Source organism: Natronomonas salsuginis, assembly GCF_005239135.1.
Taxonomy (GTDB): domain Archaea; phylum Halobacteriota; class Halobacteria; order Halobacteriales; family Haloarculaceae; genus Natronomonas; species Natronomonas salsuginis.
The window spans coordinates 1-54,539 of the sequence record NZ_QKNX01000001.1 but is presented as its reverse complement, the minus strand read 5'-3'; the positions used below and the strand labels follow the sequence as shown (position 1 = coordinate 54,539).

Genomic DNA, 54,539 nt, shown 5'->3' with positions numbered 1-54,539 from the left:
CTTTCCATACCCCGACCTCGGGCGGATCCGAATAAAAGGTCGTGGGTCGCGAACGCCCGGACGAGCTACCACTCGCTCCCGTCGGCGAGATCGATCTCGCTATCGAGCTTCGACGACGGACAGATGTCTTCGAGGACGCAGTCCGAGCAGTCCGGATTTCGGGCGGTACAGGTTTCGCGGCCGTGGCTGATCAGCAAGTGGGTGAACTCCTTCCAATCGTCTTCGGGGACGATCCCCATGAGATCGGATTCGATTCGCTCCGGCGATCGCTCCTCGGTCAGTCCGAGCCGACGCGAGATCCGCTGGACGTGCGTGTCGACGACGATTCCCTCGACGACCTCGTGGCCGTGCTGCAGCACGACGTTGGCCGTCTTTCGCCCGACGCCAGCGAGATCGGTGAGTTCGGACATCGTATCCGGGACCTCACCGCCGTGCAGATCGACGATGTCTCCGCAGGCGGATTTGATGTACCCCGCCTTGCTGTTGTAGTACGTGATCGAGCTGATCGCCTCGGCGAGGTCGGACTCGTCGGCCTCGGCGAACGCCTCGGCGCTGTCGTAGGTTTCGAAGAGCGAGGCCGTCACGCCGTTGACGCGTTCGTCGGTGCACTGCGCGGAGAGGATCACGGCGATGAGCAGTTCGAGTCGGTTCGAGAAGTCGAGCGAGATTTCGGGATCGGGATAGCGGTCGTAGAGTCGGTCGAGCGTCTCGGCAACCTGTTCGTCGCGTGTATCGAGCAGCGTACCCATGTCCGGATTCGGGACGGGAGCTCCTTGGCTATGTCGGGTACGCAGTCGCCCGCCGAGGCCGCCAAGCGTCCGTGTTCGAGATCCTACAGCGCCGACGGAGCGGCTATCTGCACCGATCAGTCACACCAGACGACGCCGTTCTCCGGGGACTCACCGGTTGCCGTGGCGGAGAACTCCGCCGATACCGTCCACAGTTCCTCGGCGGAAGGATCGCACTGGAGACAGACGAGAGAGACGCATTCGAGACCGTCGATGGCGCACTCGACGCCTGTCCACCCCTCGGCAAACGTCGAGACGGTTTCGCGGGTCGGATCAGCGGTGACGACCCCACCAGGGAGCGCCCATCCGTCGCCATCGGGGACTGCCAGTACGCCGTCGTCGCTATCGATTCTGACACGCCCCGCGACCCCCTCGAGACGATCCTCGATGACGGCAAATTCGTCCGAATCGACGCCGAGCGTCGTTTGCTGGACGTCGAAGTCCTCGTACTCCCGTAGAGCGCATCGAGGTATTCGGATGCATTCCCCGAGAGCGAACAGTCCGTGGGGGCCGAATAACCAGCACGATGATAAACCTGCGGTATTGTCCGAGGTCGGAGGGTGCAACGCGGGAGTCAACGCCTATATATAAAGATAAAAATATAAAATATATCGATAGAATATAACGTCCGATTACGGGCTGTGTCCCAAGCGTGATCGCGACGAGCGTGCGGCTGCGGACCGACGATGACGACGATATCCGAGCGACTCGTGAACGTCGGCTCGTCGCCGATGGCGCGAAATAGAGAATAAAAGCCATGCAGAAACGCTCCGAACGCTACGCGCGGCGATCCGAGACGAGGATCCCCACCGACGACCGAATCGGGCGGACTGAGACGGCGTTGGAGCCGATCTCAGCGACCGCAATATATAACAAATAGTATATTTTAACGGTACGGAAAATATAATGTTCGGACGAGCCCGTCGAGCGATGATCGCCGCGGTCGAACGGACGCCGCGCGGTGGTGCTCATAACACATTTAGTCATGTTACGAAATCGGACGGCCGGATCACTCCGAGCAGTTACAGTGGCCGCGTTCGAGCAGTTCGACGGCGCTGAACTGCGTGTTACAGTCCTCACAGACGACGCGGACGTCGACCAGCGTCCGAAACGTCCCGAGTTCGAGGTGGCCGCTGGCGCGCAACTGCTCGAGTTTTCCCTCGGTGACGGAGTCTACACGACCGCGGAGCTGTTGAATGTTCGTGATCTCGCGTTCGACCGGGTCGGTTTCGTCCGGGGTATACTCCGCGCCGCGGTGTTTCTTCAGGTAGGTCCTGATCGCTTGATACGTGACGAAGTCAGTCTCGATCGCGTCGACGTCGAGTCCGTCGCGCTCGAGGCGACGACGGATGCGCGTTCGATCCGCGCCGCTGGAGTCGTCGGTGAGGAGCCGGTAAATGTTCTCTACTTCCCCGTCGAGCGGCCGAACGTCGGCGTCTTCGAGGGCGCGTTCGAGGATCCGTTGGTTGAAATACGCCGCCAGTTCCCTGAGGCTCTGGCGGTCTTCGTCGGCGGTCCAACGTCGCTCGAGTTCGGCCCCGAGGTCCTCGATATCGTACTCCTGAAGCAGACGAGCGACCTTGCTTCGCCGCCCCCGTCCCGATCCAGGGCGGTCGTCAGCGTCGTTCATGGGCCAGAAACGGCGGGTGTGTGTTAGTATTTTGTGTTCGAATGGTAGCGAGACCCGTCTTTGGCTCTACACGGGGAGTACCATTGAAGGCAGGATCGCCGTGTTTCATCATATTTATTTCCCGAGACGTTCAATGGCGCAATCATGAACACGGAGCAGACAGTAGCGCAGGCCCAACTATCCGTCCGAAACATCGGCGGGATCGACGAGACGTCGGTGGAATTCGAGCCGGGGGTGACAATTCTCGCGGGGGAAAACGCGACGAATCGAACGTCCCTCTTGCAGGCTATCATGGCCGCACTCGGAAGCGACAACGTCTCTATGAAAGGCGACGCGGACAGCGCGACTGTCGAACTGACGATCGACGGCGAAACGCACGAACGAGAACTCACCAGACAGGGGACGAGCATCACGTCCGAGGGGGAGCCGTACCTGGAAGACCCCACGCTCGCGGAACTGTTCGCGTTTCTCCTCGAGTCGAACGAGGCGCGCCGCGCCGTTGCGACCAACGCCGATCTCCGCGACCTCATCATGCGTCCGGTCGATACCGACGAGATACAGGCGAAGATCGACCGACGGCTTCGGAAGCGAGACAAGATCGAATCGGAGTTGGAGGAGTTGGACCAGCTGAAAAACCGACTCCCCGCCCTCGAGGAGGACCGAACCCGCCTCAAAGGGGAGATCGAGGAGGCAAAAGAGGACCTCGCCGAGAAGGAGGCGGAGCTGGAGGATCGCGACGCGAACGTCGAGCAGAGCCGCGAAGAGAAGGCCGACCTCGAGGAACGGCTCGCCGAACTCCGGTCGAAGCGCTCCGAGTTGGAGGACATCCGCTACGAGCTCGAAACCGAACGCGAGAGCCTCGATTCGACGCGAACGCAGAAGCGAGAACTCGACGAGGAGTTCGACGAACTGCCGGACGCTCCGGTCGGGGAGATAGAGGAGTTGGAGGCGAAGATCGACCGGCTCAGAGAGCAAAAGCGGGCGCTGGAGTCGGAGATCAACGAGGTCCAAAGCGTCATCAGATTCAATCAGGACATGCTCGACGGTGACGACGCGGACCTCCTCGAAGCGCTCGAAACACCCGCCGAAGATGGGGAGAGCGAACTCACTGACGAGCTCCTCGGGGGCGATCAGGTCACCTGTTGGACCTGTGGCAGCGAGGTCCCCCACGAGCAGATCGAGACAACCGTCTCCCGACTACGAGAACTCAGTCAGAGCAAACTCGGCGAAATAAGCGACATCGAGACGCAGTTGGACACGCTCACCGACGACGTTCGGGAGCTCGGACAAAAACAGCGACGGCGAGAGCAGTTACAGCGTCGCCGATCCAGCCTCGACGACGAGGTCGATCGGATCGAATCGTCGATCGAACGCCTCACGGACCGACGGGGGGATCTGCAGGCGGAAATAGAGGGACTCGAATCGGAGATCGAGGAACTCGAAGACGACAGCTACGAAGAGGTGTTGGGCATCCACAAGGAGGCCAATCAACTCGAGTACGAACTCGGCCGCCTGGAGAGCAAGTTCGACGACGTCGAGTCGGAAATCACACGGATCGAACAGCGCCTCGATGCCGAGTCGGAACTCAACGAGCGGCGCGAGGAGATCCGCGCCGACGTCGAGGATCTGCGGACCAAGATCGACCGGATCGAAGAGCAGGCGATCGAGGGGTTCAACGAACACATGGACTCCGTGCTCGATATCCTCGGCTACAGTAATCTTGAACGGATCTGGCTCGAACGGGTCGAACGCGAGGTCAGAGAGGGTCGCCGCAAGGTCACAAAGAGCGTCTTCGAACTTCACATCATCCGCCAGACCGACGGCGGCGTGACGTACGAGGACACGATCGACCACCTCAGCGAGAGCGAGCGCGAGGTCACCGGCCTCGTCTTCGCATTGGCCGGCTATCTGGCCCACGGGGTGTACGAGTCGGTCCCGTTCATGCTGTTGGACTCACTCGAAGCGATCGACTCCGACCGGATCGCCGCGCTGATCGAGTACGTCGAGGGGTTCAGCGAGTATCTGGTCGTCGCGCTCTTGCCCGAGGACGCGTCGGCACTGTCCGACGAATATCGCCGGATCTCCAACATCTAACGGAGACCGTCGCGCGGGCGAGGTGAGTGATTCACTCGGAATCACATGCCGAGTAACGGTTCGAGTGTGTCACCCCGAGGCTCTGAACGTCTTGAGTCGAAACCGATAGATTATTGGCTCGAGGACGTCGCGTTCTCCGGTCCACGTGATCCTGATCTCGGTCAATCGATACGACGGGCCGACAGGGACTTTTCGAGCCGAGAGCCTCGCGTGCCACCGGTCGCCGTCGATCTCGTGCGTTCCGGTGCGGTTCCCGCCGAGGTTTTCGAGATATCCGATGGCCTGCTCGAGCGTCATTCCGCGAAATTCGCGTGTCTCGCGCAATCGTCCGTCGTCGACTGATCGCTCGATGGGCGACAGCGCGTCCAATCCGAGCTTCAGCCGTTCCCAGTGGAGTTCGGGTGCCGAAGTCATCGCGTCTCGCTCAAATGACGGCGTGTCGGCCGATAATCGTGTATCGGATTCCCCGGCTTCGAGAATAGTAATGACAGTATATATTAATATTATTAGTAAGAAAAATTATAAAAAGCGACGGCTGTAGTGAGCTAATATCCAAATATATCGTGCGATAGTCGATTTATAAAGCGTATTCCGAAGACGTATCGGAAGAAAAAACCTATTGATACCAGTTTATCGTTTTCTCCATAGTATATAAACAAAACCCTACCATATATTTGTAAAATATTGTTCATTTATATCGGCGAGTCGAACACGGTCTCATCGTGTTACTTCCCGCCACTCGGTCACCTCGACGACGGTCCCGCGAATCGCGTCTGCATCGGCTTCGGTCGCCGCCCACCAGAACATCGGGGCGATATCTTCGGGCGTACGTCCGCCCGCGTGATCCGTCAGTTCGGTCGCTACCTGCCCGATATCGAGAACGGCGGCCGTCAGCGGAGTGTCGGCGGTGAACTGCCGGACGACCGCTTCGGCAGCCGCCTTGGAGACGGCGTACGCGCCGTAGCCGGCGATCGCTTGGCGAGCGATCGATCCCGACGGGACGAGCACCCGCGCGTCGGCGCGCAGGTGCGGTATCGACTCTCGAATCGTACCGAACACGCCTCTGACGTTCGTTCGGATCATGTCGTCGAACGCCGAGTAGGAGACGCCATCGATCGGGGTCTCTCCGGGCGTGCCGTGGTAGACGCCCGCGTTCGCGACGACGCAGCCGATACCGCCGCTGTCACCCACGCGGGCGGCGGTTTCCATCAACCGTTCGAGATCGAACTCATCGCGAACGTCGGCCCGTATCGCCGTTATCGATCCGCCGTCGCGTTCGATGCGCACCGCGACATCGTCGATGGCCTCCCCGTCCCGAGCGCACGCGACCACGTGGACCCCCTGCTGAGCGAATTCGGTTGCGACGGCGCGACCGATGCCGCGCGAAGCTCCCGTGATGACTGCCGTGTCCATGCGGACGTTTCGATCGGCGGGGCCAAGGTCGTTTCCCCGTGGCAGCGTCAACCACACCCGATTTAATGTGGCATCCCGCCATACGTATGAATATGTCTGACCCCCGTTCCGTCGCGGTCGTCGGCTCCGGCTTCGGCGGGCTCTCCTCGGCGTGTTATCTCGCCGACGCCGGCTTCGATGTGACGGTCCTCGAAAAGAACAGACAGTTGGGTGGACGCGCGTCGGTGCTGGAAACAGAAGGATTCCGATTCGACATGGGCCCCTCTTGGTATCTGATGCCCGACGTGTTCGAACGATTCTTTGGGCACTTCGACCGCGAACCGAGCGACTTCTACGAACTCGAACGACTCGATCCACACTATCGTATCTTCTTCAAGGACGGCGACGTGGCCGAGGTCACTACCGATCGCGAGGAGATGCGCGAGCTGTTCGAGTCCTACGAGCCGGGGGCGGGCGAGGCGCTCGACGACTACCTCGAGACCTCCGAGTCGCACTACGAGGTCGCAATGGAGCAGTTCATCTACACCGATCGCCCCCGAATGCGCGATTGGGTCGACCTCGACGTGATGCGCGCCGCGCCGATCGGGCTCCAGCTGCTCGGGACGATGGACGACTACGTCTCCGGCTACTTCGACCACCCGAAACTGCGCCAGATCATGCAGTACACGCTCGTCTTCCTCGGCGGTGCGCCGCACAACACGCCCGCGATCTACAACATGATGGGGCACGTCGACTTCAACCTCGGCGTCCACTACCCCGAGAACGGACTCCGGTCCGTCGTCGACGCCTGCATTGAGTTGGGTGAGGAACTGGGCGTGGAGTACGTCACCGACGCCGAGGTCACGGAGATCGTCAACCGGCGCGAGGGCTTCCGCGTCGAGTCCGAAGCCGGCGACGTCGACGCCGACTACGTCGTCAGCAACGCCGACTACGCCCACACCGAACGCGAGTTGCTCCCCGAGCACGAACGGCAGTACGACGACGACTACTGGGAGTCGCGGACGTACTCGCCCTCGGCGTTCCTCCTGTATCTCGGCGTCGAGGGCGACGTCGAGCCGCTCGAACACCACACGCTCGTCCTGCCGACCGACTGGGACGAGCACTTCGAACAGATCTTCGACGATCCGACGTGGCCCGAAGACCCCGCCTACTACCTCTGTGTCCCCTCGAAGACGGACGACAGCGTGGCACCGGCGGGCCACTCGAACCTCTTCGCGCTCGTCCCGATCGCGCCCGGCCTCGACGACACCGACGAGGTCCGGACCTGGTACCGCGACCTCGTCCTCGACGACATCGCCGACCACACCGGAGTCGACCTGCGCGATCGGATCGTCTTCGAGGAGCAGTTCACCGTCTCGGAGTTCGCTGATCGGTACAACAGCATGCAGGGGACGGCGCTCGGCCTCGCGCACACGCTCCGACAGACCGCGCTGTTTCGCCCGGCCCGCCGCTCGGATGCCTGTCCGGGGCTGTACTACACGGGATCGTACACGACGCCGGGAATCGGCGTCCCGATGTGTCTGATCAGCGGCGAACACACCGCGAACGCGCTCATCGACGATACGGTGTAGCATGACCGAGTCAGCCATCGATCGCGCACTGCCGGCGAGAGAAACCACGGTCGGCTATCTGCTCCGCCTCTCTCGACCGCGCTTTTGGCTGTATCTGGCCGGCCCAGTCGTCGTCGGCGTCGCCTACGCGGCCGACGTGCCGTCGGAACTGTTCGCGCCCGCAGCGCTCGCGCTGTTCGCGTACTTTCTCGTCCCCGCGAACGTGTTCCTCTACGGTGTCAACGACGTCTTCGACGCCGACATCGACGCTGAGAACCCGAAAAAAGAGGGTCCCGAGGTCCGCTACCGACGTGACCGACTCGTCCCCGGACTCGTCGCGCTGTCGGGACTCGCTGGGCTCGCGTTCCTCCCGGCTTTGCCGACAGCAGGGGCGGCGGCGATGGTCGCATTCTTGCTCCTGTCGATCGAGTACAGCGCCCCACCACTGCGATTCAAGACGACGCCGTTTCTCGATTCGATCTCGAATGGGCTGTACGTCCTCCCGGGCGTCGTCGCCTACGTCGCGGTCGCTGGCATCGCGCCACCGACGGCAGCGGTTGCCGCCGGGTGGCTCTGGACGATGGGCATGCACACCTTCTCCGCGATCCCCGACATCGAATCCGACCAAGCGGCGGGGATCGACACGACGGCGACGGTGCTTGGTGAGTTCCGGACGTACGTCTACTGCGGACTGTGTTGGCTCGCAGCTGCGGTCGCATTCGGGACGGTCCACCCGTTTTTCGCCGCTGTTTTGGGGATCTACCCGGTGTTCGTCGGGGGCGTCGCGCTCTCGAACGTCGACGTCGACCGCGCCTACTGGTGGTTCCCGGCGCTCAACACCGCCGCCGGCGCGACGCTCACGCTCGGCGCGCTGTGGGTGATGCTGTATGGCTAGCGTCGAGTTACCGGCGAGGGGCCGCCTCGAACGACACCTCGACGGGATCGTCACGGAGAACCGGTTCACCATCGCCGTCGTCTTTCCAGCGATCGGCGCGGTGGCGCTTCTCGCCTCCGCGGAGGCGCTTTTCCCCGAGCCGCTACGATTCAACCCGTACCTGCTGCTCTTCGGGATCGCCGTGATGCGACTGCCGCTCGTCGCCGGCGTCGCACCGCTTCTCACCAGAAAGGCCGCGGCAGGGGTCGTCATCCTCTGTGCGTACACCTACGCGATCGAGTTCGTCGGGGTGTTCACCGGATACCCGTACGGCTCGTTCGAGTACGGTATCGATCTCGGGCCGATGATCGGCGGGCACGTTCCGGCGGCGTTACCGCTGTTTTTCCTGCCGCTCGTCGTGAACGCGTATCTACTGTGTCTGTTGCTGTTGGGTGGACGCGCCCGCCGGGCGCTCGTTCGCGTCCCGATCGTCGTCCTCGCGGTGGTCGGCATGGACCTTGCGCTCGACCCCGCGGCCGTCTCCCTCGGCTTTTGGGCGTACGACGGCGGCGGGAGCTACTACGGCGTTCCCTGGATGAACTACGCCGGTTGGATCCTGTCGGCGACGGTCGCGGTGACGGTGTTGGACGCCAGCTTCGATCGCAAGGCAGTCTTCGCGCGACTCGATCGCTGTCGGTTCATGCTCGACGATCTCGTCAGTTTCGTCATCCTGTGGGGCGTCGTCAACGCCTACTTCGGGAACTGGGTTCCAGTGGCGTTGGCCGCCGCCTTCGGATACGGGCTGTGGATGACCGACCGGTTCGACATCCCGGCTCGGTGACGGTCAATAGCGCACTCGATGATCGCCTCAGCCCATGGGAAGCGGATCATCGGGATGAGATCTCGGCGTTGGCCCGTCCTCGACCATCGGGATCTCGCTCACCTTCGCGAACACCGCTTCGGGGTCTTTGTTCCACGCCCAGTACCACCGCGTCTTCGCGACCAGCACGAGCTTTCGGACGGTGCCGATCGAGGGCGTTTCGGTGATCGTGTCGTAGTCGAGCTGACGGATGAGCCGGTGATGATCCGCATAGAGGATCGCGGCGGTGAGAACGGGGAGCTGACAATCGACCGGGAGATATTTGATCCCCGAAACGCCCTCCCGATACAGCCCCTCCGCACGCTTCATCTCTCGTTCGACCGCGGCCCCGATCTCGGCGGTGAAGCGGCGACGTTCGATGTCTGCCGGGGCGGCCCCGCACGCTTCGAGGGTCGCCTCTGGGAGGTAGATCCGGTCGCGGTCGGCGATGTCCTCACCGACATCGCGGAGGAAGTTGGTCAACTGGAACGCCTCGCCGAGACGCCGAGCCTTCGGGATCGCCGAATCGGCGTCGTCGGCGTCCATGATGATCGTCATCATGACGCCGACCGCGGCCGCTGAGCCGCGCATGTACGCCTCCAGTTCGTCGTACGTCTCGTACCGCGACTTCTCTATGTCCGTCCGCATCGCGTCGATGAACTGAACGATCTCCTCGTCGGGGATTCCGTACCGATCTCTGACCTCCGAGAACGCCGCCAACACGGGATCGTCGGTCGGTTCGCGGCCGAGCGCGGCATCCCTAATCTCGATCAGTTGCTCGTGTTGCTCGACGGGACTCGACCCGTCCGGATCGTCGACGACCTCGTCCGCGACTCGGAAGAACGCGTACAGGACGTACGTCGGATGTCGAACGCGTTCGGGGAGGAGCCGCGTCGCGTAATAGAAGGTCTTCCCGGTCTCTCGGTGTATGGATTTGCTTTCCGCAAGCTGAGTCGAGTCGACCATTTACCATCGGCTCATACGACGTGAAATACCTTAGGTGTTTGTGCGGCGGCACGACTACGGTGGCTGAGACGGGGCGTCGTACGCGGCGGGGATCGACCGTGGATTTATATACTGACGATACCGAACTGATCGTATGGCCGCCTACCGCCGGCCGGCGCTGCGGAACCTGTTCGACGAGTCGCCCACCCCGCACATCGCGCATCCTCCGCACACGCATTGTCGGGACCTTTATATCGCCACGGACGGCTCGTATCGTCACGACGGCGACGGCGGGCTGGGTGTCGTCATCGAGACGCGCGACGGCGAGAGCGTCGCTCGGCTTTCGGTCCCAGATTCGGTGCCGAACAACAACGTCGCCGAGTATCGGGCGCTCCACCTCGGGTTGGACGTCCTCGCGGTCCGCGCGCCGCAGCGCGCCCGCGTCGGAATCCTCGTCGACCACGACGACCTCGCGGCGAACGTCAACCGGGCAATCCTCGCGGCGCGCGGCCCGGACGCTCGACCGCCGCACCCCGTTTCGATCCCCGAGGGGACGGCCCGTCACTGGCGGGGGATCCGTGCGCGGATCGCCGGATTCGACGAACTTCGAGCGGCCCGGATCGACAGCGGCGAGAACCCGGCGCACCCGCTCGCGAACACGCCGGACCAGTACGCGCACGTCAACCGCGAGCAGGATCGTTGTGTGCGTCCATCCATCGACGACGCGTCCGAGCCGTCACTCGGTGAACAGTATCCGCCGCCCTCTCGCGCGAATCGGAACCGTTCCGGTGCTCGCGGCGGCGAACCGGCGTCGGACTAACTCGCGTCCTCGATTCCCTCGAGGCCGGTGGCCGTGATCCGGAAGCGCGCCGTCTCCCCGGCGGCTTTCGAACGGTGCTTTTCGAGCGTCGCCCGCCGGTTTCCGCCTCGGAACCGTTCGAGTCGAAGAACGACGCCGGACCAGTGTGTCAGCGTGTGTCCGCCGAGCGGTCGGGGGCGTTCCGAATCAGCTTCGGGGTCGGCGTACACCTGGTTCGTGATGAGAACCGCGATGTCGTGTCTGCGAGCCAACGCGAGCAGGTGCGTGATCTGCTTGGCGACCGTCCGGAGCGTTCGGCCGTCGTCGTCGTTGTCGCGTTCGAGCCGATAGAAGCCCGTGGCGCTGTCGAGGACGATGAGGTCGAGCCGTTCGGCGAGGTCGCCGGCGTCGCGGACCGCCTCGCGCTGTTCGTCGAAATCGACCGCGTCGGAGACGATGACGCGACTCGTGATCGCGTCGATCTCGTCGCCGTCGGCCGCCGCCGTCGCGAGCGCCTCGAATCGATCGAGCGAGATCCCCTCCGTATCGATGTACAGCGCCATTCCGCCGGCGGCGGCCGTCCGGATCGCCGACGACAGCGCGATGTTCGTCTTTCCCGACGCCGGCGGCCCGTAAATCTGGGTGACGACACCGCGTTCGGTGCCACCGCCGAGCAGCGCGTCGATCGACCCACATCCCGTCGGAATCGGCTCACTCACACCGATCCGTTCGGCGCGTTCGGTTAAAAACCCACGCAAGGTATCGGACGAAGACGGCAGCGTCAGTTCAAACGTCGCCGTTAAATCTCCGAGCCGCGTACCCGAGCGCAGTGATCGTCGTCGCAACGTCCGACTTCAAGGTGTATCACGGTGTCGTAGGTGAGTTACGCGACCGAGACGTTCGCTTCACCACCATCGAACCGGACGAGGATCTGCCGGAGGCCGCGCGAATCGTTGTCGTCGGTCCCGAGGACCCTCGGCGCGACGTGCCGACGGTTCGCGCGAGCCCGGATCACCCCCGACGGGCGGTTGAGGAGGCGTTGGCCATCTTTCGTGGGGCGGACGGGGGGACGATCGTCGGGATCGATCCCGGGGATCGGCCGGGGATCGCCGTCCTCTCCGGGGGAGCGATTGTGTCGACGTTTCAGGTGCCGATCGAACGGACGGCCGCGGTCGTCGAGCGCGAACTCGACGGGGCGAGCGATCCGGTCGTTCGGATCGGCGACGGTGCGCGGCTCCGCGGCGCGCGGATCATCGACGCGCTCGACGCGCGCCGGATCGAGCTCGTCGACGAGACGGGGACGACGCCGTATCAGGGCGAAGGCGTCCGCGGGATGGGGGACGTGCTCGCGGCGGTCAACATCGCTCGAACCGAGGGCGAGGAGATCGAATCCCGCGAGATAGAGCCGACAGTCGGCGAGCTCAGAACGATACAGCGCCGCTCGCGGGAGCGAAGCGACGGCGGACGGACGATCGACGAGTCGCTCGCCAGACAGGTCGCGCTCGGCGAGTTGTCCATCCCGGAGGCGCTCCGTCGACACCGCGGCGAGAGGTAGGTGTCACCGGCTCGATCCGACGGTTCGGACGGCTCCAACCCGAGCCATTGAAGTACGCGCCCGGACATTTGCCTCTATGAACCACGCTCGGTCCACGAAGAAGCGAACGGGTGGTCGACGGCGGGCGGTCCGCAAGAAGCGCAAGCACGAACTCGGCTCCGCACCGACGGAGACGCAGGTCGGCGATCAGAAGCTGAAAACCGTCGAGACGCAGGGCGGGAACACGAAGGTACGCGCCGTCACGACGGACGTCGCGAGCGTCTCCACCAACGGCGGCGTCGAGAGCGCGACCATCGAGGACGTCGTCGAGAACGCCTCGAACCCGAACTACGTCCGGCGGAACATCATCACGAAGGGCGCGATCATCGAGACCGACCTCGGCCGTGCGCGCGTCACGTCGCGACCCGGACAGGACGGGCAGGTCAACGCCGTTCTCCTCGACGAGTAATCCGAGTGGCCCCGATCTTTGCGTTTCTCGATCATCCGATAGCGTGAACGACGGCCGGACTACTCGGAGAGTTCGACCGCCGCAGTCTCGAATGCGCCCTCGTCTTCCTCGGAATCGTACGCCTCGATCGCCGTTCGGGCGATCTCGAAGACGCCCTCCTTGCTCCATCGGGCAGTGTTGATCTGCAGGTCGTAGAACGTCCGATCATCGAGGTCGATGTCGTAGTATGACTGGTAGCGACCGGTCTCGTTGACCTCCCTGACGCTCATCTCGGCGGCTGTCTCCTCTCGATCGCCGATCCGCGCTTTCCGCACCTCTTCGGGCGCGTCGAGCCAGATTCGCAGATCCGCACGGTTGCCGGCGAGCCAGCCGGCCAGCCGCGATTCGAGAATGAACGGCGCGTTCGTCGTCCCCCACGTCTCTGCGATCGAGAGCAGTCGGCGATCGAGCGCGCGGTCGATCGCGTCGGACTCTTGGGCCTTCGCCGAGAGTTGCGTCAGCGTCATATCGCGATCCTCCGCGAGGTCGCGGAAAATGTCGCCGCCGGAGACGTACGGGCACTCCATCGCCTCCGACAGGCGGATGCAGAGGGCGGTCGCACCGCACCCCGGCGGCCCCGAGACCGTGATGAAGAGGTTCCTATCGATCTCGGATCGCTCGTCGTCGGTGAGTGACATACCGCCCGTTCGGTCGCCGGGCGCATAAGAAGGACGCTCCGAGCGACCGTGTCCCGACTCGCGGTTACAGACAGCCGATCTCTCGGGCGCGGCTCCGGACGAAGCCGGCGAGCGCGCGAGGTTTCGAGGGGCGATAGATCCGAGCCATCTCCCTGTCGGTCAATTCGAAGTCGAAGACGTCGAGATTTGCTTCGAGGTGGTCTCGACTGGTCGCTTTCGGGACCGTAACGACGTTTGCCTGCTGGACGAGCCACCGCAACGCGACTTGGGCCGCGCTCTTGCCGTGGGCGTCGCCGATCGATTCGAGGACCGGATCGTCCAGCACGCCGCCGTGAGCGAGCGGCGAGTAAGCGGTCAGTACGATGCCGTGAATCCGACAGTAATCGAGCAGTTCCGTCTGGGACCAGTAGGGGTTGTACTGGACCTGATCGGTCGCGACCCCGTGTTCGGAGAGTTCGCGAGCGCGCGACAGACGGTCGATCCCGAAGTTCGAGACGCCGAGGTGTCTGACCTTTCCCTCGTCGACGAGCTCGTTCATCGCGGCGAGTGTCTCCCGAAGCGGCGTCGTCACGTTCGGCCAGTGGATCAAGAGGAGATCGACGTACGCCGTGTCGAGCTTGGCGAGGCTCTCGTCGACGGAGCGCACCACGTCGTCGTACGTCCGATTTCGACTCCCGAGTTTCGTCGTCACGAACACGTCCTCGCGGTCGACGTCGCTCGCTCGGAGGGCGTCACCGACCTGGCGTTCGTTGCCGTACTCCTGTGCCGTGTCGAGGTGCCGGTAACCGAGGTCGAGAGCGGTCCGGACCGAGTCGACGCAGGCGTCGCCGGTCAGCCGCCACGTTCCGAGCCCGATGGACGGGATTTCGACGCCGCTGACGGTCGTCGTTTCCATACCTGGCATACGGACGCACGCGGCATAACGCTGTGTTTAGGGGAACTCCCGCAGCGAGTCGAGGAGCGAGTCGATCGGCTCAATCGTCGTCGCGAGCGAGACGCCGTCGGCGCGGGCCAAGGCGGGCGCGTGTTCCCAGAGATCGTCGGGATCGAGCCCGTGGAGGACGACCGCCGACGGCGTGGGCGTGACGACTCGCAGCGCCACGAGTGGGGATTCGCCGCGCGTCACGTCGGTGAAAACGAGCGCCCGGTTGGTGGATTGCCCGTAGAGGCGGTAGAACTCCTCGCTCGAGAGGCGTTTGATCGCCTCGACGCTGTTGATGACGGTGTGGCCGGCAATCGTCTCCGCGCTCCCCTGAACTATGGTGTTCGCCCCGATCGCAGCGTACAACCGCGAGAGCGGAACGGTCGCCGAATACTCGCGGAGATCGTAGACGACGTCCTGATCGAAGCCTGCGGAGAGGACTCGGGCGTGTTGGCGGACGCGGTCGCCCCCGCGTCGTTCGTCGATGTTCAACAGCCCCCGGACGACGCGGCTGACGACGCGTATCCCGGGATTCTCCCGGCGGCCGCTCTCGTAGTCGGAGACGACTGAGGCGGAGACGCCAAGTTCGTTCGAGAGCGTCGTCTGTGCTACGTCGAACTCCTCGCGCCACTTCCGGAGCGTCGCTCCCGGGTCGTCGGACAGCGTCACCTCGCCGGCGATTCGCTCGGCGAGTTCCGCACGCGGATCGCGCATATCCGAACGTCGAGGTCGGTCGGTATAAACGGTCCGTCCGGAGGAGAGGCGGCGATCGTCCGTGTGCGGCCCCCGGATCGCCGCCGAATTTATGCTCACCCTCCCCCGAGTGGACGACAATGCCGCCGACACCCGTCACCGTCGCGGTCGGCGTTCTCCTCGGCGTCGTTCTCCTCGGTGCGGCCTTCGACCGTCGATCGCTCGTGGTCGTCGCCGTGGCGGCGGCGCTCCCCGATCTGGACGCCCTCTTCGTACTCATCGGCGTCAGCGTGACGAACGCCGCATTTCACTCGGTCATCATTCCGATCGTGGCGGCGGTGGCGCTGTATTGCGACACCCGGATTCGAGAGCGGTCGTGGCTCGTGGATCGATACGGTGCCTACGGCGTCAGGGTCGTCTGGGTGGCGATCGCCGCCTACGCCGTCGCGGGAATCGGCCTCGACGCGTTCAGCACCGAAACCGTCGCGCTGCTGTATCCGGTCTCCGATCGGTACTACGCGATCCTCGGGCGGCTCGTTGTCTCGACGCAGGACGGACTCGTCCAGACGTACGTCACACTCGGCAGCGGGGGTTTGGAGGTCGAGTCCCCCGGCACGGTCGGGACGTACGTCGTCGAATCGCCGCTCGCATCGCGGGACGGAACGCGGCGAGTCAGGCTCGTCGAATCCGGCTGGCAGGCGGCCCTCGTCGCGACCGCGGCCGCCGCCGTCCCAGCGAAACGCCTGATCGAGCGCGCCGGTCGGTCGCGGGGGAGGACCGACTGATGCCCTCGTCGGTCGTCCACGCCGCGCTCGCGTTGCTGCTCGCGGTCGGGCTACTCGGGCGATACTATGATCGCCGGGCGCTCGTCGTCGTCCTCGCGATCGTCCTCCTCCCGGAGGTGGACACCGCGATCGGGTGGGTCATGGCCGGCGCGCACCGGACGGTCCTCCACACGATGATGCTCTCCGTCGTCGCGACCCCGCTGCTGTACTGGGAGACGACGCGCGACGGCTCGATTATTCGAGGGCGGTGGGGCGAGCGAGGCGTCCGGATCGCGTGGGTCGGGCTCTTCGTCCACACGTTCGCACACGTCGCGCTCGATTGGTCACACCTCGCGGGGATCAACGTCTTCTGGCCGTTCACCGACCGCTTTTACACGCTCGACGGCGAGTTGTACCTCTCCGCGACGGAGGGGTTCGTCCAGACGTTTGTCGAGATTTCGCGGAATCCGGAGACGGGGTCGAGCGTAATCGATGCGGGCCGGGGCGGGACGCGGGTCGAGACGCACGTGTCCAACCCCGCCCAGCCCTCGCCGGACCCCGAACCCGGACCGGTCGATCGACGGTTTCCGATCGCCGTTGGAGGGTGGCAGCTGTACGTCGTTCTCACGGGCGCGTTCGCGCTCGCGGCAAAGCGGTTGCAGACGCCCCTCAGCCGGGAGGAGTGATCCGAGGCGGTCGTCAGCCGACCGATCGTCACCGATTCGATGAGGTCACCGACGCGATCACGCCGCCGATCGCTCCGAACGCGACCGGATAGACGGGCCCGGCGATGAGGATCGCCGAGACGAGGTCTGGGCCCCGGACGCTCCGCCGACGTCGACGGTGAAGACGATCGCGCCGACGGTCGAGGCAGATCTCAAACGACGAAGCGTTTATCAAATGCACCTTCCTGTTACTGATATGAAATTTGGCATATGGCACAATGGAACAACCGACGTGCCACTGAAGGAGACGGACGAGGGGCTCGTCATCCCCGATGCGTCAGTGCGCGGACTGCACCGAGATCGTCAACGAGTCACGAGAGAACGCATTGAACACGGGGTGCTGGCGGAACGACGCGGCTTTGAACGACTGACGTTCACCGAACACCACTTCGTTCTCACCGGGATAGAGCTCTCGCCGAACCCCCTCCAATCGCAGACTGCGATCGCCGCACGGACGGAAGAGATCAAACTTCGACAGGTCGCCAACATTCTCAGCTGGCACGATCCGGTTCGGTTGGCCGAACAGACCGCGCTGCTCGACGTCATCTCGGACGGTCGGGTCGAAGTCGGCGTCGGTCGCGGCTATCAGGGTCGAGAGAACGAGACGCTCGGACAGTACTGGGGCGGCACGGTACAGGACGACGAAAAGAACCGGGCCTCGTTCGAAGAGAAGCTTGATATCCTCCGCCGAGCGTGGACCGAAGACGTGCTAACGCACCACGATCAGTTTCACGACGTGCCGCCGACGTGGACCCGCTGGCACCACCCTCAAGAACGGGCCTACCTCGACGATTCGGTCAGCGAGTACGACGTTGAGGATTTCATCGACTGGGAGGACGGATCCGTGACAGAGACGGATCTTGATCCCGCGTACCCGAACGTCGTCACCGCCGGGGGATCGACGCTTCGGGCCATCTCGGTGTTCCCGCGCCCCGTTCAGGAGCCGCATCCCCAACTGTGGGAACCCGTCGGATCGCCGCGCTCGATCAACTTCGCCGCGCGGAACGGCATCAATCCGTACCTGGCGGGTGCGCGCGACCCGACGGACATCAAGAAGGTTGTCGACATGTATTACTCGGCCGCCGAGGAGGCAGGATGGCCCGATCGTCGGCCGGAATACGACGGGGAGCCGTTCGAGCGTCCGTGGGACGAAACGCGGCAGCGCGGATTTTCGATCTACGTGCCCGTGTTCAACACCGAAGTCGCCGACGAAGAAACGTACGAGCGGTGGCTGCAAGGCATCAAAGCGTACTGGCAGTATCTGGGATTCTTCGGCTTCGCCGAGGGACTGCCGGGAGCGGAGGGTCGACACCCGATCGAGCAGCTCCGAGAGCTCGATCCGGCGGTGTTGGTGGAACGGGACCTCTACGTCGCCGGCGACGCCGAGGACATTATCGACCGGCTCGCGCACATCTCAGAAGTGCTTGGCGGGGAAGCTATCGCGTTCGACATCGCGTTCGAAAGCGTCGGGCTCACCGGGGAGGAAGCGGACGAACAACTCGATGCGTTCGCCGAACGGGTGATGCCGTATTTCGAGTAGCGTCAGTCGGGAGAATACTGGATTGAACCGACCCGTCAAACGAGCTATCGACGCAACGTCGCCTCCGTGTCGACCCCGTACACCCGCGCCGGCGTCTCGACGTGCGCCCGTCGGAGTGCTTCCTCGTGGCCCGCCTCGGCGAGCCACCGGGTCCGCTTGGGGACGGTCTTCGGACCCAACACCGCGCCGGGACGGTCCGGATCGTCGATGAAGTCGGTCTCCATGAAGAACGGCCACTCGCCCTCGCAGGCGCGTTCGAGCTCGTCTCTGTGCGAGATGACGCTCGGGATCACGCCCTCGACGTACCCGCCGGAGTAGTGTTTGACGACGCGCTCGCGAGGGAGGCCCTCGGCTTCGGCCCACTCGGCGACGGGTTCGAAGTCCTCGCCCTCCTCGGCGTGGAGTTGGACGGCGCAGCCGACCTCGCTGGCGCGGGCGAACGCGTGACGCATGACCGCGTTCGACGCCTCCCAGACCGCGTCGTCGACCTCGTAGTGCGGCCGACCGGATTTGATCGCGAGCGCCGGACCGGTGGCGACGTGCGCCGCGGCGACGTCGATCCCGGCTTGCATCAGTTCGGCGGCCTCGTCCGGGTCGTAGCCCCGATCGAGCAACTGCGAGATGAGCGCCGGATGCACGCCGAGGACGGGCCACGCGCGCCCGGGGAGTCGTTCGTCAGCTTTCTCGGTCACGTCGATCGTCAGCTCGAACGTCTCGCGGAAACCGTCCTCGTCGTCGACGTCGCCGACGAGATGCCAGGAGGGTTTGTTGAGGACGTTGAGGTGCGTTCCGCCGGCGCGCGCGAACTCCTCGGCAGCCTCGACGCCGCGACCGTTGACCGGATCGAGGTGAAGGTGGTTGTCGAGAACCGGACCGTCGTACATGCCCGACAGTTCGACCGCCTGTTTGAAAACCGCACCGCTATATCACGTCGACGGCGCCGATACTTTCGAGCAGCAACCAGCCGACGAACGCGCCGTAGAGGACGAGCATGGTACCGGCCTCGTGATTCGAGATCTCCATGCCGGTCCGGGCGAACGCAAAGAGGATGATCGTCGCGACGACGAGAAACGCCATCATCGGGACCGCGGCGGTGAACGACACCGGCGTCGCACCCGCGAGGATGACGCCGGCCGGAATCGCCACGAGGAGATCGAAGACGTTGCTCCCCAAGACGTTCCCCAGCGAAACTGCGGGTTCGTCGATCCGCGCGGCGGCGACGCTTATCAGCGCATCCGGGAGGCTGGTGGCCGCGGCGACGACGGTGAGTCCCCACAGGAACGACGGCGTTCCGAACGCATCGCCGAGTCCGATCGCGGAGAACACGAGCGCCTCCACGCCGACGATGATGAGCGCGACGCCCCCCAACATGACCCCCCACTCGACCAGGAGTGATCGACGGTCGAGCGTCGTGCTCGGCGCGTTGGCGTCGCTCACGTCGAGATACTGCACGAAGACGTACAGCGCGTACAACAACAGAAGCGACAGCGCCAGCGGTCGAGTGACGTTCCCCCGAAGCCCCGCGCCCTCGATCGGGTAGTAGATCACCGCGAGCGCGAAGATGAGGAACAGGGCGGCGACCGACAGCATGTAAAACTGCGCCTCCTTGTAAACCACGTCTCGGCCGGTGTCGAGCGGTCCGTCAGCTAAAAGCGCCGACAGTGCGGGGATGACGAGGATATTGAACACCGCCGAGCCGACGATGACGCCGACACCGAGTTCGAACTCGCCGTATCGCAGCGTCGCGATGATCGTGCTCGCGATCTCCGGTGCCGAAGAGCCGACGGCCGCGAGGATTGCTCCCTGTACCAACCGGGGGAGACCGTAGTGACGCGCGAGTACACCGGAGCCACGTTCGAGCCCCGAGGAGCCGATCCACACGACGATCGTCCCGACAAGTCCGAGACCGAGCAGAAGGGGAACACTTGCCATGTGTTACTCCAGGGTGATCTCGTGGTGCGCCGCGTTTCTAAGCGCGTCCGATCGACCGTGGGTTCCGGGGGCGACCGCGATCGTTCGAAGCCCGCGCTTGGCGGCGATCTCCAGGACGGGTTTGAAATCCGTGTCGCGGGAGACGACGATCACGGTGTCGATCTGCTCGTCGACGGCGGCTTCGACGGCCTCGATCGCGAGTTTCACGTCCACATCACCGCTCGTCGTGACGACCTCGAACCCGCGGGCCTCGGCGGCCTGGATCAGCCCGGAACCGGCGTTGGCGTCCACGTACACACGCGCGACCGAAACCGTTCCCTCTTCCCGTGCGATGTCCCGAAGTTCGTCGAGATCGACGTCGAATTCGGGGCGAAAGACGTTCGGACCGTCGACAAAGATTCCGACCCGCGTTCCGCGGTCGCGACCGCGGCCGACGAGTCGCTCGACTAGTCCCATACGTCGAATCGGCGTCCCCTCGACAAATAAATACTTACATCGGGGTCACCGATGAGTTCGCATGTCACACCGAACGCCGCCGCTCGGACGGCGGCACGCCGACGCCGGGGCAAAGATGACCGCCTTCGGCGGTTGGGAGATGCCCGTCGAATTCGATTCGATCCGGACCGAACACCGCGCAGTACGTGAGTCGGTCGGGAAGTTCGACGTCTCCCACATGGGCGAACTAGAGGTTTCCGGCCCCGACGCCGCCGAGCTGATGGATCGACTCACGACGAACGACGTCGCCGAGCTCGATCCCGGCGACGCGCAGTACTCGACGATCACCGATTCCGACGGGGTCATCCTCGACGACACCGTGGTATATCGCCTCCCAGCGTGGGACGGAACGGCAGCCGACTACCTGTTCATCCCCAACGCCGGCCACGACGAGGCGATGGCCGATCGGTGGGCGGAGCACGCCGATCGGTGGGGGCTCGACGCGGTCGTCGAGAACGCCACCGAAGACTACGGGATGATCGCGGTCCAGGGGCCGGACGCGATCGAACACCTCGGAGCGCGCTGTGACGATCCGGGGACAGTCTCGCGGTTCACCGTCGAGCCCCGAACGATCGTCGGCGTCGACTGTTTCCTCGCCCGCACGGGCTACACGGGCGAAGATGGCGTGGAGTTGCTTTTCGACGCAAACGAGTCGACGGAGATCTGGGACGCGCTCGAGTGTCAGCCTTGCGGACTCGGCGCACGCGACACGCTCCGACTCGAAGCGGGCTTTCTCCTCTCCGGAGAGGACTTCCACCCGGAGACGAACCCGCGAACCCCCTACGAGGCCGGGATCGGCTTCGTCGTCGATCTCGACACGGGGTTCGTCGGTCGGGACGCGCTGGCGGCCGCGACCGACCCCGAGGAGCGACTCGTCGGCTTCCGACTCGCAGAGCGGGGGATCGCCCGCCACGGATACGACATCGTCGCCGACGGCGAGTCGATCGGAACCGTCACGAGCGGAACGATGAGTCCGACGCTTGGGGAGCCGATCGGGCTCGGCTACGTGCCAGAATCCCACAGCGATCCCGGGACCGAACTCGGGATCGTCATCCGCGGCGAATCGAAACGGGCCGTCGTCGAGGAGCTCCCGTTCTACTGATCGTCGACCACGTCGACACCGCGAATCTCGAACCGTGCGCCGCCGTCGTTCCTCTCGACAGCGGCGATAGTTCACCCGTGGGCGTCGGCGGCCTCCCGGGCGATGCTGAGGCCGAACCCGGTACCGTCGACGTCGGTCGAATAACCGCTCTCGAACACCGATTTGCGTTTGGATTCGGGGATCCTCGCGCCCTCGGGGAAGCCGATAACCATACAATCCCCACAGTGAATACAACAGTCATGCGCTTCGAAATACCTGAAGACTGTCGGTATATGGAAACTCACGAGTGGGCCCGTCGTGACGGCGACAGCGTCCACATCGGCATCACTGATTTCGCACAGGACGAGCTCGGCGATATCGTCTTCATCGAACTTCCGGCCGTGGGAGAGACCGTCGAGGCGGGCACCGAGTTCGGCGTCGTCGAATCGATTAAGGCGGTCTCGGACCTGTACGCACCGGTTTCGGGGGAAGTCGTCGCGGTCAACGACGACCTCGTGGACGCGCCCGAACTCGTCAACGACGACCCGTTCGGCGACGGCTGGATGCTCGAAGTCGAGCCGACCGAGGAGGCCGAGTTCGACGACCTCATCTCGCCCGACGAGTACGAAGCACAGACGCAATAAAGATTCGGTCCGCTTTTTATCAGTCGTCCGAGACGACGTGGCCGGCCGCATCGTGTCCGACTGTCGGCGTCGCCGAGTTCGGAAGTTCGGTTCGAACGTCGGCTTCCTCGTGTTCTTCGATGATATCGGCGTAGGCGTCCGGCATCACCTTTACGAACTTCTCGAGCTCCTCGTCCCAGTTGTCGAGGATGTACTCGCCCCGATCCGAGTCGGTGTGTGCGACGTGGTTTTCGACGAGCCGTCGGAGCATCTCCTGGTCTCTGCGATCGAGTTCGTCACTCGTCGAGACCATGCCGTGGTTCACCTTCTCCTCGAAGTCGCCGTCCCGGTCGAGGACGTAGGCGACGCCGCCGGACATCCCCGCGGCGAAGTTCTTCCCGGTCCGGCCGAGACAGGCGACGACGCCGCCGGTCATGTACTCACAGCCGTGGTCGCCGACCGACTCGACGACGGCCTTGACGCCGGAGTTCCGGACGGCAAAGCGCTCGCCCGCCATCCCGTTGATGTAGGCCTCGCCCTGCGTCGCGCCGTAGAGGGCGACGTTGCCGATGAGGATGTTCTTCTCGGGCTCGTAGGGGGCGTCGTTGGGCGTGTTGATCACGAGTTTGCCGCCGGAGAGTCCCTTGCCGACGTAGTCGTTCGCGGTGCCGGTGAGCTGCATCGTGACGCCGTCTTGGAGGAACGCGCCGAAGCTCTGCCCGGCGGTGCCGCCGAAGTCGACCCGGATCGTGTCCTCGGACAGGCCATCGATGCCGTAGCGCTTCGAGATGCGGTTCGAGAGCGTCGCGCCGACGGCGCGGTTGACCGTCGAGATGTCCCGGTCGATGTGGACCGGTTCGCCGGTTTCGATCGCTTCGGCGGCCTCGTCGATGAGCTCCCAATCGAGCGCGTCGTCGATTTCGTGGGTCTGTGGCTCGGTCTTATGCCGGGCGTCGCCGGCCGGCTCGGCCAGCACCGCGGAGAGGTCGAGCTTTCGCGCCTTCTCCTGTTGGATGTCCTCGCGCTGTTTGAGTACCTCGACGTGGCCGATCATCTCCTCGACGCTCTCGAATCCGAGTTCGGCCATGATCTCGCGCAGCTCCTGGGCGATGAACGTCATGTAGTTGATGACGTGCTGCGGTTCGCCGGGGAAACGCTTTCTGAGGTCCTCACGCTGAGTGGCAACCCCGACCGGACAGGTGTTCTCGTGACACTGTCGGGCCATCACACAGCCAGAGGTGACGAGCGGCGACGTGCCGAAGACGTACTCCTCGGCGCCGAGGAGCGCGCCGACGGCCACGTCGTATCCGGTCTTCATCCCGCCGTCGACGCTGACGCGAATCCGGGATCGGAGGCCGGTCGAGCGGAGCATCTGATTGGCCTCCGCGAGCCCGAGCTCCCAGGGCAGGCCCGCGTTCTTGATCGAGGTCTTCGGCGACGCGCCGGTCCCGCCGGAGTGCCCGGAGATGTGGACCACGTCGGCGTTGGCCTTCGCGACGCCGGCGGCGATCGTGCCGATGCCGGCCTCCGAGACGAGTTTGACGTTGATGTCGGCCTCCGGGTTCGAGGCCTTCAGATCGTGAATGAGCTGCTTGAGATCCTCGATCGAATAGATGTCGTGCAGCGGCGGCGGCGAGATGAGCCCCACGCCCGGCGTCGAGTATCGGACGTGGGCGATCATCTCGTTGACCTTCTTGCCGGGCAGGTGGCCGCCCTCGCCAGGCTTCGACCCCTGCGCCATCTTTATCTGCAGTTCGTCGGCGCTCGTCAGGTACGTCGACGTGACGCCGAATCGGCCGGAGGCGACCTGCTTGACGTTGCACTTCTTCTCGGTGTCGAACCGCTCGGGCGGTTCGCCACCCTCACCGGTGTTCGACTTGCCGCCGAGGCGGTTCATCGCGATGGAGTTGTTTTCGTGCGCCTCCGGCGAGATGCTGCCGAGGCTCATCGCGGCCGTCGAGAAGCGCTCGACGATCTCCTCGATCGGCTCGACGTCCTCGACGTCGACGGGGTCGCGATCCGAGTCGAACTCGAGCAGCCCCCGGAGCGTCTGGAGGTTCTCCGTCTGGTCGTTCATCATCTCGGCGAACTCGAGATACTCCTCGTAGTTGCCCTGCCGGACCGCCTTCTGGAGCGTGCCGACCGTTTGGGGGTTCCACTCGTGGAACATCCCCGAGGAGCGGTGCTCGTACTCGCCTTGGTACTCGAGTTCGGGATTTTCGCCGAAGGCGACCTCGTAGCGCGTTCTGAGGTCGGATTCGACGTCTTCGATGTCGATGCCCTCCGTCCGGGCCGTCGTTCCCTCGAAGTACTCGGCGACGAAGTCCGAACTGAGCCCGACCGCCTCGAAGATCTGCGCGCCCTGGTAGGACTCGACCGTCGAGATACCCATCTTCGCCATCGTCTTCAGGAGGCCGTCCTCGACGGCCTTGACGTACGCTCTGATTGCGCGCTGTTCGTCGGCTCCGTCGGGGCCGGCGACGATGTCGGCGATCGACTGGTAGGCGAGATACGGATTGACCGCGCCGGCCCCGTAGCCGATGCAGGTCGCAACGTGGTGGACCGCCCGCGGATCGCCGGATTCGAGCACCATACCGACGTGGTTTCGGAGCCCGTTTCGGACGAGGTGGTGGTGGACGCCGGCCGTCGCGAGCAGCGCCGGGATCGGGATCGCGTCGGGGCCGGCGTCGCGGTCGGAGAGGACGATGATGTCGTGTTCGCGCGCGGCCTCCGTGGCTTCCGCGCGAACGTCCTCGACGGCCGTTTCGAGATCCGATTCCGGATCGAACGTGATGTCCAGAACGTACGTCGAGAGATCGCCGTCGAGTTCCTTGATCGCGCTCGTCTGTGCGTCCGTGAGGATCGGCGAGTCGAGGACCAGTTGTCGGGCGTGTTCGGGCGTCTCGTCGAGCAGGTTTCGCTGGAAGCCGAGCCGCGATTCGAGCGAGGTCACGAGCTCCTCGCGGATGTAGTCGAGCGGCGGGTTCGTGACCTGTGCGAACAGCTGCTTGAAGTAGGTGAAAAGCGGTCGGTTGAACTGCGAAAGCACGCTGAGCGGCGTATCGTCGCCCATCGAACCGACGGGGTCCTTCCCGTCTCTCGCCATCGGCTCGATGAGGTGTTTCATCTCGTCTTCGGTGTAGCCGTACAGCGCCTGATGCGAGCGGAGCGACGGGGTCGAGCCACGGGGTTCGGCGTCCGCGTCGTCCGCGATGTCGTCGATCCCGACCTGTTCGCTCGCGACCCACTGGCCGTACTTCTCGTCGACGAGGTCGTCGAAGATTTCCTCGTCGGGGATGACGCGTCCCTCCTCGGGGTCGGCAACGAACAGCTGACCGGGCTGGAGGCGGTCGCGGCGTTCGATCTCGCCGAAATCGTACTCGAGCGCGCCGGCCTCGCTGGCCATCACGAGCGTGTTGTCGCTCGTCACGTCGTACCGGCAGGGGCGGAGGCCGTTCCGGTCGAGGACGGCACCGATCCGATCGCCGTCGGTCGCGGCGACCAGGGCGGGACCGTCCCACGGCTCGACGAGCGAGGCGTGGTAGTCGTACCACTCGCGTCGGTCCTCGGAGACGCGGTTGGCGTCGACGCGCCACGCCTCGGGGATCAGCATGCGGAGCGCGTGTGGCATCTCACGGCCGCCGGCCATCAAGAGTTCGAGCGCGTTGTCGACGGAGGCGGTGTCGGACTGGTCGGGATCGTTGATGATCGGCCGGAGGGTGTCGATGTCGTCGCCGAAATCGGCGTGTTCGAGGTCGTTCTCGCGGGCCCGCATCCAGTTGATGTTGCCCTGGATAGTGTTGAACTCGCCGTTGTGGATGATCGTCCGGTAGGGGTGGGCGAGGTGCCACGCGCCGAGCGTGTTCGTCGAGAAGCGGGCGTGAACCATCGCGAACGTCGATCGGACGCGTTCGTCCAGTAGATCCGGGTAGTAGCTCGGGAGCTGTTCGGCCGTCAGGAGCCCCTTGTAGACGACCGTTTTGCGGTCGAGCGAGCAGATGTAGAACCGAGCCGCGCCCTCAGGGTTCCGATCCTCGAGCGTCGTTTCGAGGTCGCGACGACCGACGTAGAGCGCTCGATCGAAGGCGTCGTCGTCCAGATCGGAGCGAACAAAACACTGGACGACGGCGGGTTCGGACTCCGTGGCAGTCTCGCCGAGCGGTTCGGGGTCCGTCGGAACGTCACGCCATGCGAACACGTCCAGTCCGTGATCAGAGAGGACGCGTTCGGTGAGATCCTGCAAGTGGGCGGCGGCGTCAGCGTCCTTCGGCATGAAAATCGAACCGACGGCGTATTCGCCCGCGGCCGGGAGATCGTCTATTTCGTCGGCGAAGAACTCGTGCGGCGTCTGCAGGAGAATGCCAGCACCGTCGCCGGTGTTTTCGTCCGCACCGGTCGTGCCGCGGTGTTCGAGGTTTTCGAGGAGTTCGACACCGTCGGCCACCGTCCCATGGGTCCGGTCGCCGTCGAGGTCCATGACGACGCCGACGCCGCAGTTGGCGCGATAGTCGTCGGGATCCGCGAGCCCGGCGGTGCCCGCGGGGTGGTCAGTTGGCTCAGACATACGCCAGAGTAGTGGATGCTGTACCAAGAGGCTTCCCCTCAAAGTATAATGGCAGGTTTATTCCATGCAAGGACATATTATGTAATTGATGTAAATATAAAGGATCGTTATGGATCCGACGGCGTATCGGAAACCGCGGTAGGTAGCTCGGCTCGCGAGCGGCAGATTCAACTGTCGGGCGACGAACGTGTGGACATGTATTCGGTGGTCGGCTGCCGGGACTGTCACGCCCTCTGGATCGTCGAGGGACGGCCGGAGACGACGGAGTGCCCGCGCTGTCAGCGCCGCCATCAGTTCGGGAAGCTACGAACGTTCGCGGAGACCGACAGCTCCGAGGCGGCGACGCGCGTCAGGAGTTCGATGCTCGCAGAGCGTGCCGACGACGGCGAGTTCGTCGACCCCGAGTCGATCGACGTGGATGCGGTCGGGATAGACGACGACGAGTTTCTCTCCGCGTCCGGGATCGACTCGGAAGCGGTGTCGGCCGCCGGAAACCGCTCCGAACGCGGACAGCCCTCGCGAAGCCGGAAACAAGTAGTTCTCGACGGACTGACCGAGCTCGAAGCGCCGACCGAACAGGACGTTCTCGAGTACGCGAACGCAGCCGGCGTTCCCGAATCGTACGCCGAACGAACCCTCGAAAAGCTCCGCCTGGCGGGTGAGGTGACTCGGTCCGAGGGCGTCTATCGCAGACTGTAATGTCCGAACACGCGTCGACGGCGGTCTACGGGGTGCGTCGGTCGTGAGCGACCGCGACGACGGATACCAGTTCTACCCGGAGGACTTCGAGAACGGGAACGACCCGACCCAGCGGGAGCTCGACCCCGCCCCGCTGATCATCGTGGCCTGCCTCGGCGTCGGCCTCGTGTTGTTTCTCGCCGATCCCCTCGTCGACCCGATCACCGTCTCCGGGACGGCGGTCGAACTCGGCGTCCTCGCGGCCGTCGTGTTCGCGGTCGGACTGTTCGTCGGCAGCGGAATCTACATCCGAAAGGGAAAGCGCCGGCTCGGACTCGTGCACGCCGCCGGATCGTTGGGCTGGCTGCTGCTCGTCGTCGGCACCGCCTTCTCGAACCGGACCGCGCTAGTGGCCGGCGGTGGCGTGTTGCTGCTCGGGGCTCTCTCGTTGGTGGTGATGACGTGGCGGTCGACCTGAGCGGCGACTGACCGCCGTTGACGATCCGGTGTCCATTTGAGGGGCTCGCCCCCAGAAAGCGCATGAAACGCCAACCCACCCACTACAGCCGATTGCTCGTCCTCGCTGGGCTGGTACCGCTGTTGCTCGCGGACCTGTTCGCCGGACTTCCCGACGGGGTCTTTGTCGGCGGCGGTGCGGTCGTCATGGCCGCCGCCGCCGGAGTTCACTTCTACGGCGACGAACCGAGAGCCGGTGCCGGCTGGCTCGTCTTCGGGGCGGCGCTGGGACTCGTCGCACTCGTCGATCCGGCGGCGAACGCGCTGTACCTCGCGGCGTTCGCGCTCTTGCTTCTCAGTGGGCTTGCCCTCCTCGCGAGTCAGCGGACGATCACCGGCGGCTCGGAGAACGAGTAGCGATCGACGACGGTTACATGTAGCCGAGGTCGCGCAGGCGCTCCATCAGGTCCTCTTTGTCCTGAGCGCGCCCGGCGCGCTCGGTCGTGTTGTCGAGGTCCTGCAGCCAGGCGGGTTCCTCGTCGCTCTTTTCGGTCGAGATCTCGCTGCCGAGCGAGCGGAAGCCGGCGAAGTACTTCGGCGAAACCGGGATGTCGTCGTGCGTGAGGCCGTTCGGCAGATCGTCGTAGTCCTGCGGCACGTACCCCTCGTCGGGGAACTCGGGAACGGTTTCGGGAACGACGTAGTACCAGAAAGCGTCCCAGACGTCGCCCTCGTCGAACTGCAGGATCGGCTGAATCCGGTCGTGCGGCGGGTAGATGTCGGGATCGTGTCGCGGCGAGAAGAACGTCTCGTCGGCGCGAGCCTCCTGTTCGTCCCAGCGGATGCCCGAGATGATCCCGTCGATGTCGTGCGCTTCCAGCGTGTTGTTCAGCGCGACCGTCTTCAGGAGGTGGTTCCCGACGTACGTGTCGAGCAGGAAGGGGAACGTCTCCTCTTCGTATTCGAGGATGTTTCGGACGTGGTGTTGGTTGTGCTCGCTCAGCGCGTCGATTTCGATGTCGTCGCCCGGTTCGAGGTCGTGTTCGTCGACGTACGCGCCGACATCGTCGTTGCGCGCGAACACGACCTCGAGATCCCACTCGTCGGCCCACCGATCGACGAACTCGAGGAGCTCGTCGAAGTGCTGGTAGTGATCGATGAACACCGCGGGCGGGAGATCGAGCCCGTACTCCTCGGCAACCTCCTTGACGAAGTACAGCGTCAGCGTCGAGTCCTTGCCGCCGGTCCACATGATCGCGGGGGTCTCGTACTCCTCGAGCCCGGTCGCGACTACCTCGATCGCCTTCTCGATCTTGTCCTCCAGTTCGGGGTAGTCCGCGGCGGATTCACCCTCGCCGTCGGTGTACGATACGTCGACGTACTCCGGGAACTCGCTCATGATGTGTAATTACATATAATTACTGGAGTAAAGTGCGTTTCGGGTTCGCCCAGTGCGGCGTCGAGCGGTGACTCGACACCGCGCGCCGCGTCTGGTACCTACACGTCGCCGACGAATCCCGACAGAATATAAAGGCGCGCCGCCGAACGGGCACCGACGCGCGTCCGTTCGATTACCAGCGAAGACCGAGCGCGACCACGAGACAACACATGACCGAACAAGAACTCGGAATCACCGAAAGCAAAGAGCACAACCCCGGCGAGTGGTACGCCGAGGTCGTACAGAAGTCAGGACTGGCCGACTACGCGCCGATGGGCGGCTTCATCGTTACGCGCCCCCGCGGCTACGCGCTCTGGGAGCGTCTGCAGAACCATCTCGACGGCTGGTTCAAAGAGACCGGCGTCCAGAACAGCTACTTCCCGATGTTCATCCCCGAGTCGTACCTCGAACGCGAGAAGGACATCGTCGAGGGGTTCGACCCCGAGGTCGCGTGGGTGACCCACGGCGGCCACGACGAACTCGAGGAGCGCCTCGCCGTCCGGCCGACCTCCGAGTCGATCATCACGCCCTTCATCGCCCAGTGGGTCCGCAGCCACCGCGACCTCCCGATGCGGCTTAACCAGTGGTGTTCGGTCGTCCGCTGGGAGGCGACGGAGACGAAGCCGTTCTTCCGGACCAAGGAGTTCCTCTGGCAGGAGGGCCACACCGCCCACGCGACCCACGAGGACGCCTGGGAGGAGACGATGACGCGACTCCACCAGTACGAGCGCCTCTACGAGGAGGTGATGGCGATACCGGGCATGCTCGGTCGAAAGCCCGACCACGACAAGTTCCCCGGCGCGCACACGACGACGACTATCGAGGCGTTGATGCCCGACGGCAAGTCCGTCCAAGCGGGGACGAGCCACCACCTCGGCACTTCCTTCGCCGAGGCGTTCGGCATCGAGTACACCGACGAGGACGAGATCGAGCGAACGGCCCACACCACCTCGTGGGGGCTTTCTTGGCGCGCGCTCGGCGCGCTCATCATGACCCACTCGGACGATCAGGGGCTCGTCCTCCCCCCCGCACTCGCGCCGACGCAGGTCGTCGTCGTCCCGATCTGGCAGGCAGACACCGAAGACGCGGTCAAGGAGTACGCGGCGGATCTCGCGGCCGAACTCGACGGGGAGTTCCGCGTCGAGTACGACGATCGCGACGAGCGCAACCCCGGCTTCAAGTTCAACGAACACGAACTCAACGGCGTTCCGCTCCGCATCGAGATCGGCCCCCACGAGGTCGACGACGGCGAGGCGACGTTGGTCCACCGGCCAGACGGCGAAAGCGAGGTCGCCTCGCGCGCCGAGATCGGCGATGCGGTCGACGACGCCCTCGACACCGTCTACGCCAAACTGTACGCGGCCGCCGAGGAGAACTTGGCGGAGAACGTCCGCGAGGCCCACGGTCGCGGCGATATCCTGGGGACGATCGGCCGCTACGGCGGCTACGTCAAGACCGGCTGGTGCGGCGACGAGGACTGTGAAGCCGTCATCAAAGACGAGATCGCCGCCGAGATCGTCATGCTCCCGCTGGACGACGACGAGGGGGCGGTCCACGACACCTGCGGGATCTGCCACGACGAGGCCGAGGAGACCGCCTACTTCGCCAAGTCGTACTGACGCCCGCGTCCCGCTTTGGCACCGATTTTTATTACCCGGAGCGCGAAAGCCAGTCATGGACCGAGTCAGATCGTCCGATGTCGACGCAGCGGAACCGGTCGAAGACGTGTCTCTCGAACTGCTGTCCTCCGGTGAAAGGACGAGCATGCAACACTTCGAGATCGAACCCGGAGCAACGGTCCCCGAACACAGTCATCACCACGAACAGACCGGTTTCGTCTACGAGGGCGAGTTGACGTTCGTTTCCGAGGGCGAAGAGGTCGTTATTGAAGCCGGAGACTCATTTTGCATCCCCAGTGACGAGTCACATTCGGCAAAGAATACGGGTGACGTTCCGGTTCGGGGCATCGACGTGTTCTCACCGCCTCGAACCGATCCCAACTGGGCCGAGTAAGCGCCTTTCGGCCGATCAGGCCAGTTCGTGGATGTTCTCGACGACGGCTTCGGCGTACTCGCTGGTCGCGAGCTTTTCGCCGCCTTCGATCTGTCGTTCGATGTCGTAGGTGACTTTCCCGCTGGAGATCGTCTGCTCGACGGCGTCGCGAACCAGATCCGCGGCGTCGTCCCAGCCCATGAACTCGAGCATGATACGGCCCGAGAGGATCATCGCGCTCGGGTTGACCTTGTCCTGACCGGCGTACTTCGGCGCGGAGCCGTGGACCGGCTCGGCTAGCACGCGGCCGTCGCCAACGTTCGCGCCGGGGGCGATGCCGAGACCGCCAATCTGCGCGCCACAGGCGTCCGAGAGGTAGTCGCCGTTGAGGTTCGGCAGCGCCATCACGTCATACTGGTCAGTTCGGGTGAGAATCTGCTGGAGCATATTGTCGGCAATGCGGTCGTTGACCACGACTGCGCCTTCCGGCGGTTCACCGTCTCGCTCCTCCCAGAGCGTGTCCTCAGTGATGACCTCGTCGCCGTACTCCTCCTCTGCGACCTCGTAACCCCAGTCGCGGAAGGCGCCTTCGGTGAACTTCATGATGTTGCCCTTGTGGACGAGCGTGACCGAGTCGCGGTCGTTCTCGAGGGCGTAGTCGATCGCTCGGCGGACGAGCCGTTTGGTGCCGAACTCGGTGATCGGTTTGATACCGATGCCGACCGGGCCGTCATGGATAGTCGAGTCGAAGCCCATCTCCTCTTCGACGAACGTCTTGACCTTCTCGACCTCGTCCGTCCCAGCTTCCCACTCGATGCCGGCGTAGACGTCCTCGGTGTTCTCCCGGAAGGAGACCATGTCCATCTGCTCGGGGCGTTTGACCGGCGAGGGGACGCCGTCGAGGTGATAGGTCGGACGGATGTTGGTGTACAGATCGAGCTTCTTTCGAAGGGCGACGTTGAGGCTACGGAAGCCCGCGCCGACTGGCGTCGTCAGCGGCCCCTTGATCGCGATCTTGAACTCTTTGATCGCGTCAACGGTCTCGTCGGGAAGGTTCTCATCGTAGCGCTCGCGGGCTGACTCGCCGGCGTAGACGCGCATCCAGTTGATCTCCCGTCCCGTAGCCTCGGCGGCCGCGTCGAGCACAGTCTGTGCGGCGGGGCCCACGTCAGTGCCGATGCCGTCACCGTGGATGATCGGAATGATCGGATCGTCCGGTACAACGAGTTCGTCGTCCTCCGTGACTTCGGTCGTCGACCCCTGATCGGGTACCTCGACTTTGTCGTATCCCATATTGAGCGCGTTCGAGGGGGCCAGCCAAAGGCGTACCGCTATCGCGGCGGATTTTGCATGAAAAATGAGTACAGACCGGCCGGTGGCCGTTCCTCACTGGGGACGGCGCGCTGTCGGCGCACCAGACACCGGGTAGCCAACGTTTTATACGACAGTGCGCCGGACACCGGGTATGACCCTCGACCCGGTCCACTTCGACGGCATCGCGCGACTCGCGGGCCGGATCAACCAGCACGTCGATACGACGGACCACGGCGCGTTCGCCGAGACGGTCTTTTCGAACTTCCTCGATCCGTTGCGGTACGACGGGCGGACGATCCTCGAACCGATCGATGAGGTTCGACGGCGGCAGATCGACATCGAAGATGCCGCCCTACAGGAAGCGCCTTTTTCGACCCAACACGGCCTCGATTCGGGGACGATCAACCCAACGACGTTCACCAACGGCCTCGTCCTCGACGTGGCGCAGGCGGCGATGGCCGCGGTGCCGTCGGATCTCGAACTGCACCGCTCTCGCTCCGTGGTCACAACGGCGCACTCGAACGACCCGACGGTCGATTGCGACGAGGACGAGTGGACGGGGTTCGACAGCGGCTACTCCCGCGGGCGCGTCCTCCAAGCCCCCCGCGTCAACCGTTACGAGGAGGCCGTTGTCCATGCCCTCTCGCTGTATCTCGCGGAGGTATCCCACGCCACGCTACAGGCGGAAGTCGTCGACGATCTGTTGATCCTCGACGGGCCAATCTATCCGAAGGGACTGCTGGCGTGGGCGGACCGTCATCCGGAACTCGCAGACCTCCTCGTCGAGGAGGAGCGTCCGCGGGACGTGATCGCGCGCTACATCGAACTGGTCGAACGGTTCGCGGCGCGCAACGTTCCGCTCTGTGGATTCATCAAAAACGGCGGCTCGAAAGCAATCACGCGCGCCGTCCGCAGCAAAGCGCGCGCGCCATGGGCCGACGATGCGGCCCTGTTTAAGCGCGTCCTCCGACGCACCGACGACGACGGCGAGACGCTGACCGATCAGCTGACGTTCACCAACTGGTTCGTCTCCCGGTGCGGCGTCGACGAACCGCTATCGGCTCACGGCGACGCGCTCGGATTGGAGCGTTCGCGTACGCTCGAGGACTACGAAGTGACGTTCTTCTGCGTGTACGAGCCGCGAAACGAACTCCTGTTCCGCGTCGAATCCCCGGCGGTGTTCACGCGCGATCCCGAGACACGTGAGGCGCTGACGATGCAGATCCTGCGCGACGTCGCCCACGAAATCGGACCGCCGCTCGCGGTGGCGAAGGCCGACGAGCTGGCGCGCATCAACCGCGAGGAGAAGGCCGCCCTGACGCGGGCGATAGAGCAGCGTTTCGACGCGGAGCGCGATCGAACGTACGACGACGAGCGGTGGGGACTCGTCGTCTGAGGAGAGGCGTCGTCGTCCTCACAGAAGCGGATCGTCGACCGCGTCAAGCAGTTCGATCTCGACGTCCGATTCGGGAACGCCGAGGCGGGCAAACTGCGTCCTGATGTGCTCGCGAGCGGCCTCGATCGCCCGGTCGCGATCGGCAAACCCGCGCGGCATGGGCGATTCGAAGGCGACCCGTATCTCCTCGCCGCCGATCCGTTGGATCTGGCCGCCGCTTTCGACCTCGTAGAACGAATCGCAGATCCAGACGTACGGAGCGTCGTCATCGGGCGCGCCGCGGAACGTCGGCGGCTCCTCGCCGGGTGCATACAGCGTACCGGTCAACGCCGTCCCGCCTGCCGACCCGCGAATCCGAAGCATACACGACCTACGCAGAGTGCAGACAAAAGGCGTGCGGCAGGCGATCTCTCTGCCGGTCGCGCGCTCAACGGAGACCCACTTCGCGGACGTCACGCACGTTGAGGCCGATTCGGGCTCCATTGTGGCGATACTCGACGTAGACGAGTCGGTCGTCGTAGGCGTCTAACGGCAACAGGTAGGTCGACTCGTCGGCGACTCCCAACCAAAAGCGGATATCGGACTCACCGGGAACGTCCTCGCTGATTCGAACCTCGAGTACGTCGCCGTTCTCCCCGCGGTCTCTGGTCTCGTAGACCTCGCCTTTCAGCCGTCGCGAGGTCGTGCCGACGGAGACGAAGAGGTTCACCGTCGAACCGACACACGCGTCGCGTAACTCGTTTGGGACCCGTATCATATGATGGAACGATCGTTCGTATCCGATTCTCGGAGACGGACCGGTTTTATAATTCGCTCGAACTCGACGGGTGAGTCGAAGCGGTCAGGGGGGATGGATCACGCAGGAGCGTCGACAAAAGTGGCGACTGTGGGAATTGAGGGCGTGAAGAAGTGGGTTCGGGCAGATTTGAACTGCCGACCTCCTCCATGTCAAGGAGGTGTCATAACCAGCCTAGACCACGAACCCTCGCTGGCACTTGTCTGCACTCTACGGTACCCCGGTGACGTAGTTGAACCTTTCGAAATGCGTTCCGATCTGTGGGTGGAAAACACGCGACCGGAGAGGGGCCGTCCGTACTCGTACGACGGATTCCGATGCAACGACACCGTTATAAAGATGTACTTATTTGTACATTGTAACGCAGTCTTGATCATTGTTGATCACTATGAAAACATACATTCGACGAGTGACCGACGGCGAGGATCTCACGCAAACGGCGGCGCGTGAAGCAGCAGCGGCCGTGTTCGAGAACGCAACCGAAGCGCAGGTCGGCGCGCTCCTCGCCGGCCTCCGGGCGAAGGGCGAAACGGAGGCCGAGATCGCCGGGTTCGCCGGGGGAATGCGTGCCGCCGCGCGAACGATCGATCCGGATCGAGCGCCGCTAGTCGACACCTGCGGGACGGGCGGGGATGGCCACGACACCATCAACGTCTCGACGACGAGCGCGTTCGTCGCCGCCGGAGCCGGCGTGCCGATCGCGAAACACGGGAACTACTCGGTCTCGTCGTCCTCTGGGAGCGCCGACGTGCTCGAAGAGGTCGGTGTCACCATCGACGCCGAGCCGCCGGCCGTTGAGCGTTGCATCGAGACGACAGGGATGGGGTTCATGCTCGCCCCCGTGTTCCATCCGGCGATGAAAGCGGTGATAGGACCGCGGAAAGAGCTCGGCATGCGGACGATCTTCAACGTCCTCGGCCCGCTGACGAATCCGGCGGGGGCTGACGCACAGGTCGTCGGCGTCTACGATCCCGAGCTGGTCCCGGTGTTGGCCGACGCGCTCTCTCGGATGGCCGTCGAACGAGCGATCGTCGTCCACGGCTCCGGGCTCGACGAGTTCGGCATCCACGGCGAATCGACGGTCGCCGAAGTCGACGGCGATTCCGTCGAGCGATACACGGTCGAACCGGACGACATCGGCCTCGAGCGATACGATCTCTCGGAGGTCGCCGGTGGGTCGCCCTCAGAGAACGCCGACGACATGCGCGGGATCCTGGACGGATCGGTCGACGGCGCAAAGCGGGCGATCATCCTCGCGAACGCGGGCGCGGCGATCTACGTCTCCGGATCCGCCGAGAGCATCGAAGCCGGCGTCGACGCGGCGCGGGAGGCGATCGACTCCGGAGCGGCGAGACGGCAGTTGGAATCGCTCCGCGAGTTCGCGCCATGACCCGGGTGAAGATCTGCGGGATCACGACGCGGGAGGACCTCGACGCCGTCGTCGATGCGGGGGCCGACGCCGTCGGGTTCACCGTCGACGTTCCCGTGGAGACGCCGAGGAAGATCGACGCCGATCTGGCTGCCGAACTCGTCGACGCGACGCCGCCGTTCGTCACGACGGTCCTGGTGACGATGCCGACGGCGATCGGGCGAACGATCGAATTGGTCGAGACGGTCCGGCCGGACGTCGTGCAGATTCACGGCGATCTGACGCCGGACGAGCTGGCCGACTTCGCGGCGACGGTTCGAGCGGACGTAATAAAGGCCGTCTCGCCCGACGACGCCGAACGGTACGATACGGCCGCCGACGCGCTGCTCGTCGACTCGCTCGACGCGTCGGGGGCGGGCGGAACCGGCGAGCGTCACGACTGGACGCGGACCCGCGAACTCGTGGCGACTCTCGCTTCGCCGATCGTGCTGGCGGGGGGATTGACGCCCGAGAACGTCGCCGACGCGGTCGAGAATGTCGTCCCCTTCGGCGTCGACGTCGCGAGCGGGGTCGAGGCGTGGCCGGGGCGGAAGGACCCGAGCGCCGTTTCGTCCTTCGTCGCACGGGCGGGTGATCGACCGTGATCGCCGAATCGGAGTTCGTCGAGTTGGCCGCCGACGGGCCAGCCGTGATCCGAACCGTCGCCGAGTTGGGCGTCGAGCCGGAGCCGCTAGATGCGTACGCGGCATTGACCGGCCGAACGACGGACGCGACACCTGCGGACCACACGTTCCTTCTCGAGAGCGCCGGCAAGGTCGCATCGAGCGATCCAGATGGCGCGTTTCGAGCCGGGGACGGGGCCGACCGCCACGCGCGGTACTCGTTCGTCGGCTACGATCCCGCCGCCGTCGTGACCGTCGACGGCGACGCGAGCGCGACGGTCGACGTCCTCGACGATCGGTACGAGGGCGCCTTCGAGCCGAACGGCGGCGACACGGTCGCGACGCTTCGGGAGACGCTTCCGGACGCGTCGCTCCGCAACTTTCCCGAGACGGAGCGCCAGCAGCTACAGGGCGGGCTCGTCGGGTTCTTGGCGTACGACGCGGTCTACGATCTCTGGCTCGAGGAGGTCGGGATCGAACAGCCCGAATCACGGGTGCCGAACGCTCAGTTCGTGTTGACGACCAAGACGCTGGTCTTCGACGACGCCGCGGAGACCGTGTCGCTCGTATTCACGCCGCTAGTTCGTCCCGACGATGACCCACGCGAGATCTACGGGGGACTCGAAGCCGAAGTCGACCGCGTCGAATCGCTGCTCTTGGCGCGGGAGCCGCTCGAGACGGGCGGCTTCACTCCGATCGACGAGCGGGCGGGACCGAAAGCCGAGTACGAGGCGTCAGTCCGGCGCGCGAAAGAGCACGTCCTCGACGGTGACATCTATCAGGGCGTAATCTCACGAACGAGAGAGCTCGACGGCGATATCGATCCCCTCGGCCTCTACGAGGCGCTGCGGTCGATCAACCCGTCGCCGTACATGTACGTCCTCGATTACGACGACCTCGCGGTGGTCGGGGCCTCGCCGGAGACGCTCGTCTCCGTCCGCGGGCGAGAAGTTATGAGCAACCCCATCGCCGGCACGTGCGCCCGAGGAACGAGCCCGGTCGAGGACCGACGGCTCGCGGGCGAGATGCTCGCCGACGACAAGGAACGGGCCGAACACACGATGTTGGTTGATCTCGCCCGCAACGACGTTCGTCGAGTCAGTGAGGCCGGGAGCGTCCGCGTCGAGGAGTTCATGAACGTCCTGAAATACAGCCACGTCCAGCACATCGAGTCAACGGTCACGGGACTGCTTGCCGACGACTGCGACGCCTTCGACGCGACGCGCGCATCGTTCCCCGCCGGGACGCTCTCTGGTGCGCCAAAGATCCGGGCGATGGAGATCATCGACGACCTCGAACGGCGACCGCGGGGCGTCTACGGGGGCGGCGTCGGGTACTACTCCTGGAGCGGCGACGCTGACTTCGCGATCGTGATCCGGACCGCCACGGTCGAGCGCGGCGGGGGCGCGGACGGAACCGATCGGGTGACGGTTCGAGCCGGGGCCGGGATCGTTGCCGATTCCGATCCCGAGCGCGAGTACGAGGAGACCGAGAAGAAGATGGACGGCGTCGTCACGGCCCTGCGGGAGATCCAAACCGGCGCGCCGGAGGTGTCGCGATGACGACGGTGCTGTTCATCGATAACTTCGATTCGTTCACGTACAACATCGTCGAGTACGTCAGCCAACACGATGGGACGACGGTCGAAGTGTTGCGGAACACCGTCGAACTCGAAGCGGTTCGAGCGGTCGATCCCGACGCGATCGTCATCTCGCCGGGACCGGGACACCCCAAGAACGACCGCGACGTGGGCGTGACCATGGACGTGCTCAGGCAGGTGAGCCCGGACGTCCCGACCCTTGGGATCTGTCTGGGGCTCGAGGCGGCCGTCTACGAGTACGGCGGCACGGTCGACCGCGCACCGGAGCCGATACACGGCAAGGCGTTCCCGGTCGATCACGACGAATCGGGGGTTTTCCGCGGCCTCGAACAGGGATTCCAGGGCGGTCGGTATCACTCTCTCGTCGCGCTCGACGTCCCCGATTGTTTCGAGATCACCGCCACGACGGATCACGACGGTACAGCGTTGGTAATGGGGATCCGCCACCGAGAGTACCCGATCGAGTGTGTGCAGTTCCACCCCGAATCGGTGCTGACGGCGGCCGGACACGACATCATCGAGAATTTCTTGCGGAGCGTGTAGCCGACCGTCGGCTGCGGTGACTGCACGGTCGTCTGATTCGAGGGGGGAATATCTGAGATACGTGAATTATGGATCTGTCAATCATCTAGTAGCATGGCAGCCGGATAGCGTCAGCGACGTTTTGCGACCGGACGGCCGAGTGAACGCCACCTCGACAGTCGAGTCGCGACATCCGCCTCGATACGGTGCCGAATCGTGCCGCGGTGAACCCCCGAATATTTCCAATGGAAATACTGCTTCTGTCATTCGGTTAGACGGATCTTAATTTCACTTTCACTCCGGACCGCAAATCCTTATATATACTCCGTTTGTTCGTATCGTTCGTACGCGTGGGGCACACACACAGCAGAGACAAAGCACAGCACCGTGTGCCCTCAGCAAAGCATCGATTCGCCGATACATTCCCCGATGCCAAGGGTTATTTGGTACGCAGCAGTACGCAGATTCCGTCAAGATGATTCGCACAGCACACGTCGTTGGGAGACAGAGAGGGGATAGAATGATCGTATCAAGCCGGAGAGTCGAGTAATGAGCGGGAGTGATCTCTCCGCGGACGAAATTACGCTTCCGATCAAACGAACGACCGGAGATACGCTGGAAGACCGGCTCACGGGGAACGCGTATCACAACATTCTCCCGGCGCGGTATCTCCGGAAGGACGCCGACGGTGAGCTCACCGAAACCCAAGAGGACCTCTTCGTCCGCGTCGCGCGGAACGTCGCGTTGGCCGAAGCGGTCTTCGAGGCTGAAAAGCAGGGCGTCGAGGTCACCGTCACGCCCGAACAGCTCAAGCCGGGGCACCCCCGACGCGGCGAACTCGCCGCCGAGGTCTTCGGCGCGGGCGTCACCGCCGATGCCGACGCCGAGACGGCGCTGTCGGTGTACAACGTCAACAAGTTCGCCTACGAGACGGTCGTTCCGGAGCTTCCCAAGGACGTTCGGGCACACGTCGAGGCGACCGCGGACGCCTTCCGAGAGCAGATGGAACTGCTCTCGTTCATCCCGAACTCCCCGACACTGATGAACGCCGGCGACGAACTCCAGCAGCTCTCGGCCTGCTTCGTCGACTCGCCGGACGACGACATCGACGACATCCACCAGACGGCAAAGGAGGCCGCACAGGTGTTCCAGTCGGGTGGCGGCATGGGCTACGCGTTCTGGCGACTTCGCCCCTACGGCGACGCGGTCGGCTCGACGGGCGGGATCGCCTCCGGGCCGATCACGTTCATGCGGACGTACGATCAGATGTGCGAGACGATCGCCCAGGGCGGCGCGCGGCGCGGCGCACAGATGGGCGTCATGCGGGTGTCTCACCCCGACGTCATCCAGTTCATCCACGCGAAGAACAAGGACGTGTCGCTGGCCGAGACGCTCCGGCTGAACGATCCCGACGACTTCACCCACACCTCCTTCGCCGACGCGCTGGACGAAGCTCGAGAGCTCATCGACGAGGACGGGAAGGTCCCCGAGCACCTCAGAAACGCCGTCGAGGGGCATCTCTCGAACTTCAACATCTCCGTCGGCGTCACCGACGGCTTCATGGAAGCGCTCAAAGCGGGCGAGGAGTTCGTCTTCACCAACCCCCGAACCGAAGAGCCGCACGTCGCCACGCCCGAGACGAAGGAGCTCTACGACATGTTCGGACTCGGAGAGCACGTCGAGGTCGGCGAGGTGCTCGCCGTACCCGCCGAAAAGCTCTGGGAGCACATCCTCGAGGGCGCCCACGAGAACGGCGAACCGGGCGTCGTCTATCTCGAGCGGATCAACAAAGAACACTCCTTCGACGTCGAGAAACACCCTGACCACCGAATCTTGGCGACGAACCCGTGCGGCGAGCAGCCGCTCGAGGAGTACGAGGCGTGTAACCTCGGCCACATCAACCTCTCGACGATCGTCGACCTAGACGCCCCCGACTGGCGGGTCTGGTACGGCGAACACGGCGACGAGTACGACGGGATGGAGGACGCTGTCGACGCCTTCCTCGAGGAAGCGATCGACTTCGAGGAGTTCGACGAACGTATCGAACTTGGGACCCGGTTCCTCGAGAACGTCGTCACGATGTCGGACTTCCCGGTCGAGAAGATCGAACAGAAAGTGCGCGCGATGCGGAAGATCGGCCTCGGCGTGATGGGACTGGCCCAGTTGTACATCCAGCTCGGAATCAGATACGGCAGCGACGAGGGTAACGAGGTCGCCCGACAGGTGATGCGCCACATCAACCACGAGTCGAAGTGGGCCTCCCACGAGCTCGCCGAGGAGCGCGGTGCCTTCGAGGAGTTCGAGAAGAGCAAGTACGCGGATCCGACCGAGTACCGCGAGTGGTTCGAAAAGCAGACCGGGCTCGACGCCGACGAGTGGGCCGACGGCTTCGAGATGCGGAACCACAACACGACGACGATCGCCCCAACGGGCACGACGTCGATGGTCGGCAACACGACCGGCGGCTGTGAGCCGATCTACAACGTCGCCTACTACAAGAACGTCTCCGACGACGTGCAGGGCGACGAGATGCTCGTCGAGTTCGACGATTACTTCCTCCGCGTACTGGAGGAGAACGGCCTCGACGTCGAGGCGGTGAAAGAGGAAGCCCAAGAGCAAATGGCGACCAACCGGTTCGACGGCATCGACGGCCTCTCGACGGTTCCCGACGCGATCGGCGAACTGTTCGTAACGACCGGCGATCTCGTCGCGAAAGATCACGCGGGCGTCCAGGTCGCTTGCCAGGAGGGCGTCGACTCGGCCATCTCGAAGACCGTCAACGCGCCGAACGACTCGACGTTGGAGGACGCCAAGGAGGTCTTCGAGTACATTTACGACCACGGCGGCAAGGGCGTCACCTACTACCGCGACGGCACGCGCTCGAAGCAGGTGCTCACGACGCGCGCGCAGAACGCCGAATTCTCCGACATGGGCGAGGCGGAGGCGGCCGAAGCCATCGTCGAGAACATCCAAGAGATCTTCGGCGGGATCGAAGGATTCCTCGACAGCGATGAGGTCGCGGCAGTCCTCGAGACGGACGTTCGAGAGCTCCTCGACGTCTCGCCGAGACTCGGCAAGAAGCAGGCGCGCCCCGACGTGCTCCACGGCGTCACCCAGCGGATCGACACCGGCTACGGAAAGCTCTACGTCAACATCAACGAGAACCCCGAGAACGGCCGGCCGTTCGAGCTGTTCGCCAACATCGGCAACTCCGGCGGATTCACCGCCTCGTTCACCGAGGCGCTCGCGAAGACGATCTCGACGGCGCTTCGGTCCGGCGTCGATCCCCAAGAGATCGCCGACGAGCTGCAGGGCATCCGCTCGCCGAAGGTCGCGTGGGACAAGGGCGAGCAGATCAACTCGATCCCGGACGCGATCGGGACGGCGATGCGCCGCTACCTCGACGGCGAGGTCGACAAGGCGTATCCACAACAGCAGAATCTCACCGAGATCGCCGACGATGCCGACGTCGAATCCAACGTCGAGACCGAGATGACGCCGCCGGAAACCGACGGCGGCGCGGTGTCGGCGGGCGAGCCGGCACCGTCACCCAACGACGACACCGACACCACCCAGTCGCTCATCGATGCCGGCGAATCGCCGGAGTGTCCCGACTGCGGGAACATGACGCTGTACTACTCGGAGGGCTGCAAGACCTGCGAGAGCTGCGGCTGGTCCGAGTGTTAAATCGGTAGCGATTCGCCGTGACAGAGCTCCGGAGCCCGTCGACGCCCCGGAGGATTTTTGTCCGCCTCAGTCCCCAACGTAGTATGGACGAGGCGTCTCACGGCCGCCCGTGTCCGATGTGCGACACACAGATGTACAAGCGACACTGCAAGTACGTCTGTCCGCAGCACGGGGTCGTAATCGATTGTAGCGATCCGTTCGTGTTCTAGTTAGATCGCCGCATCGTCCGACAGCCGCTCGTAGGCCGGACGCGAGAGCGCCGAGAGGAGCGCGAGCGCGACTGTCGTCCCGATCAGGAGCGGGCTCGCCGACGGTCCGGTGGTCACCAACTGGCCCATAGAAGCGCCGAGCAGGACGGCGGTTCCGACCCACGGCGCTTCGCCGACCGCGGTCCCGAGGACGTACGGGCGGATCGGGACGCCGGCGAGCCCGGCGGCGTACGAAACCGGATCGGTCGGCAGCGGGGCCAACCGGACGGCGACGACCCCGCGGAGATCACCGGTCGTTCGGCGAACAGTCCTCCCGGCGTCGCCGATACGAGCGAGAAGCCCGGCGTCGTGACCGAGGTACCGCGCGAGGAGGTACGGCGGAAACGTCGTCACGACGGCGCCGGCGAGAGCCACCGGGATGGCGGGAGGACCGAACAGGTAGCCGAGAAGGACAGAGAGGGCGCTGATCGGCCACGCGAGCACGGGTCTCGTGATGTAGAGCGCGGCGAGCGCGAACGCGAGCAACGCCGGTCGGTCCGCGAGGAGGTCCATCTTGCCGAGGATCGCCTCCGGCGACGTCGATATCGCCGCGATCGCGGCGATCGCAGCGAGGAGGACGATCCCGAACAGCTGTCGGACGGTCGCGCGATGCACGCTCGGACGATCCGCCTCGGGGGGCAAACCTCTTGTGGTCCCGAGAGGACCCGTAGGCCTATGATGTACCGCCGCATAGCCGACGTGTGTCGACGGACGACCCGGTCGAACTCGGCGTGCAACTGCTCGCTCGACTCGAGCACGCGGAGCTCTCGCTACCGGAGCTGATCGACCGCATCGAAACCGTGAGCACCCACCCGGAGACGACGCGGGCAATCCTCGAAGAGGCGGAACGACGCGGCCACATCAGCCGCGACGGGGAGACGGTGAAACCGGTCTCGGGTCAGTTTCTCAGCTTCGAAAGCGAGGTCGTCACCCGCGGGGGAGAGTTCGAATGTCGCCGGTGTGGGGCGTCGATCTCGACTGGCTACTTTATGAAACTCGAGGCGGGCGAGCACGGGCCGTTCGGATCTTCGTGTATTCGGAAGGTGACTGGGAGGGAATGACAGCGAGTTGGGTTATCGGCCGCGTCGGAGTTCGTCGACGAGCTGTTCGATCAGTTCGCGCTGGGATTCGATGAGTCGGGTCTGTCGGTCGACGCGTTCGGAAAGTTCGTCGACGCGATCGACCAGCGCGTCGAGTTCCGCACTCGGCTCGTTCGCAGTTGGCGCGGACGGCGTCTCCCCCGAGGACGACGCGACCGTCGACCGGAGTGCGCCGTCGCGATCGTCGTCACGGTCGCTGGAGGCAACCGGCCCGGCGTCGGAGGCGGGCGACCATCCCGCGGAGACGAAATCGTCGTCAACCGGGTCCGACCCGGTAGCGACGGCGTCCACGTCGCGATCGGTCTCCATCGAAGGCGACGATTCGCCCGAGGGATCTTCGACGTCCGGATCCGCGAGTTCGGTGCGGAGTTCCTCGATCGATCCGACGTCGTGAAAGCCGAACACCGCGTCTTGGATCACGCGGCGGACGGTCCCCGCGTGTTCGTTGGGGACCTTGACGCGCCGCCGTCGCTCTCGCGTCTCGAGGACGACCTGTGTGGCCACGCTGCCGCGCTCGAAATCGAGGGCGGACAGATCGGCGTACTCGACGGTCTCGAAATCGCCGTCCCAGACCGCGCTACCGACGTGCTCGAAGAGACGCTGATCGGTGACAATGAGGGTCAGCTCGCTGAATCGGAAGATCGCCGCGATGTCCTCGTCGTCGGAGACGACGCCGTTCGTCAGCAGAATGCCCCGCATCATCGACTCGACGACGGAATCCGTGATCTCCGACGGGACGGTGAAACTCGCCTCGCTGTCGATCGTTTCGAGGTGGATCGAGCTCTTTCGGCGTTTCGTCCGGACGGTGATGCGCTCGACAGCGTGATCGAACGTCTCGATGGATTCGTCCTTCAGAAGGCCCTCGGAGCGATAGAGATGGGTCGCGTGGTCGGTCACCGCGATCGTATCGCCCCCGCCGACCTCGATAACGTCAGTGACCGCCGCGTCGTCGACGCTATCCGACAGCAGATCCGGGAAGTCGTGCATACTTGTGCTGTCCTCGCACCGAAGCATAAAATGGGGTGATCGTGCGGGCGGATGACACCCCTAATCGGCAGACGGAGATAGGAAGCTTGAAGGGCGAGAGCGAGCAATCCGAAGATGAGCCCGGGTGGCTTAGCTGGACATAGCGCCGCACTCATAGGGTACGAGGCGGTACCGCGATGTCCTGAGGCGCTGCCTGCGCCTCGTTCCTGGGACATGCGGAGATCGAGGGTTCGGAGCCCTCCCCGGGCATGCTTTTATCGGGACGCATCGGCGCGTAGCCGGTGCGCCGGAGCGATATTGCGCGCCGTGGTGAACGATGACCGGCGGCGGGTACGACATGGACACGAGTTCGTTGAAACCACTTCGAGTTATATTGGTTGGAAGCTTCCAATAGAAGAAACTACATACAGTTACGTCGTCGGCGCGCGTTCCGAAATGTTTTCTGCTGGGGTCGACGCACGATTTAACGACATGTCCAGTGAATCCGATGCGGAGACCGAAACGCAAAACACGGTCCGAGAGCGTCATCGCGAAACCGCCGCCGAAGTATGCCCGTCGAACACCGGCATCTACATCGGCGGCGAGTTCGTACCGGCGGCGGCCGACGAGACCTTCGAGACTATCGATCCGACGACCGGCGAAGTGCTCACAGCGGTCGCTCGCGGGCGAGACGAGGACGTCGACGGGGCGGTCGAGGCCGCGTGGGAGGCGTTCGAGTCGACGTGGGCCGGGTACTCGGCCGGCCGCCGACAGCGAGTGCTGACCGACATCGCGGACGCGATCGAGGCCCGCACCGAGGAACTCGCCCAGTTGGAGACGCTCGACAACGGCAAGCCCGTCTCCGAGGCTACGATCGACGTCCGAGGCGCGGCCGAGCAGTTCCGGTACTTCGCGGGGATCGTCCGGGAGAATCCGGGCGAGACGATGAACGGCGGCTCGCGGTACGGTCAGGTGGTCAAGGAGCCCTACGGCGTCGTCGGGCAGATCATCCCGTGGAACTTCCCGCTCATGATGGCCGCTTGGAAGCTCGCGCCCGCGCTGGCGGCGGGGAACTGTTCGGTCCTCAAACCGGCCGAACAGACGCCCCTGTCGGCGCTTCGGCTTGCCGAACTGATCGACGACATCGTTCCCGACGGCGTCGTCAACGTCGTCCCCGGTTATGGCGAGGAGGCGGGGGCGGCGGTGAGTGGACACCCGGACGTCCGGAAGCTCGCCTTTACCGGCTCCACGGCGGTCGGCAAGCAGGTGATGAAGCGCGCCGCAGACACCGTGACGGACGTGACGTTGGAGCTCGGCGGCAAGAGCCCGGTCGTCGTGTTCCCGGACGTGGACGTCGACAGGGCGGTGTCGCTCGTCTCGACGGCGATCTTCTATAACACGGGCGAGTGCTGCGAGGCCGGCTCCCGGCTCTTCGTACACGAAAGGATCGCCGACGGCGTGCTCGATGGACTCGTCGAATCGGTCGACGACATGACGATCGGAGACCCGTTGCGCGAGGAGACCGACCTCGGTCCGAAGGTGTCACGCGAACAGGTCGGCCGGACGCTCGACTATCTGACGCGAGCCCGAGAGGAGGGCGGCGAGTTCCTCACGGGCGGCGGGCAGCCAGACGACGGGGCGCTTTCGGAGGGGTGCTACGTCGAACCCACGCTCATCGACGCGCTCGATCACGGCTCGACGGCCGCCCAAGAGGAGATCTTCGGCCCCGTCCTCACGGTGTTCCGGTGGGAGGAGTACGACGAGATGATCCGGCTGGCGAACGACGTCGAGTACGGACTGGCCGGCGGCGTCATCACGGACGACATCACCAAGGCGAATCGGACGGCTCGCGATATCGAGGCCGGATACATCTGGATCAACAGCTACCACGATCTCATCCCGGGGCTCCCGTTCGGCGGATACAAACAGTCCGGGATCGGTCGCGAACTCGGCGCGGAGACGCTCGACCATTATCAGCAGACGAAGACTATCAATCTCTCGCTTCGATAGAGAATTCCTCTGGATTGCCGAAGGGATCCATGCACTCCCTCCACGAGGAACCGAGCGCCGCCGCCGAAGAACGGGCCGCATACGTGCCGGCAGACGACGATAGCCCATCTCGATTCGCGGGCGCTGCGGTCGCGCTCTCCTCGGATCAATCAATGATGATTAAATGACATATTTATAAATTCTATCGGAGATAGTGGCAAGGATTTATTACGAATCGGATTTCTAGGCGACACGAAAATTATTGAATTATTGATAAGTTATAAGTGCGTGGCGCTCCTATGACCGACTGCAATGAGCACCCAAAAAGAGACCCAACAGAAAGCGGGCACCGTCGAAGAGAACGCGCTGCGACTCGACACCGAGAAGGCCGAACAGATCGTCGACGCGCTGAACACAGACCTCGCCGACGCTTACGTCTTGTACCACCAGCTACACAAACACCACTGGAACGTCGAGGGCGCGGAGTTCCTCGAGATCCACCGGTTCCTCCAGGAGGTGTACGAGGACGTCGAGGACGCGGCCGACGAACTCGCGGAACGGCTCCAAGCGCTGGGCGGGGTTCCGCACGCCAGCATGACGACGCTCGCCGAAAACGCGACGGTCGAAGCCGAGGACGAGGACGTCTACGACGTCCGCACCTCCCTCGAGAACGACCTCGAGATGATGGGCGATATGATCGAGAGCTACCGTCAACACATCGAACTCGCCGACGGACTCGGCGATTACTCGACGGGCGAGATGCTCCGCGAACAGCTCGAAACGATCGAAGAACACGCCCACCACATCGAACACTACCTCGAGGACGACACGCTCGTCCTCGAATCCGCGACAAGCTGAGGTGACGTTCGAATCTACCTGACGTCGGGTGCCGTCTCGTCGGTCCGTCCCGGCAGTTCGAGTTCTATTTCAAGTTCCGGTTCGTCGACGCCCTCGAAGTCTATCTCGAGTTCGATCGGCTCGCCGAACGCGAAGGGCAGTTCCCACTCGTCGGTGACGAGTCGGAGTTCGTCGCCGTCGCGGAGCTGTTCGCCCAGTCGGATGAGGAACTCACCGGCTTCGCGCGCGTCCAGTCGGTACTCCGTTTCGAAGTTTCGACCCTCGCGAATCACCGTGCGATCGGTATCGACTTCGGGTGACTCTGGCTCCTCCGTCGTGTCGGGCGTATCGGACATGGGGTTATCGGCGTACGTCGACGGTGAGGTCGCTTGCGATCCATCCGTCGGTGTTTCCGGACTCGATGAACACCGACTTCTCGGGACAGCTCTCACAGCGGGTGATGTCGGGACAGCGATCGGACGTCGAGCCGGTCGTCCGCTCCGATCGGCGTCGAGTGCTGGCGGCCATTACTGCCATTTAGGCGTGCCTAAAACAAAAAGGATGCGGTTCGGCACAACTGCGTCAGCATCACACATTGCGGTCGATGTTCGGATCGGCGTGGATGGAGAACGGAGCCGCTTTCAGAACGGCATCAGTTCCCGCGGACGGATCGAGCAGCGATACGGCGAGCCTGTCGGCGATCTCCGGGCTGACGTGCCCCGTAACCGCCAACGTCTCGCGGTGGGGAGCTTCGAGCTCCAGCACGTCTCGAAAGAGCCGCACGAACGTCGCGTACGTGTTAGCCAGCTTCGCGGCCGTCTCACGTCCCTCCTCGGTGAGCGCCGCCCCGCGTACGGCTCGTAGGTGAGCAGTCCGCGGGATTCGAGGCGCTGTACCATCTCCGTGGTCGCCGATGGTGGCTTCCCGACCGCATCCGCGATCCGACTCCCTCGTCGGCGAGGGTCTCGATTCATCGCCGGAGTGGTTCGAGCGTCGTGCCCCTCATTCTCGATCGGTCGTCGCAGTTTCGGCGCTCAGCGCCTGACCCACCGGCCGATCGGCTGTTCGGCGGTGATATCGAAGATCTCGAACCGACTGGCATGGGCTACGATCCAGACGACGCGGCCCCGTGGTCGTGGAATCTGAAAGCTGACCTGTTCGTTGATGACCTGGAGTGATCGGAGCTGCTGGACCCGTTGCGGTCACACGGTCCCGAATCCTAACCTCACGATTCGTTATCGCAGACCAGGCTCAGCGTCCGAATCAAATCGTGAGTTACTCCGGCTAAATATATATGTATGGGATAATCTTTGAGCAGCGCAGTTAGAACTAGCCAGTATGTAATAACACTACCTGGCCTCTGGCTGCGGGTGAAAAAATGAATCTTAAAAAGCTATTCGATACAAACGACGATCGAGCAGTTTCTCCTGTCATAGGAGTCATACTCATGGTCGCTATCACCGTGATTCTTGCAGCCGTGATCGGGACCTTCGTGCTCAATCTCGGCGATAGCGTTGATTCCGAAGTCCAAGCAGGAGCATCTATTGAAGGCGATGAAACGTCAAATGTGACCGTGACGTACACAAGTGAGGGAACGTCCGAGAAACTAAATATTACTAATGGAACACATGTGGGGACTATCGAAAATGTCGGTGGCTCAGTGAGTCTTAATAGCAGTGCTGATGGAGCTGGTGATTATTCAGTTGTCGCGGTTGCCGAAGACGGAAAAGAAACTGTCGTACGAACATTTACATTAGCTGAATCATAGGAACAGCCGTCTAAACGGTAATGCGAGTTCATTTTTTATGAAGCAAATTGGCCAACAACTTGCTCGGGTATATAACGCAAAGGAACCCTTCGGAGAGTAGCCGCCCTCCTTCTTGCCCATTTTGCGCCGTCGATGGATCCATACCGTTAGCGATTGACTCTGGTTGACCGCAAGAGGGCGGCGGGCCGTAGTCGATCAGGGGTTCAGATCCGTTCTGAGATCCCGGTAGTACCCTTATAAGGGGAATTGCACACGGCTCCGCAGTATGGTGGTTTTCGAGGTCGAAGACCGAGAAGTGGGGACGGAGGGATTTGAACCCCCGGTCTACTGATATCTCCGGTATGCGCCTCGGATCTCCAGAGGGTCGTCAACGCGGAGCGATGATCAGTCGTCCGCTCGGTATATCAGTCTGGAGTCTCGTCACCGGGCGCGTGGCCTCTGGAGTCAGTCGCCATCCCTGGCTTGGCCACGTCCCCTCGATGCATCGTACCTCCGGTTTGGGTAAAGGGGTTTCGATTCGCGGTACCGAAGGCCGTCGCGACCGCTCGCCGAGAACGGCGTGGTGAGAAAGCCCCGCGGCAGATATATGTTATTAATCAACGAAGTTCGAGGCGGCATGTACACGATCGTAGCCGGGGGCGATCAGCACCGAGATCGGGCGTCAAGCAGGTGCGCTCGGTGCTGGAAGATGCCGGATTTGACGTGATTTTTGAGGAGTTCAGCCACGAGGATCCGGTCGAGGGCGTCCTCCGACTCACGGACGAGTACGGTGCCGATCTGCTCGTCGTGGCCGGTCGAAAACGGTCACCGACGCGGGAATCCCTGTTCGGAAGCGTCAGCCAGCAGGTCATGCCGGACACGGATCTGCCGGTGTTAGTCCGTGACCCGGGGTGAAGTCGTCGCCCACGGACTCCGTGCTGCCCTCGCGGCGCGGTTCGGATGTTCTTTTCAGTCGGACTACCGATCGGTGTCGCGCCACTCGCAGTCCTGGCACTTGTATCCCGTGACGAACTCCGTGACGCTCGGCATGTAGCCCACCGAGAGCACGTTGCCGCCGCACTCGGGGCACTCTCGGTCGGCGTCCTCGATCGCCTCGGCGTCCATCACTCGCTCGCCCTCGATCAGTTCGGCGAGCTTTTCCGGAGTCACCATACGTCCCTCGACGACGCGATTGTCGGCCATGGCCGTACACCCGCGCCGGAGGGTCCTAAGCCTGACCGTTGCGGCCGGGACGTGCGGACGGTCCACCTCAGCTGTCGGGGCTGTAGTTCGGCGCTTCGTCGGTGATCACGACGTCGTGGGCGTGGCTTTCGGTCTGTCCCGCCGAGGAGACGCGGACGAACTCGCTTCGCGCTTTGAACTCCGGGATCGTCGCCGCGCCGACGTAGCCCATCCCCGACTGCATGCCGCCGACGAGTTGGTGGAGTTCGGAGGCGAGCGGCCCCTTGTACGGGGTCGCGGCCTCGACGCCCTCGGGGACGAACTCCTCGTCTTCGCTCTCCTCTTTTAGGTAGCGATCGCCGCCGCCGTCGTTCATCGCGCCGACGGATCCCATCCCGCGGTACTGCTTGTATCGCTTGCCGTTCATCGTGATGACGCGGCCGGGAGCCTCGTCGGTGCCGGCGAAGTACGAGCCGAGCATGACCGCGTCCGCGCCCGCGGCGATCGCCTTGATCGCGTCGCCGGAGTACCGAATACCACCGTCAGCGATGACCGGCACGTCGTGTCGAGCGGCGACATCCGCGACCTCCGAGACGGCCGTGATCTGGGGCATGCCGGAGCCGGAGACGATCCGCGTCGTACAGATCGAGCCGGGGCCGATGCCGACCTTGATCCCGTCGGCGAAGTCGACGATCGCCTCGGCGGCTTCGCGCGTGCCGACGTTGCCGACGACCACGTCGGCGTCGATCTCGGCTTTGATGTCGCGGGCGGAGTCGATAACGTTGAGATTGTGCGCGTGCGCACAGTCGATGAACACCACGTCTGCGCCGGCGTCGTCCGCCGCTCTGGCGCGGTCGCGTTCGAACGGCCCCACGGCGACGCCGGCCACCAACGCTCCGTCCTCGTCGCGGGCGGCGTTGTCGTGCTCTCTGCGCGCGAGGACGCCGGCCATCGTGACGAGCCCCGTCAATCGGTTCCCCTCGTCGACGATCGGAACGCGCTCGATCTTATGTTCGTACATCAGCTCGAGCGCCTCGCGCGGCGTCACATCCTCGCTCGCGGTGACGACCTCGTCGGTCATCGCCTCGCGGACGGCATCGTACTCGCCGACCTCGAGGTACGGCCGGATGTCCGTGCCGGAGATGATCCCGAGGACGACGTCGTCCTCGTCGACGACGGGCGCCCCGGAGACGCCCTCGCGCTCCATCATCGCGTCGACCTCACGAACCGTCTGCTCGGGGGATGCCGTGACGACATCGCGGATGATGAGCTCGTCGGCGCGCTTGATTCGCTCGACGTGTGCCGCGGTCTCCTCGACGGTCATGTTCCGGTGGAGGACGCCGAGGCCGCCCTCGCGGGCCATCTCGATCGCGAGAACGGCCTCGGTGACGGTGTCCATCGCCGCCGATAGGACCGGGAGGTTCAGCGAGACGTTCGTCGACACGCGGGTTGCCATGTCGGCGTCGTCCGGTTCGACGCGGCTCTCTTTCGGTCTGAGCAATACATCGTCGAACGTCAGCGCCTCGGATACGCGGAGTTTTTCGGAGAAGGGTTCGTCGCTCGCCATGTAAACCGTCGGAATCCCCGGCCCAAAAGCGTTGCGAGAGCACGACTCCGTGATGGTCGCCGGCACGGCTCGCGGGCTCAGCGCGGCCGTCCCCGTCTCGCCGGTCGGATCTCGACGGCAACGTCCAGAGACATACATTACTCGACGCTTCTGCGCATTCGTAGCTAGCCGCGAGATTTTACGCCCCGATCGTCAACATCCTTGCGAAATGAGCCACCGATCGTCAGCCGTATGCGGACGATGACCACACAACATTTATTATAGTCTCGGACAGACCAATAGATATGGACTCCGCAAGTCCCATCGCACAGCGCATCGCCGGCGAGCACGCCCTCGACACCGGCATTACATTTACAGTTGCGATGCGGACGAAAAACGCGGAGAATACCCTCAAATCGTTCGAATCCGGATGCCGCCCGGGGGGGTATCGCCATCGTCACCACCGCTCCTACGGTGAGGGACCGCTGGCCTGACGGATGAGCACGTCCAGACACCCGGTCGCACTCCGCTTAGAGCGACGCGTCGGCGAGGGCACTCGGCTCCTCGCCACCGTCATGGCGCTGCCGCTCTTGGACGGCATCTTCGCGGCGCTCGTCCTCGCGGGTGCGATCTCGTCGATTCTCGGCATGATCGAGATCGGGCTGTTGATCTTCGGCGGGAGCGCCACGCTCGCCGTCGTCCTCGCCGAGATGGAGGGCAGCCGCCGCGACCGCGCCCGCAACGTCCTGTTGGTCGGGGCGATCGTCGTCCCGCTCGCGGCGGTGCAGGCCGCCATCGCGCCGACTATCGAGTCGATGCTGGCGATGGAGATCTTCGAGCGCTTCGCTGCCCTGGTCATCCTCGCGATCGCCGCCAAGACCGCGAGCGCAACTGTCGGCGAGTACCTGCCGAGCCCCGGCGTGGTCATCGGCCTCGGACTGATCGCTAGCTTCCGGCCGAACGGCTTCGAGATCGCGCTCATCTCCGAGCCGGTGTACGTCCTCTACGGGACGGGCGCCGCGATGATCGGCGTCGGCTTCGCGCTCTCGGTCGCCCTCTTGGGCCCGTGGCTGCGCGGCAACGTCGACATCGACCGCTTCCGCTTCGGCAGCGCCGTCGCGCTCGGCGTCCTGCCGCTGACCATCCTCGAGGTCGGCCCGATCACGGGCGAGGAGCCGCTGGCGCTCATCGTCCTCGCGTTGACCGCCCTGTTGGCGTTCAACCCCGAGGGCGCGATCGACGTCAGCGGCCCGGTGTCCGATCCCGACGCCTCGGCGGCAGCGACCGACGGCGGTCCCGACGCCGACGACGAGGAACTCCTCGACGAGGAGGTCGGACCCAACGAGGAGTCCGAGCGCGGCTCCCCCGGCGTCTCCGACGGAGACCGCGCTCCGTGGCTCTGAGGCGAACTATCGTCACGGCGTGCGGAGCTGCCCGTCCACATCGCCGACTGGAACTGCCGGTCCAACAGTCGACATGATCGGCGTCACTCGGAACGAGCGACGACGCGAAGCCTGTAGTTTAAGCCGTCGCCCACCTACTGCGTCGTATGTTCCAGCCGGCCGCCCCGTTGCTCGCGGCCGCCGAATGGCTGTTCGGAACGTTCGGCCCGTTTCTCATTCCGGCGACGCTGTTCGCGTTGGGACTCGTCGGGTATTTGCTCCTCTACGCGCTCGAGCGATCTCGGACGGATGATTGGTTCGTCGAGGACGATTGACATCCTCCCCGCCCTGAAGGGCGAAGATTCCACGAAGTGGATATTCAGGTTGCGCGTTTCCTCGGGGTTCAAGTACGCTTTCGCGTGACCCGTCGAAGGTTGCCACCGAGTTGTGACCAACGATGTGCGTTTCAGTGCGTGTAGCCCTGTCAATGGGGCCTTCCTCCCCGCATACAGCGGGCGTCAGCGACGGATGGCTATTCAACCAGCGAGGTAGCACGGTTCGCCTCACCCAAAGTGTTAGGCCGTGCATGGTTCACCCTCCCGTTGTGCGATATTCTCCGACGCGTTCAGGTCGGCGTGGCGTCCACGGTTACACTCCGAAC

At 64.1% G+C, this 54,539-nt stretch carries 61 protein-coding genes, 3 tRNA genes and 1 pseudogene (1 of these 65 running past the window's edge); 36 read left to right on the top strand and 29 right to left on the bottom strand.

The features are described 5' to 3' along the window. Positions 1-8, bottom strand: the beginning of a protein-coding gene (mch, locus tag DM868_RS00295; RefSeq protein WP_137274837.1) for a methenyltetrahydromethanopterin cyclohydrolase. The gene continues 928 nt to the left of window position 1, outside the view; only the first 8 of its 936 coding nucleotides appear in the window; its start codon is at positions 6-8; the stop codon falls past the left edge of the window. 57 nt (positions 9-65) lie between these two features. After that, on the bottom strand, positions 66-749 hold the full coding sequence (gene nth, locus DM868_RS00290) for an endonuclease III (RefSeq protein ID WP_137274836.1): 684 nt from the start codon (positions 747-749) through the stop codon (positions 66-68). Between the two features lie 71 nt (positions 750-820). On the opposite strand from nth, the gene DM868_RS00285 reads away from it, so the two are divergent. Further along, positions 821-1,246, top strand: coding sequence for a hypothetical protein (locus DM868_RS00285; protein ID WP_137274835.1), 426 nt, complete (start codon positions 821-823; stop codon positions 1,244-1,246). 551 nt (positions 1,247-1,797) lie between these two features. On the opposite strand, the gene rdfA is transcribed toward DM868_RS00285, so the two are convergent. After that, entirely contained in the window at positions 1,798-2,418 is a 621-nt protein-coding gene (gene rdfA, locus DM868_RS00280; protein ID WP_137274834.1) for a rod-determining factor RdfA, read from the bottom strand. 144 nt (positions 2,419-2,562) lie between these two features. Here rdfA and DM868_RS00275 point away from each other — a divergent pair, with 144 nt between their 5' ends. Then, positions 2,563-4,512, top strand: a complete 1,950-nt coding sequence (locus DM868_RS00275) for an archaea-specific SMC-related protein (protein ID WP_137274833.1) — start codon at positions 2,563-2,565, stop codon at positions 4,510-4,512. A 69-nt stretch (positions 4,513-4,581) separates the two neighbouring features. Here the strand turns inward: DM868_RS00275 and DM868_RS00270 are convergent, their stop codons facing one another. Beyond that, positions 4,582-4,926, bottom strand: a complete 345-nt coding sequence (locus tag DM868_RS00270) for a hypothetical protein (protein ID WP_246048988.1) — start codon at positions 4,924-4,926, stop codon at positions 4,582-4,584. A gap of 303 nt (positions 4,927-5,229) precedes the next feature. Next, on the bottom strand, positions 5,230-5,925 hold the full coding sequence (locus DM868_RS00265; RefSeq protein WP_137274832.1) for an SDR family NAD(P)-dependent oxidoreductase: 696 nt from the start codon (positions 5,923-5,925) through the stop codon (positions 5,230-5,232). 92 nt (positions 5,926-6,017) lie between these two features. Here DM868_RS00265 and DM868_RS00260 point away from each other — a divergent pair, with 92 nt between their 5' ends. The 3 genes from DM868_RS00260 to cruF are packed head-to-tail and all read left to right on the top strand — an operon-like array spanning position 6,018 to position 9,190. Further along, complete coding sequence (locus DM868_RS00260) at positions 6,018-7,496, top strand: phytoene desaturase family protein (protein ID WP_170964393.1); 1,479 nt, start codon at positions 6,018-6,020, stop codon at positions 7,494-7,496. Position 7,497: 1 nt separating this feature from the next. Beyond that, entirely contained in the window at positions 7,498-8,370 is an 873-nt protein-coding gene (locus DM868_RS00255; protein ID WP_137274830.1) for a prenyltransferase, read from the top strand. Further along, the gene (gene cruF, locus DM868_RS00250) at positions 8,363-9,190 is read left to right on the top strand and encodes a bisanhydrobacterioruberin hydratase (RefSeq protein WP_137274829.1); all 828 of its coding nucleotides are present in this window, start codon (positions 8,363-8,365) and stop codon (positions 9,188-9,190) included. Before DM868_RS00255 ends, cruF begins: the two co-directional genes overlap by 8 nt. A 27-nt stretch (positions 9,191-9,217) precedes the next feature. Here the strand turns inward: cruF and DM868_RS00245 are convergent, their stop codons facing one another. After that, positions 9,218-10,174, bottom strand: a complete 957-nt coding sequence (locus tag DM868_RS00245) for a phytoene/squalene synthase family protein (RefSeq protein WP_137274828.1) — start codon at positions 10,172-10,174, stop codon at positions 9,218-9,220. Between the two features lie 133 nt (positions 10,175-10,307). Here DM868_RS00245 and DM868_RS00240 point away from each other — a divergent pair, with 133 nt between their 5' ends. Further along, a complete protein-coding gene (locus tag DM868_RS00240; RefSeq protein ID WP_137274827.1) occupies positions 10,308-10,973 on the top strand; it encodes a ribonuclease HI in 666 nt (221 codons plus the stop codon). Here DM868_RS00240 and radB read toward each other — a convergent pair. Continuing rightward, entirely contained in the window at positions 10,970-11,671 is a 702-nt protein-coding gene (radB, locus tag DM868_RS00235) for a DNA repair and recombination protein RadB (protein ID WP_137274826.1), read from the bottom strand. The two genes, DM868_RS00240 and radB, sit on opposite strands and share 4 nt — an antisense overlap. 110 nt (positions 11,672-11,781) lie before the next feature. Here radB and DM868_RS00230 point away from each other — a divergent pair, with 110 nt between their 5' ends. Together DM868_RS00230 and DM868_RS00225 are read left to right on the top strand one after the other, a co-directional pair. Next, a complete protein-coding gene (locus DM868_RS00230) occupies positions 11,782-12,507 on the top strand; it encodes a hypothetical protein (RefSeq protein WP_137274825.1) in 726 nt (241 codons plus the stop codon). Between the two features lie 76 nt (positions 12,508-12,583). Then, complete coding sequence (locus tag DM868_RS00225) at positions 12,584-12,955, top strand: 30S ribosomal protein S8e (protein WP_137274824.1); 372 nt, start codon at positions 12,584-12,586, stop codon at positions 12,953-12,955. Positions 12,956-13,014: 59 nt separating this feature from the next. Here DM868_RS00225 and cmk read toward each other — a convergent pair whose 3' ends face one another. The 3 genes from cmk to DM868_RS00210 form a co-directional block, all read right to left on the bottom strand. Beyond that, a complete protein-coding gene (gene cmk / locus DM868_RS00220; protein ID WP_137274823.1) occupies positions 13,015-13,632 on the bottom strand; it encodes a (d)CMP kinase in 618 nt (205 codons plus the stop codon). A gap of 64 nt (positions 13,633-13,696) precedes the next feature. Beyond that, positions 13,697-14,527: an aldo/keto reductase gene (locus DM868_RS00215; RefSeq protein WP_137274822.1), complete on the bottom strand. Its 831-nt coding sequence runs from the start codon at positions 14,525-14,527 to the stop codon at positions 13,697-13,699. Positions 14,528-14,563: 36 nt separating this feature from the next. Further along, complete coding sequence (locus tag DM868_RS00210; RefSeq protein WP_137274821.1) at positions 14,564-15,268, bottom strand: helix-turn-helix domain-containing protein; 705 nt, start codon at positions 15,266-15,268, stop codon at positions 14,564-14,566. 119 nt (positions 15,269-15,387) lie between these two features. Between DM868_RS00210 and DM868_RS00205 the strand changes: the two genes are divergently transcribed. The 3 genes from DM868_RS00205 (at position 15,388) to DM868_RS00195 (ending at position 18,276) form a co-directional block, all read left to right on the top strand. Next, complete coding sequence (locus tag DM868_RS00205; RefSeq protein WP_137274820.1) at positions 15,388-16,032, top strand: metal-dependent hydrolase; 645 nt, start codon at positions 15,388-15,390, stop codon at positions 16,030-16,032. Then, positions 16,032-16,697, top strand: a complete 666-nt coding sequence (locus DM868_RS00200) for a metal-dependent hydrolase (protein ID WP_137274819.1) — start codon at positions 16,032-16,034, stop codon at positions 16,695-16,697. Before DM868_RS00205 ends, DM868_RS00200 begins: the two co-directional genes overlap by 1 nt. A gap of 235 nt (positions 16,698-16,932) precedes the next feature. Further along, entirely contained in the window at positions 16,933-18,276 is a 1,344-nt protein-coding gene (locus DM868_RS00195; RefSeq protein ID WP_170964392.1) for an LLM class flavin-dependent oxidoreductase, read from the top strand. 44 nt (positions 18,277-18,320) lie between these two features. Here the strand turns inward: DM868_RS00195 and DM868_RS00190 are convergent, their stop codons facing one another. Genes DM868_RS00190 through DM868_RS00180 form a run of 3 tightly spaced genes read right to left on the bottom strand, consistent with a single transcriptional unit; the run spans position 18,321 to position 20,664 of the window. Next, positions 18,321-19,160, bottom strand: a complete 840-nt coding sequence (locus DM868_RS00190) for a TatD family hydrolase (protein ID WP_137274817.1) — start codon at positions 19,158-19,160, stop codon at positions 18,321-18,323. 37 nt (positions 19,161-19,197) lie between these two features. Next, a complete protein-coding gene (locus DM868_RS00185; RefSeq protein WP_137274816.1) occupies positions 19,198-20,208 on the bottom strand; it encodes a sodium:calcium antiporter in 1,011 nt (336 codons plus the stop codon). Between the two features lie 3 nt (positions 20,209-20,211). After that, entirely contained in the window at positions 20,212-20,664 is a 453-nt protein-coding gene (locus DM868_RS00180) for an NYN domain-containing protein (RefSeq protein ID WP_137274815.1), read from the bottom strand. A gap of 61 nt (positions 20,665-20,725) precedes the next feature. On the opposite strand from DM868_RS00180, the gene gcvT reads away from it, so the two are divergent. Next, the gene (gene gcvT, locus DM868_RS00175; protein WP_137274814.1) at positions 20,726-21,805 is read left to right on the top strand and encodes a glycine cleavage system aminomethyltransferase GcvT; all 1,080 of its coding nucleotides are present in this window, start codon (positions 20,726-20,728) and stop codon (positions 21,803-21,805) included. A 71-nt stretch (positions 21,806-21,876) separates the two neighbouring features. On the opposite strand, the gene DM868_RS00170 is transcribed toward gcvT, so the two are convergent. Next, positions 21,877-22,017, bottom strand: a complete 141-nt coding sequence (locus tag DM868_RS00170; protein ID WP_137274813.1) for a HAMP domain-containing histidine kinase — start codon at positions 22,015-22,017, stop codon at positions 21,877-21,879. Positions 22,018-22,044: 27 nt separating this feature from the next. Between DM868_RS00170 and gcvH the strand changes: the two genes are divergently transcribed. Further along, the gene (gcvH, locus tag DM868_RS00165) at positions 22,045-22,428 is read left to right on the top strand and encodes a glycine cleavage system protein GcvH (RefSeq protein WP_137274812.1); all 384 of its coding nucleotides are present in this window, start codon (positions 22,045-22,047) and stop codon (positions 22,426-22,428) included. A 19-nt stretch (positions 22,429-22,447) separates the two neighbouring features. Here gcvH and gltB read toward each other — a convergent pair whose 3' ends face one another. After that, entirely contained in the window at positions 22,448-26,971 is a 4,524-nt protein-coding gene (gene gltB / locus DM868_RS00160) for a glutamate synthase large subunit (RefSeq protein WP_137274811.1), read from the bottom strand. 195 nt (positions 26,972-27,166) lie between these two features. Here gltB and DM868_RS00155 point away from each other — a divergent pair, with 195 nt between their 5' ends. From DM868_RS00155 to DM868_RS00145, 3 genes are all read left to right on the top strand, one after another. After that, the gene (locus tag DM868_RS00155) at positions 27,167-27,670 is read left to right on the top strand and encodes a DUF5817 domain-containing protein (protein WP_137274810.1); all 504 of its coding nucleotides are present in this window, start codon (positions 27,167-27,169) and stop codon (positions 27,668-27,670) included. A gap of 43 nt (positions 27,671-27,713) precedes the next feature. Further along, entirely contained in the window at positions 27,714-28,127 is a 414-nt protein-coding gene (locus tag DM868_RS00150) for a hypothetical protein (RefSeq protein WP_137274809.1), read from the top strand. Between the two features lie 62 nt (positions 28,128-28,189). Then, the gene (locus tag DM868_RS00145) at positions 28,190-28,522 is read left to right on the top strand and encodes a hypothetical protein (protein WP_137274808.1); all 333 of its coding nucleotides are present in this window, start codon (positions 28,190-28,192) and stop codon (positions 28,520-28,522) included. Positions 28,523-28,535: 13 nt separating this feature from the next. On the opposite strand, the gene DM868_RS00140 is transcribed toward DM868_RS00145, so the two are convergent. Further along, positions 28,536-29,504: a phosphoadenosine phosphosulfate reductase family protein gene (locus tag DM868_RS00140; RefSeq protein ID WP_222845442.1), complete on the bottom strand. Its 969-nt coding sequence runs from the start codon at positions 29,502-29,504 to the stop codon at positions 28,536-28,538. Positions 29,505-29,713: 209 nt separating this feature from the next. On the opposite strand from DM868_RS00140, the gene proS reads away from it, so the two are divergent. Together proS and DM868_RS00130 are read left to right on the top strand one after the other, a co-directional pair. Beyond that, a complete protein-coding gene (gene proS, locus DM868_RS00135; RefSeq protein WP_137274806.1) occupies positions 29,714-31,162 on the top strand; it encodes a proline--tRNA ligase in 1,449 nt (482 codons plus the stop codon). 55 nt (positions 31,163-31,217) lie between these two features. Continuing rightward, positions 31,218-31,556, top strand: coding sequence for a cupin domain-containing protein (locus DM868_RS00130; protein WP_137274805.1), 339 nt, complete (start codon positions 31,218-31,220; stop codon positions 31,554-31,556). A gap of 15 nt (positions 31,557-31,571) precedes the next feature. Here DM868_RS00130 and icd read toward each other — a convergent pair whose 3' ends face one another. After that, positions 31,572-32,828 (bottom strand): isocitrate dehydrogenase (NADP(+)), encoded by a 1,257-nt coding sequence (gene icd / locus DM868_RS00125; protein WP_137274804.1) that lies wholly within the window; start codon positions 32,826-32,828, stop codon positions 31,572-31,574. 172 nt (positions 32,829-33,000) lie between these two features. Here icd and DM868_RS00120 point away from each other — a divergent pair, with 172 nt between their 5' ends. Then, positions 33,001-34,245, top strand: a complete 1,245-nt coding sequence (locus DM868_RS00120) for a DNA double-strand break repair nuclease NurA (protein ID WP_137274803.1) — start codon at positions 33,001-33,003, stop codon at positions 34,243-34,245. Between the two features lie 18 nt (positions 34,246-34,263). Here DM868_RS00120 and DM868_RS00115 read toward each other — a convergent pair whose 3' ends face one another. The 3 genes from DM868_RS00115 to DM868_RS00105 all read right to left on the bottom strand — a co-directional run bounded on the left by DM868_RS00115 (position 34,264) and on the right by DM868_RS00105 (position 35,230). After that, positions 34,264-34,608 carry a DUF7113 family protein gene (locus DM868_RS00115; protein ID WP_137274802.1) on the bottom strand — a complete coding sequence of 115 codons (345 nt, stop codon included), beginning with the start codon at positions 34,606-34,608 and terminating at the stop codon, positions 34,264-34,266. Between the two features lie 64 nt (positions 34,609-34,672). Then, complete coding sequence (locus DM868_RS00110) at positions 34,673-35,002, bottom strand: hypothetical protein (RefSeq protein WP_137274801.1); 330 nt, start codon at positions 35,000-35,002, stop codon at positions 34,673-34,675. A gap of 153 nt (positions 35,003-35,155) precedes the next feature. After that, positions 35,156-35,230 (bottom strand) — tRNA-Val (locus DM868_RS00105). Between the two features lie 199 nt (positions 35,231-35,429). On the opposite strand from DM868_RS00105, the gene trpD reads away from it, so the two are divergent. The 6 genes from trpD (at position 35,430) to DM868_RS15595 (ending at position 43,090) form a co-directional block, all read left to right on the top strand. Continuing rightward, positions 35,430-36,431 carry an anthranilate phosphoribosyltransferase gene (gene trpD / locus DM868_RS00100; RefSeq protein WP_137274800.1) on the top strand — a complete coding sequence of 334 codons (1,002 nt, stop codon included), beginning with the start codon at positions 35,430-35,432 and terminating at the stop codon, positions 36,429-36,431. Then, positions 36,428-37,054, top strand: a complete 627-nt coding sequence (locus tag DM868_RS00095) for a phosphoribosylanthranilate isomerase (protein ID WP_137274799.1) — start codon at positions 36,428-36,430, stop codon at positions 37,052-37,054. Before trpD ends, DM868_RS00095 begins: the two co-directional genes overlap by 4 nt. Further along, positions 37,051-38,634, top strand: a complete 1,584-nt coding sequence (gene trpE / locus DM868_RS00090) for an anthranilate synthase component I (protein WP_137274798.1) — start codon at positions 37,051-37,053, stop codon at positions 38,632-38,634. Before DM868_RS00095 ends, trpE begins: the two co-directional genes overlap by 4 nt. Further along, positions 38,631-39,215 carry an anthranilate synthase component II gene (trpG, locus tag DM868_RS00085; protein ID WP_137274797.1) on the top strand — a complete coding sequence of 195 codons (585 nt, stop codon included), beginning with the start codon at positions 38,631-38,633 and terminating at the stop codon, positions 39,213-39,215. The genes trpE and trpG overlap by 4 nt, the downstream gene beginning before the upstream one ends. 528 nt (positions 39,216-39,743) lie before the next feature. Then, positions 39,744-42,881: an adenosylcobalamin-dependent ribonucleoside-diphosphate reductase gene (locus tag DM868_RS00080; protein ID WP_137274796.1), complete on the top strand. Its 3,138-nt coding sequence runs from the start codon at positions 39,744-39,746 to the stop codon at positions 42,879-42,881. Between the two features lie 83 nt (positions 42,882-42,964). Further along, a complete protein-coding gene (locus DM868_RS15595) occupies positions 42,965-43,090 on the top strand; it encodes an HVO_2523 family zinc finger protein (RefSeq protein ID WP_281280666.1) in 126 nt (41 codons plus the stop codon). Here the strand turns inward: DM868_RS15595 and DM868_RS00075 are convergent, their stop codons facing one another. Next, positions 43,091-43,744, bottom strand: a complete 654-nt coding sequence (locus tag DM868_RS00075) for a TVP38/TMEM64 family protein (protein ID WP_137274795.1) — start codon at positions 43,742-43,744, stop codon at positions 43,091-43,093. 86 nt (positions 43,745-43,830) lie between these two features. Between DM868_RS00075 and DM868_RS00070 the strand changes: the two genes are divergently transcribed. Continuing rightward, the gene (locus DM868_RS00070) at positions 43,831-44,190 is read left to right on the top strand and encodes a DUF5830 family protein (RefSeq protein WP_137274794.1); all 360 of its coding nucleotides are present in this window, start codon (positions 43,831-43,833) and stop codon (positions 44,188-44,190) included. Between the two features lie 12 nt (positions 44,191-44,202). On the opposite strand, the gene DM868_RS00065 is transcribed toward DM868_RS00070, so the two are convergent. Further along, the gene (locus DM868_RS00065) at positions 44,203-45,216 is read right to left on the bottom strand and encodes a DUF7115 domain-containing protein (RefSeq protein ID WP_137274793.1); all 1,014 of its coding nucleotides are present in this window, start codon (positions 45,214-45,216) and stop codon (positions 44,203-44,205) included. Between the two features lie 118 nt (positions 45,217-45,334). Between DM868_RS00065 and DM868_RS14955 the strand changes: the two genes are divergently transcribed. The 4 genes from DM868_RS14955 (at position 45,335) to dpsA (ending at position 48,042) form a co-directional block, all read left to right on the top strand. Next, positions 45,335-45,465, top strand: a tRNA-Met gene (locus DM868_RS14955). A 222-nt stretch (positions 45,466-45,687) separates the two neighbouring features. Next, a complete protein-coding gene (locus tag DM868_RS00060) occupies positions 45,688-47,205 on the top strand; it encodes an aldehyde dehydrogenase family protein (protein WP_137274792.1) in 1,518 nt (505 codons plus the stop codon). 29 nt (positions 47,206-47,234) lie between these two features. Further along, positions 47,235-47,372, top strand: a complete 138-nt coding sequence (locus tag DM868_RS14950) for a hypothetical protein (RefSeq protein WP_170964391.1) — start codon at positions 47,235-47,237, stop codon at positions 47,370-47,372. Between the two features lie 124 nt (positions 47,373-47,496). Further along, a complete protein-coding gene (gene dpsA / locus DM868_RS00055; protein ID WP_137274791.1) occupies positions 47,497-48,042 on the top strand; it encodes a DNA starvation/stationary phase protection protein DpsA in 546 nt (181 codons plus the stop codon). A gap of 14 nt (positions 48,043-48,056) precedes the next feature. Here the strand turns inward: dpsA and DM868_RS00050 are convergent, their stop codons facing one another. The 4 genes and pseudogenes from DM868_RS00050 to DM868_RS15725 form a co-directional block, all read right to left on the bottom strand. Further along, entirely contained in the window at positions 48,057-48,377 is a 321-nt protein-coding gene (locus tag DM868_RS00050) for an amphi-Trp domain-containing protein (RefSeq protein WP_137274790.1), read from the bottom strand. A 4-nt stretch (positions 48,378-48,381) separates the two neighbouring features. Continuing rightward, a complete protein-coding gene (locus DM868_RS14945) occupies positions 48,382-48,549 on the bottom strand; it encodes a hypothetical protein (RefSeq protein ID WP_170964390.1) in 168 nt (55 codons plus the stop codon). A gap of 60 nt (positions 48,550-48,609) precedes the next feature. After that, positions 48,610-48,804, bottom strand: coding sequence for a hypothetical protein (locus DM868_RS15380; RefSeq protein ID WP_246048987.1), 195 nt, complete (start codon positions 48,802-48,804; stop codon positions 48,610-48,612). A gap of 74 nt (positions 48,805-48,878) precedes the next feature. Then, positions 48,879-48,995: pseudogene (locus DM868_RS15725) on the bottom strand (helix-turn-helix domain-containing protein); the annotation flags it as partial. Positions 48,996-49,016: 21 nt separating this feature from the next. Here DM868_RS15725 and DM868_RS00040 point away from each other — a divergent pair. Both DM868_RS00040 and DM868_RS00035 read left to right on the top strand, forming a co-directional pair. After that, positions 49,017-49,199: a hypothetical protein gene (locus DM868_RS00040; protein ID WP_137274788.1), complete on the top strand. Its 183-nt coding sequence runs from the start codon at positions 49,017-49,019 to the stop codon at positions 49,197-49,199. A gap of 200 nt (positions 49,200-49,399) precedes the next feature. Next, positions 49,400-49,789 (top strand): type IV pilin, encoded by a 390-nt coding sequence (locus tag DM868_RS00035; protein ID WP_137274787.1) that lies wholly within the window; start codon positions 49,400-49,402, stop codon positions 49,787-49,789. Between the two features lie 296 nt (positions 49,790-50,085). On the opposite strand, the gene DM868_RS14940 is transcribed toward DM868_RS00035, so the two are convergent. Then, positions 50,086-50,265 (bottom strand) — tRNA-Trp (locus DM868_RS14940). Between the two features lie 193 nt (positions 50,266-50,458). On the opposite strand from DM868_RS14940, the gene DM868_RS00030 reads away from it, so the two are divergent. Further along, a complete protein-coding gene (locus DM868_RS00030; protein WP_187349116.1) occupies positions 50,459-50,683 on the top strand; it encodes a universal stress protein in 225 nt (74 codons plus the stop codon). A gap of 63 nt (positions 50,684-50,746) precedes the next feature. On the opposite strand, the gene DM868_RS00025 is transcribed toward DM868_RS00030, so the two are convergent. After that, positions 50,747-50,971: a DUF5795 family protein gene (locus DM868_RS00025; protein WP_137274786.1), complete on the bottom strand. Its 225-nt coding sequence runs from the start codon at positions 50,969-50,971 to the stop codon at positions 50,747-50,749. Between the two features lie 67 nt (positions 50,972-51,038). Continuing rightward, complete coding sequence (guaB, locus tag DM868_RS00020; RefSeq protein ID WP_137274785.1) at positions 51,039-52,517, bottom strand: IMP dehydrogenase; 1,479 nt, start codon at positions 52,515-52,517, stop codon at positions 51,039-51,041. Positions 52,518-52,801: 284 nt separating this feature from the next. Between guaB and DM868_RS00015 the strand changes: the two genes are divergently transcribed. The 3 genes from DM868_RS00015 to DM868_RS14935 all read left to right on the top strand — a co-directional run bounded on the left by DM868_RS00015 (position 52,802) and on the right by DM868_RS14935 (position 54,213). Further along, positions 52,802-52,990 (top strand): hypothetical protein, encoded by a 189-nt coding sequence (locus DM868_RS00015; RefSeq protein ID WP_137274784.1) that lies wholly within the window; start codon positions 52,802-52,804, stop codon positions 52,988-52,990. A gap of 3 nt (positions 52,991-52,993) precedes the next feature. After that, positions 52,994-53,899 carry a DUF5794 domain-containing protein gene (locus DM868_RS00010; RefSeq protein ID WP_137274783.1) on the top strand — a complete coding sequence of 302 codons (906 nt, stop codon included), beginning with the start codon at positions 52,994-52,996 and terminating at the stop codon, positions 53,897-53,899. A 146-nt stretch (positions 53,900-54,045) separates the two neighbouring features. Beyond that, positions 54,046-54,213, top strand: coding sequence for a hypothetical protein (locus tag DM868_RS14935; RefSeq protein WP_170964389.1), 168 nt, complete (start codon positions 54,046-54,048; stop codon positions 54,211-54,213). Positions 54,214-54,539 lie beyond the last annotated feature (326 nt).

Coding starts and splice junctions, on each gene's coding strand:
- nth (WP_137274836.1), bottom strand. CDS start 749: ATGGGTACGCTGCTCGATACACGCGACGAACAGGTTGCCGAGACGCTC.
- rdfA (WP_137274834.1), bottom strand. CDS start 2,418: ATGAACGACGCTGACGACCGCCCTGGATCGGGACGGGGGCGGCGAAGC.
- DM868_RS00275 (WP_137274833.1), top strand. CDS start 2,563: ATGAACACGGAGCAGACAGTAGCGCAGGCCCAACTATCCGTCCGAAAC.
- DM868_RS00270 (WP_246048988.1), bottom strand. CDS start 4,926: ATGACTTCGGCACCCGAACTCCACTGGGAACGGCTGAAGCTCGGATTG.
- DM868_RS00265 (WP_137274832.1), bottom strand. CDS start 5,925: ATGGACACGGCAGTCATCACGGGAGCTTCGCGCGGCATCGGTCGCGCC.
- DM868_RS00260 (WP_170964393.1), top strand. CDS start 6,018: ATGTCTGACCCCCGTTCCGTCGCGGTCGTCGGCTCCGGCTTCGGCGGG.
- DM868_RS00255 (WP_137274830.1), top strand. CDS start 7,498: ATGACCGAGTCAGCCATCGATCGCGCACTGCCGGCGAGAGAAACCACG.
- cruF (WP_137274829.1), top strand. CDS start 8,363: ATGGCTAGCGTCGAGTTACCGGCGAGGGGCCGCCTCGAACGACACCTC.
- DM868_RS00245 (WP_137274828.1), bottom strand. CDS start 10,174: ATGGTCGACTCGACTCAGCTTGCGGAAAGCAAATCCATACACCGAGAG.
- DM868_RS00240 (WP_137274827.1), top strand. CDS start 10,308: ATGGCCGCCTACCGCCGGCCGGCGCTGCGGAACCTGTTCGACGAGTCG.
- DM868_RS00225 (WP_137274824.1), top strand. CDS start 12,584: ATGAACCACGCTCGGTCCACGAAGAAGCGAACGGGTGGTCGACGGCGG.
- cmk (WP_137274823.1), bottom strand. CDS start 13,632: ATGTCACTCACCGACGACGAGCGATCCGAGATCGATAGGAACCTCTTC.
- DM868_RS00215 (WP_137274822.1), bottom strand. CDS start 14,527: ATGGAAACGACGACCGTCAGCGGCGTCGAAATCCCGTCCATCGGGCTC.
- DM868_RS00210 (WP_137274821.1), bottom strand. CDS start 15,268: ATGCGCGATCCGCGTGCGGAACTCGCCGAGCGAATCGCCGGCGAGGTG.
- DM868_RS00205 (WP_137274820.1), top strand. CDS start 15,388: ATGCCGCCGACACCCGTCACCGTCGCGGTCGGCGTTCTCCTCGGCGTC.
- DM868_RS00200 (WP_137274819.1), top strand. CDS start 16,032: ATGCCCTCGTCGGTCGTCCACGCCGCGCTCGCGTTGCTGCTCGCGGTC.
- DM868_RS00195 (WP_170964392.1), top strand. CDS start 16,933: ATGAAATTTGGCATATGGCACAATGGAACAACCGACGTGCCACTGAAG.
- DM868_RS00190 (WP_137274817.1), bottom strand. CDS start 19,160: ATGTACGACGGTCCGGTTCTCGACAACCACCTTCACCTCGATCCGGTC.
- DM868_RS00185 (WP_137274816.1), bottom strand. CDS start 20,208: ATGGCAAGTGTTCCCCTTCTGCTCGGTCTCGGACTTGTCGGGACGATC.
- DM868_RS00180 (WP_137274815.1), bottom strand. CDS start 20,664: ATGGGACTAGTCGAGCGACTCGTCGGCCGCGGTCGCGACCGCGGAACG.
- gcvT (WP_137274814.1), top strand. CDS start 20,726: ATGTCACACCGAACGCCGCCGCTCGGACGGCGGCACGCCGACGCCGGG.
- DM868_RS00170 (WP_137274813.1), bottom strand. CDS start 22,017: ATGGTTATCGGCTTCCCCGAGGGCGCGAGGATCCCCGAATCCAAACGC.
- gcvH (WP_137274812.1), top strand. CDS start 22,045: ATGCGCTTCGAAATACCTGAAGACTGTCGGTATATGGAAACTCACGAG.
- gltB (WP_137274811.1), bottom strand. CDS start 26,971: ATGTCTGAGCCAACTGACCACCCCGCGGGCACCGCCGGGCTCGCGGAT.
- DM868_RS00155 (WP_137274810.1), top strand. CDS start 27,167: ATGTATTCGGTGGTCGGCTGCCGGGACTGTCACGCCCTCTGGATCGTC.
- DM868_RS00145 (WP_137274808.1), top strand. CDS start 28,190: ATGAAACGCCAACCCACCCACTACAGCCGATTGCTCGTCCTCGCTGGG.
- DM868_RS00140 (WP_222845442.1), bottom strand. CDS start 29,504: ATGAGCGAGTTCCCGGAGTACGTCGACGTATCGTACACCGACGGCGAG.
- proS (WP_137274806.1), top strand. CDS start 29,714: ATGACCGAACAAGAACTCGGAATCACCGAAAGCAAAGAGCACAACCCC.
- DM868_RS00130 (WP_137274805.1), top strand. CDS start 31,218: ATGGACCGAGTCAGATCGTCCGATGTCGACGCAGCGGAACCGGTCGAA.
- icd (WP_137274804.1), bottom strand. CDS start 32,828: ATGGGATACGACAAAGTCGAGGTACCCGATCAGGGGTCGACGACCGAA.
- DM868_RS00120 (WP_137274803.1), top strand. CDS start 33,001: ATGACCCTCGACCCGGTCCACTTCGACGGCATCGCGCGACTCGCGGGC.
- DM868_RS00115 (WP_137274802.1), bottom strand. CDS start 34,608: ATGCTTCGGATTCGCGGGTCGGCAGGCGGGACGGCGTTGACCGGTACG.
- DM868_RS00110 (WP_137274801.1), bottom strand. CDS start 35,002: ATGATACGGGTCCCAAACGAGTTACGCGACGCGTGTGTCGGTTCGACG.
- trpD (WP_137274800.1), top strand. CDS start 35,430: ATGAAAACATACATTCGACGAGTGACCGACGGCGAGGATCTCACGCAA.
- DM868_RS00095 (WP_137274799.1), top strand. CDS start 36,428: ATGACCCGGGTGAAGATCTGCGGGATCACGACGCGGGAGGACCTCGAC.
- trpG (WP_137274797.1), top strand. CDS start 38,631: ATGACGACGGTGCTGTTCATCGATAACTTCGATTCGTTCACGTACAAC.
- DM868_RS00080 (WP_137274796.1), top strand. CDS start 39,744: ATGAGCGGGAGTGATCTCTCCGCGGACGAAATTACGCTTCCGATCAAA.
- DM868_RS15595 (WP_281280666.1), top strand. CDS start 42,965: ATGGACGAGGCGTCTCACGGCCGCCCGTGTCCGATGTGCGACACACAG.
- DM868_RS00065 (WP_137274793.1), bottom strand. CDS start 45,216: ATGCACGACTTCCCGGATCTGCTGTCGGATAGCGTCGACGACGCGGCG.
- DM868_RS00060 (WP_137274792.1), top strand. CDS start 45,688: ATGTCCAGTGAATCCGATGCGGAGACCGAAACGCAAAACACGGTCCGA.
- DM868_RS14950 (WP_170964391.1), top strand. CDS start 47,235: ATGCACTCCCTCCACGAGGAACCGAGCGCCGCCGCCGAAGAACGGGCC.
- dpsA (WP_137274791.1), top strand. CDS start 47,497: ATGAGCACCCAAAAAGAGACCCAACAGAAAGCGGGCACCGTCGAAGAG.
- DM868_RS00050 (WP_137274790.1), bottom strand. CDS start 48,377: ATGTCCGATACGCCCGACACGACGGAGGAGCCAGAGTCACCCGAAGTC.
- DM868_RS14945 (WP_170964390.1), bottom strand. CDS start 48,549: ATGGCCGCCAGCACTCGACGCCGATCGGAGCGGACGACCGGCTCGACG.
- DM868_RS00035 (WP_137274787.1), top strand. CDS start 49,400: ATGAATCTTAAAAAGCTATTCGATACAAACGACGATCGAGCAGTTTCT.
- DM868_RS00025 (WP_137274786.1), bottom strand. CDS start 50,971: ATGGCCGACAATCGCGTCGTCGAGGGACGTATGGTGACTCCGGAAAAG.
- guaB (WP_137274785.1), bottom strand. CDS start 52,517: ATGGCGAGCGACGAACCCTTCTCCGAAAAACTCCGCGTATCCGAGGCG.
- DM868_RS00015 (WP_137274784.1), top strand. CDS start 52,802: ATGGACTCCGCAAGTCCCATCGCACAGCGCATCGCCGGCGAGCACGCC.
- DM868_RS00010 (WP_137274783.1), top strand. CDS start 52,994: ATGAGCACGTCCAGACACCCGGTCGCACTCCGCTTAGAGCGACGCGTC.
- DM868_RS14935 (WP_170964389.1), top strand. CDS start 54,046: ATGTTCCAGCCGGCCGCCCCGTTGCTCGCGGCCGCCGAATGGCTGTTC.